Source organism: Arthrobacter sp. 01N442 (assembly GCF_056399345.1).
In genome coordinates, this window is the sequence record NZ_JBFTRD010000006.1 from 110860 (window position 1) to 168393 (window position 57534).

48 protein-coding genes and 2 tRNA genes (2 of these 50 cut by a window edge) are annotated in these 57534 nt (G+C 69.2%); 31 read left to right on the forward strand and 19 right to left on the reverse strand.

Annotation, left to right across the window (positions count from 1 at the left end; genetic code table 11):
• On the reverse strand, positions 1-492 hold the beginning of the coding sequence (locus AC1DNC_RS13520; protein ID WP_476863048.1) for a magnesium transporter MgtE N-terminal domain-containing protein. 792 nt of this gene lie to the left of the window's left edge; only the first 492 of its 1284 coding nucleotides appear in the window; it begins with the start codon at positions 490-492; its stop codon lies beyond the left edge, outside the window.
• A gap of 77 nt (positions 493-569) precedes the next feature.
• On the opposite strand from AC1DNC_RS13520, the gene AC1DNC_RS13525 reads away from it, so the two are divergent.
• On the forward strand, positions 570-1496 hold the full coding sequence (locus tag AC1DNC_RS13525) for a YflT domain-containing protein (RefSeq protein ID WP_476863049.1): 927 nt from the start codon (positions 570-572) through the stop codon (positions 1494-1496).
• A 105-nt stretch (positions 1497-1601) separates the two neighbouring features.
• Here AC1DNC_RS13525 and AC1DNC_RS13530 read toward each other — a convergent pair whose 3' ends face one another.
• The gene (locus AC1DNC_RS13530; protein ID WP_476863050.1) at positions 1602-3185 is read right to left on the reverse strand and encodes an aminopeptidase P family protein; all 1584 of its coding nucleotides are present in this window, start codon (positions 3183-3185) and stop codon (positions 1602-1604) included.
• A gap of 71 nt (positions 3186-3256) precedes the next feature.
• Here AC1DNC_RS13530 and AC1DNC_RS13535 point away from each other — a divergent pair, with 71 nt between their 5' ends.
• Together AC1DNC_RS13535 and AC1DNC_RS13540 are read left to right on the forward strand one after the other, a co-directional pair.
• A complete protein-coding gene (locus AC1DNC_RS13535; protein WP_476863051.1) occupies positions 3257-4102 on the forward strand; it encodes a PHP domain-containing protein in 846 nt (281 codons plus the stop codon).
• A gap of 8 nt (positions 4103-4110) precedes the next feature.
• Entirely contained in the window at positions 4111-4719 is a 609-nt protein-coding gene (locus AC1DNC_RS13540) for a MarC family protein (protein ID WP_476863208.1), read from the forward strand.
• Positions 4720-4784: 65 nt separating this feature from the next.
• On the opposite strand, the gene AC1DNC_RS13545 is transcribed toward AC1DNC_RS13540, so the two are convergent.
• The 3 genes from AC1DNC_RS13545 to AC1DNC_RS13555 form a co-directional block, all read right to left on the reverse strand.
• Positions 4785-5678: a DNA-methyltransferase gene (locus tag AC1DNC_RS13545; protein WP_476863052.1), complete on the reverse strand. Its 894-nt coding sequence runs from the start codon at positions 5676-5678 to the stop codon at positions 4785-4787.
• An 8-nt stretch (positions 5679-5686) separates the two neighbouring features.
• A complete protein-coding gene (locus AC1DNC_RS13550) occupies positions 5687-7489 on the reverse strand; it encodes a DEAD/DEAH box helicase (RefSeq protein WP_476863053.1) in 1803 nt (600 codons plus the stop codon).
• Between the two features lie 350 nt (positions 7490-7839).
• On the reverse strand, positions 7840-9357 hold the full coding sequence (locus AC1DNC_RS13555) for an RNB domain-containing ribonuclease (protein WP_476863054.1): 1518 nt from the start codon (positions 9355-9357) through the stop codon (positions 7840-7842).
• A 40-nt stretch (positions 9358-9397) separates the two neighbouring features.
• Between AC1DNC_RS13555 and AC1DNC_RS13560 the strand changes: the two genes are divergently transcribed.
• Positions 9398-10069, forward strand: a complete 672-nt coding sequence (locus AC1DNC_RS13560) for a ferritin-like fold-containing protein (protein ID WP_476863055.1) — start codon at positions 9398-9400, stop codon at positions 10067-10069.
• Here the strand turns inward: AC1DNC_RS13560 and thiE are convergent.
• On the reverse strand, positions 10066-10800 hold the full coding sequence (thiE, locus tag AC1DNC_RS13565; RefSeq protein WP_476863056.1) for a thiamine phosphate synthase: 735 nt from the start codon (positions 10798-10800) through the stop codon (positions 10066-10068). The genes AC1DNC_RS13560 and thiE overlap by 4 nt on opposite strands.
• Before the next feature lie 139 nt (positions 10801-10939).
• On the opposite strand from thiE, the gene thiO reads away from it, so the two are divergent.
• The 5 genes from thiO to AC1DNC_RS13590 all read left to right on the forward strand — a co-directional run bounded on the left by thiO (position 10940) and on the right by AC1DNC_RS13590 (position 14159).
• Positions 10940-12271 carry a glycine oxidase ThiO gene (thiO, locus tag AC1DNC_RS13570; RefSeq protein ID WP_476863057.1) on the forward strand — a complete coding sequence of 444 codons (1332 nt, stop codon included), beginning with the start codon at positions 10940-10942 and terminating at the stop codon, positions 12269-12271.
• Positions 12268-12504, forward strand: coding sequence for a sulfur carrier protein ThiS (thiS, locus tag AC1DNC_RS13575; protein ID WP_476863058.1), 237 nt, complete (start codon positions 12268-12270; stop codon positions 12502-12504). Before thiO ends, thiS begins: the two co-directional genes overlap by 4 nt.
• Positions 12505-12509: 5 nt before the next feature.
• Complete coding sequence (locus AC1DNC_RS13580; protein WP_476863059.1) at positions 12510-13319, forward strand: thiazole synthase; 810 nt, start codon at positions 12510-12512, stop codon at positions 13317-13319.
• A 129-nt stretch (positions 13320-13448) separates the two neighbouring features.
• A complete protein-coding gene (locus tag AC1DNC_RS13585) occupies positions 13449-13775 on the forward strand; it encodes a YciI family protein (protein WP_476863209.1) in 327 nt (108 codons plus the stop codon).
• Between the two features lie 27 nt (positions 13776-13802).
• Complete coding sequence (locus AC1DNC_RS13590; protein WP_476863060.1) at positions 13803-14159, forward strand: VOC family protein; 357 nt, start codon at positions 13803-13805, stop codon at positions 14157-14159.
• A 59-nt stretch (positions 14160-14218) separates the two neighbouring features.
• Here AC1DNC_RS13590 and AC1DNC_RS13595 read toward each other — a convergent pair whose 3' ends face one another.
• The 3 genes from AC1DNC_RS13595 to AC1DNC_RS13605 form a co-directional block, all read right to left on the reverse strand.
• Positions 14219-14521, reverse strand: coding sequence for a hypothetical protein (locus AC1DNC_RS13595; protein WP_476863061.1), 303 nt, complete (start codon positions 14519-14521; stop codon positions 14219-14221).
• 56 nt (positions 14522-14577) lie between these two features.
• On the reverse strand, positions 14578-14802 hold the full coding sequence (locus AC1DNC_RS13600) for a DUF3107 domain-containing protein (RefSeq protein WP_307035058.1): 225 nt from the start codon (positions 14800-14802) through the stop codon (positions 14578-14580).
• 104 nt (positions 14803-14906) lie between these two features.
• Positions 14907-15575 (reverse strand): TetR/AcrR family transcriptional regulator, encoded by a 669-nt coding sequence (locus AC1DNC_RS13605; protein WP_476863062.1) that lies wholly within the window; start codon positions 15573-15575, stop codon positions 14907-14909.
• 84 nt (positions 15576-15659) lie between these two features.
• Between AC1DNC_RS13605 and moeB the strand changes: the two genes are divergently transcribed.
• Positions 15660-16871, forward strand: a complete 1212-nt coding sequence (gene moeB, locus AC1DNC_RS13610; RefSeq protein ID WP_476863063.1) for a molybdopterin-synthase adenylyltransferase MoeB — start codon at positions 15660-15662, stop codon at positions 16869-16871.
• An 80-nt stretch (positions 16872-16951) separates the two neighbouring features.
• Entirely contained in the window at positions 16952-17947 is a 996-nt protein-coding gene (locus AC1DNC_RS13615) for an SDR family NAD(P)-dependent oxidoreductase (protein WP_476863064.1), read from the forward strand.
• Between the two features lie 82 nt (positions 17948-18029).
• Here the strand turns inward: AC1DNC_RS13615 and AC1DNC_RS13620 are convergent, their stop codons facing one another.
• Complete coding sequence (locus AC1DNC_RS13620; RefSeq protein WP_476863065.1) at positions 18030-19379, reverse strand: glutamyl-tRNA reductase; 1350 nt, start codon at positions 19377-19379, stop codon at positions 18030-18032.
• Between the two features lie 159 nt (positions 19380-19538).
• On the opposite strand from AC1DNC_RS13620, the gene hemE reads away from it, so the two are divergent.
• The 10 genes from hemE to hemL all read left to right on the forward strand — a co-directional run bounded on the left by hemE (position 19539) and on the right by hemL (position 30504).
• On the forward strand, positions 19539-20702 hold the full coding sequence (gene hemE, locus AC1DNC_RS13625) for a uroporphyrinogen decarboxylase (RefSeq protein WP_476863066.1): 1164 nt from the start codon (positions 19539-19541) through the stop codon (positions 20700-20702).
• Positions 20703-20709: 7 nt separating this feature from the next.
• Entirely contained in the window at positions 20710-22200 is a 1491-nt protein-coding gene (hemG, locus tag AC1DNC_RS13630) for a protoporphyrinogen oxidase (protein ID WP_476863067.1), read from the forward strand.
• A gap of 108 nt (positions 22201-22308) precedes the next feature.
• Positions 22309-23049, forward strand: coding sequence for a hypothetical protein (locus AC1DNC_RS13635; RefSeq protein WP_476863068.1), 741 nt, complete (start codon positions 22309-22311; stop codon positions 23047-23049).
• 100 nt (positions 23050-23149) lie between these two features.
• Positions 23150-23863 carry a hydrogen peroxide-dependent heme synthase gene (gene hemQ / locus AC1DNC_RS13640; RefSeq protein WP_476863069.1) on the forward strand — a complete coding sequence of 238 codons (714 nt, stop codon included), beginning with the start codon at positions 23150-23152 and terminating at the stop codon, positions 23861-23863.
• Positions 23860-25128: a ferrochelatase gene (locus tag AC1DNC_RS13645; protein WP_476863070.1), complete on the forward strand. Its 1269-nt coding sequence runs from the start codon at positions 23860-23862 to the stop codon at positions 25126-25128. Before hemQ ends, AC1DNC_RS13645 begins: the two co-directional genes overlap by 4 nt.
• Positions 25125-26123 carry a hydroxymethylbilane synthase gene (gene hemC / locus AC1DNC_RS13650; protein ID WP_476863071.1) on the forward strand — a complete coding sequence of 333 codons (999 nt, stop codon included), beginning with the start codon at positions 25125-25127 and terminating at the stop codon, positions 26121-26123. Before AC1DNC_RS13645 ends, hemC begins: the two co-directional genes overlap by 4 nt.
• A gap of 20 nt (positions 26124-26143) precedes the next feature.
• On the forward strand, positions 26144-27064 hold the full coding sequence (locus AC1DNC_RS13655; RefSeq protein ID WP_476863072.1) for a uroporphyrinogen-III synthase: 921 nt from the start codon (positions 26144-26146) through the stop codon (positions 27062-27064).
• Positions 27061-28044 (forward strand): porphobilinogen synthase, encoded by a 984-nt coding sequence (gene hemB, locus AC1DNC_RS13660; RefSeq protein ID WP_476863073.1) that lies wholly within the window; start codon positions 27061-27063, stop codon positions 28042-28044. Before AC1DNC_RS13655 ends, hemB begins: the two co-directional genes overlap by 4 nt.
• Entirely contained in the window at positions 28041-29159 is a 1119-nt protein-coding gene (locus AC1DNC_RS13665; RefSeq protein ID WP_476863074.1) for an LLM class flavin-dependent oxidoreductase, read from the forward strand. Before hemB ends, AC1DNC_RS13665 begins: the two co-directional genes overlap by 4 nt.
• A gap of 13 nt (positions 29160-29172) precedes the next feature.
• Positions 29173-30504 carry a glutamate-1-semialdehyde 2,1-aminomutase gene (gene hemL / locus AC1DNC_RS13670; protein WP_476863075.1) on the forward strand — a complete coding sequence of 444 codons (1332 nt, stop codon included), beginning with the start codon at positions 29173-29175 and terminating at the stop codon, positions 30502-30504.
• 121 nt (positions 30505-30625) lie between these two features.
• Here hemL and AC1DNC_RS13675 read toward each other — a convergent pair whose 3' ends face one another.
• The 4 genes from AC1DNC_RS13675 to AC1DNC_RS13690 form a co-directional block, all read right to left on the reverse strand.
• Entirely contained in the window at positions 30626-31468 is an 843-nt protein-coding gene (locus AC1DNC_RS13675) for a MetQ/NlpA family ABC transporter substrate-binding protein (RefSeq protein WP_476863076.1), read from the reverse strand.
• Between the two features lie 108 nt (positions 31469-31576).
• A complete protein-coding gene (locus AC1DNC_RS13680; RefSeq protein WP_476863077.1) occupies positions 31577-32248 on the reverse strand; it encodes a methionine ABC transporter permease in 672 nt (223 codons plus the stop codon).
• Entirely contained in the window at positions 32248-33273 is a 1026-nt protein-coding gene (locus AC1DNC_RS13685; RefSeq protein WP_476863078.1) for a methionine ABC transporter ATP-binding protein, read from the reverse strand. The genes AC1DNC_RS13680 and AC1DNC_RS13685 overlap by 1 nt, the downstream gene beginning before the upstream one ends.
• A 285-nt stretch (positions 33274-33558) precedes the next feature.
• A complete protein-coding gene (locus AC1DNC_RS13690; protein ID WP_476863079.1) occupies positions 33559-34269 on the reverse strand; it encodes an exonuclease domain-containing protein in 711 nt (236 codons plus the stop codon).
• A gap of 120 nt (positions 34270-34389) precedes the next feature.
• On the opposite strand from AC1DNC_RS13690, the gene AC1DNC_RS13695 reads away from it, so the two are divergent.
• From AC1DNC_RS13695 to AC1DNC_RS13705, 3 genes are all read left to right on the forward strand, one after another.
• Complete coding sequence (locus AC1DNC_RS13695) at positions 34390-34806, forward strand: MGMT family protein (RefSeq protein ID WP_476863080.1); 417 nt, start codon at positions 34390-34392, stop codon at positions 34804-34806.
• Between the two features lie 71 nt (positions 34807-34877).
• The gene (locus AC1DNC_RS13700; protein WP_476863210.1) at positions 34878-38108 is read left to right on the forward strand and encodes an ATP-dependent helicase; all 3231 of its coding nucleotides are present in this window, start codon (positions 34878-34880) and stop codon (positions 38106-38108) included.
• Positions 38105-41710, forward strand: coding sequence for an ATP-dependent helicase (locus AC1DNC_RS13705; RefSeq protein ID WP_476863081.1), 3606 nt, complete (start codon positions 38105-38107; stop codon positions 41708-41710). The genes AC1DNC_RS13700 and AC1DNC_RS13705 overlap by 4 nt, the downstream gene beginning before the upstream one ends.
• Positions 41711-41725: 15 nt before the next feature.
• Here the strand turns inward: AC1DNC_RS13705 and AC1DNC_RS13710 are convergent, their stop codons facing one another.
• The gene (locus AC1DNC_RS13710; protein ID WP_476863082.1) at positions 41726-43027 is read right to left on the reverse strand and encodes a macrolide 2'-phosphotransferase; all 1302 of its coding nucleotides are present in this window, start codon (positions 43025-43027) and stop codon (positions 41726-41728) included.
• Between the two features lie 167 nt (positions 43028-43194).
• Here AC1DNC_RS13710 and nudC point away from each other — a divergent pair, with 167 nt between their 5' ends.
• The 3 genes from nudC to AC1DNC_RS13725 all read left to right on the forward strand — a co-directional run bounded on the left by nudC (position 43195) and on the right by AC1DNC_RS13725 (position 47249).
• On the forward strand, positions 43195-44298 hold the full coding sequence (nudC, locus tag AC1DNC_RS13715) for an NAD(+) diphosphatase (protein ID WP_476863083.1): 1104 nt from the start codon (positions 43195-43197) through the stop codon (positions 44296-44298).
• A 213-nt stretch (positions 44299-44511) separates the two neighbouring features.
• A complete protein-coding gene (locus AC1DNC_RS13720) occupies positions 44512-46602 on the forward strand; it encodes an ATP-dependent DNA helicase UvrD2 (protein ID WP_476863211.1) in 2091 nt (696 codons plus the stop codon).
• Positions 46602-47249: a M48 metallopeptidase family protein gene (locus AC1DNC_RS13725; RefSeq protein ID WP_476863084.1), complete on the forward strand. Its 648-nt coding sequence runs from the start codon at positions 46602-46604 to the stop codon at positions 47247-47249. Before AC1DNC_RS13720 ends, AC1DNC_RS13725 begins: the two co-directional genes overlap by 1 nt.
• Before the next feature lie 127 nt (positions 47250-47376).
• On the opposite strand, the gene AC1DNC_RS13730 is transcribed toward AC1DNC_RS13725, so the two are convergent.
• Positions 47377-48831, reverse strand: coding sequence for a zinc-dependent metalloprotease (locus AC1DNC_RS13730; RefSeq protein WP_476863085.1), 1455 nt, complete (start codon positions 48829-48831; stop codon positions 47377-47379).
• A gap of 235 nt (positions 48832-49066) precedes the next feature.
• Here AC1DNC_RS13730 and AC1DNC_RS13735 point away from each other — a divergent pair, with 235 nt between their 5' ends.
• The 4 genes from AC1DNC_RS13735 (at position 49067) to AC1DNC_RS13750 (ending at position 53945) form a co-directional block, all read left to right on the forward strand.
• The gene (locus AC1DNC_RS13735; protein ID WP_476863086.1) at positions 49067-50269 is read left to right on the forward strand and encodes a YlbL family protein; all 1203 of its coding nucleotides are present in this window, start codon (positions 49067-49069) and stop codon (positions 50267-50269) included.
• 160 nt (positions 50270-50429) lie between these two features.
• Positions 50430-53429: a UPF0182 family membrane protein gene (locus AC1DNC_RS13740; RefSeq protein WP_476863087.1), complete on the forward strand. Its 3000-nt coding sequence runs from the start codon at positions 50430-50432 to the stop codon at positions 53427-53429.
• 231 nt (positions 53430-53660) lie between these two features.
• A tRNA-Met gene (locus tag AC1DNC_RS13745) sits at positions 53661-53734 on the forward strand.
• 134 nt (positions 53735-53868) lie between these two features.
• A tRNA-Met gene (locus AC1DNC_RS13750) sits at positions 53869-53945 on the forward strand.
• Positions 53946-54003: 58 nt separating this feature from the next.
• On the opposite strand, the gene AC1DNC_RS13755 is transcribed toward AC1DNC_RS13750, so the two are convergent.
• From AC1DNC_RS13755 to AC1DNC_RS13765, 3 genes are all read right to left on the reverse strand, one after another.
• Positions 54004-55428, reverse strand: coding sequence for a cryptochrome/photolyase family protein (locus tag AC1DNC_RS13755; RefSeq protein ID WP_476863088.1), 1425 nt, complete (start codon positions 55426-55428; stop codon positions 54004-54006).
• Between the two features lie 90 nt (positions 55429-55518).
• The gene (locus tag AC1DNC_RS13760) at positions 55519-56307 is read right to left on the reverse strand and encodes a PspA/IM30 family protein (RefSeq protein WP_476863089.1); all 789 of its coding nucleotides are present in this window, start codon (positions 56305-56307) and stop codon (positions 55519-55521) included.
• Positions 56308-56422: 115 nt separating this feature from the next.
• A protein-coding gene (locus tag AC1DNC_RS13765) for a TPM domain-containing protein (protein ID WP_476863090.1) crosses the window boundary here: on the reverse strand, positions 56423-57534 show its 3' portion. 934 nt of this gene lie beyond the right edge of the window; 1112 of the gene's 2046 nt are visible here — the last part of the coding sequence; the start codon falls outside the window, past its right edge — the gene reads right to left on this strand; the stop codon is at positions 56423-56425.

Below are 57534 nucleotides of genomic sequence, written 5' to 3' on the forward strand. Positions count from 1 at the left end.
GGTGCGGGCGCCCTGCTGGGCGTCGGCCCAGTCGATGATCATGGTTTCGTTGCGGCGCAGCCTGCTCAGCGGCGAGAGCGAGTGGCCGCGGCGGACGAAGAGCTTGCTGACGAACCAGTCGCCGGAGCGGTGCCGGTCCATCGCGATGTCCTCGATGGTGGCGTCGCCGCTGCCGTCGGCCAGGGTCACGCGGCGGTCGAACATCTCCGCGACCACGAGGGTTTCCGCGCCGCGCTGTTCGAACCGGCGCAGGTTAACCAGCCCGGTGCAGATGACCTGGGTCTGGTCGATCGAGGTAATGCGGGTCATCGGCACGAAGACGCGCTTTTTGCCGGGCACCTCGACGACGATGCCCACCACGTGCGGGGCGCCACGGTTGCCGCGGGCGAGCACGACAACGTCGCGCAGCCGGCCCAGACGGTCGCCCAAGGGGTCGAAGACGTCCAGTCCGAGGAGGCGCGCGACGAATACCCGCGAAAGAGTTGTGCTCACACCTACAGGCTACCGAGTCCGCTCTCTTTTAGCTGAATTTGCAGGCGCCGCCCAGCCGGATGGGTGAGAATGGGCGTATGTCAAACATTTTCGGTGGTCCAAAGGCAGGCGTCCCCGGCGGGGCGGATGAGTCCCGCGCTGTTCCCAAGGGGGACACGGTCGGTTCCTACAACTCCTACCTGGACGCCCAGAAGGCGGTGGACTACCTGGCGGACCAGCAGTTTCCCGTTCAGCTGGTCTCGATCGTCGGCAACGACCTGAAGATGGTGGAGCGCGTGACCGGCCGGCTTACCTACCCCCGCGTTGCGCTCTCCGGCGCGTTGAGCGGGATGTGGTTCGGCCTCTTCGTGGGCGTGATGCTCTCCTTCTTCTCGGAGTCCGGCGGGTACTTCTCGATCGTCACCTCGGTGCTGATGGGCGCGGCCTTCTTTATGCTGTTCGGCATCGTCACCTACGCGATGCAGCGCGGCAAGCGTGACTTCACCTCTACGAGCCAGGTGGTCGCGACGAACTACGACGTCGTGGTGGCCTTCGAGGCAGCCCATGAGGCGCGCCGCCTGCTGCACCAGCTGCCGATGACCCAGCGTGACGCATCCGTCCCGGGCTACCAGCAGCACGAGCACCAGCCGTTCCAGCCCGGCCCGCAGCAACCGGGCCAGTATCAGCCCGGCCCGCAGCAGCAGCCCGGCCAGCAGGGGCAGGGCCCCATGCCGCAGCGTCCCGCCGGGTGGAGCGATCCCTACGGCCAGCGGACCCCCGGCGCCGGGCAGCCGGCGGCAGGCGGCGGCCACCCGGCACAGGAAGCGGAACCGGCCCGCCCCTCGGCTGTCAGCTACCCGGACCTGCCCGACGGGCGGCCGCAGTACGGGGTCCGGGTCACGGATAAACCCCAGCAGGGAGAACACAGGCAGGGAGAACCGGGCCAGCCCGAACCCCGCCACGGAGAGTCCCGCCCGGAAGAGCCCGGCGAGCACGACCCCCGCCGGGACGGCGGCCAGGGCTAAGGGTAGAAGGACATAAAAAGAAAGGACCGCCGGAATGGTTTCCGGCGGTCCTTACTTTTGTCAGTTCCGGCCTCTGGTCTGGCCTGATCTCTTGTCTTGCCCGGCCTAGGGCTGCTGGGCCTCAACGTCCTGGTAGATGCCCGCCATCCAGGACTCGACGTCGTCGGCCTTGCGCGGCAGCGCGGCGCTCAGGTTGACCGGGCCGTCGGCAGTCATCAGGATGTCGTCCTCGATCCGGACGCCGATGCCGCGGTACTCGGCCGGAATCCCGAGGTCCTCCTCCTTGAAGTACAGCCCGGGTTCGATCGTGAAGACCATGCCGGGCTCCAGGATTCCGTCCAGGTACAGCTCGCGCTTGGCCTGGGCGCAGTCGTGCACGTCCAGTCCAAGGTGGTGGCTGGTACCGTGCGGCATCCAGCGGCGGTGCTGCTGGCCCTCGGGGCTGATGGCCTCCTCGACGGACACCGGCAGCAGGCCCCATTCGGCGAGGCGCTCGGCCAGCACGGTGGTGGCGGCGGTGTGGATGTCGCGGAACTTGGTGCCGGGCTGCGCGGCGGCGAAGCCGGCGTCGGCGGCGTCGAGCACGGCCTCGTAGACCTTGCGCTGGACTTCGGAGAAGGTGCCGTTGGCCGGCAGGGTGCGGGTGATGTCCGCGGTGTACAGGGAGTCAGCCTCGACGCCTGCGTCCAGCAGCAGCAGCTCACCGGCAGTGACCTTGCCGGTGTTGCGGGTCCAGTGCAGCACGGTGGCGTTGTTGCCGGAGGCGGCGATGGTGTCGTAGCCCAGCTCGTTGCCCTCTTCGCGGGCCCGGGCGAAGAACGCGCCCTCGACGACGCGCTCGCCGCGGCGGTGGGTGAGGGCCCGCGGCAGGGCCTTGACCACCTCGGTGAAGCCCTCCACCGTGGCGGCCACGGCGGTCTTCATCTGTTCCACTTCCCATTCGTCCTTGATCAGGCGCAGCTCGGAGAGGGCCTCGCTGAGCTTCTCATCGAGCGCGTCCAGGACGCCCAGGTCCAGGTTCTCCGGATCCTTGGCGGTGTTGTAGCGGGCGGTGTCCACGAGCGCATCGATGTTCTCGTCCACTTTGCGCACCAGCCGGATCGAGATGCCGCCGATTTCCGGGGCGCCCACGTTCTTGGTGATGGCGAGTTCGAGTTCGGCCAGGTCCGCGGTCTCGAGTCCCAGCTGGGCCTTGAATTCCGCGAGGGTCGGCCGGGCGCCGATCCAGAACTCGCCCGAGCGGGAGTCTGCGTAGAACTGCTCGGTGTCCCGCCCGGCCAGCGGGCGGAAGTAGAGGGTCGCGCGGTGGTGGCCGCCGTCGTCGCCCTCGCCCTCGTCGACGGGCTCAAGGATGAGCACGGCGTCGGGCTCATGGTCCAGGCCCAGGCCGGTGAGGTGCGCGAAGCCGGAGTGCGGACGGAACCGGTAGTCGCAGTCGTTGGAGCGCACCTTCAGGGGCCCGGCGGGGATGACCAGTCGTTCACCTTTGAACAACTCTGAGATGGCCCGGCGGCGGGCGGCGGCGTGGCCGGCGACGGCGTCCAGTTCGGGCAGCTGCTCCCGGGCCGGGGCCCAGTTGCTGGCCATGAATGCCTTGAAGGCATCGGAGCTGGGCCGCTGCGAGCGGTTGTTGACGCGCTCTTCAAGGGGCTGGGAAGCGGAGACTTGGGTGTTATCTGCATCGTTCACCGTCCCATAGTCTCACCAGCTGCGCGGCTTAGGCCAACAAGCAGCACCGGCGGATCTACTAGGCTTAGCAGGTGAGGATTGACCTGCATGCCCACTCGAATGTTTCCGACGGCACCCAAGCGCCCGCGGAGGTGATCGCGTCCGCTGCGGAAGCCGGGCTCGACGTCGTCGCCCTGACCGACCACGACTCCACCGACGGCTGGGCCGAGGCCTCCACCGCGGCCCGGAAACACGGCGTGGCCCTGGTGCCCGGCATGGAGATCTCCTGCCGGACCAGCGAAGGCGTCAGCGTCCACCTGCTCAGCTACCTGCACGACCCGGCCCACGCCGGGCTGCTGGAGGAAATCACCAAAGCCAAGGACGCCCGCTTCACCCGGGCCGAGCGGATGGTCAGCCTGCTCGCCGAGGACTACCCGCTGACCTGGGACGACGTCATCCACCACGTTGCCCCCGGCGCCACCCTGGGCCGGCCACACATCGCCGACGCCCTCGTGGCCGCGGGCGTGGTCGAGGACCGCAGCGAGGCCTTCGAATCGATCCTGACCTCGCGTTCCCGGTACTGGGTCCAGCACTACGCGCCGGACCCGGCCTACGCCGTCGAACTGGTCCGCGACGCCGGAGGGGTGCCCGTGTTCGCCCACCCCGTGGCGTCCTCGCGCGGACGGATCGTGGGCGAGGCCACCTACCGGGAAATGATCGACGCCGGCCTGGCCGGGCTGGAGATCGACCACCGGGACAACCCGGAGGAGGGCCGGGCCTTCCTGCGCCGCCTCGCCGAGCGGCACGGCCTTCTCGTGACCGGCTCCTCCGACTACCACGGAACCGGCAAACCAAACCTTCTGGGCGAAAACCTGACCGCCCCTGAAGTGTTCGCACGGATCGAGGAACTGGGCACCGGATCGTCCGTGGTGCGCTGATGGAGTGGATTGACCTTCAGCTCCTGGCCTCCGTGATCGTCACGCTGTTCGTGATCATGGATCCGCCCGGGACGGTGCCGATCTTCATGTCGCTCACGGCCCAGATGGACGCCCGGGACCGTAACCTGTCGGCGCTGCAGGCGCTCCTCGTGGCCACCGGCGTGATCGTGACCTTCGCGATTTTCGGGCAGTCCATCCTGAACTACATGCACATCTCGCTTGCGGCGCTGCAGGGCGCCGGCGGCCTGCTGCTCGTGCTGATCGCGCTGCAGCTGCTCACCGGCTCCACCGGGGGCGAGGAGAACGCCGCCAAGTACAAGAATGTCGCGTTCGTGCCGCTGGGGACACCGCTGATGGCGGGACCGGGCGCGATTGTTGCCGTCATGGTGTTTGTCCAGCGCTCGAGCAGCATGGCGCAATACCTCGCCGTCGGGCTGGGCATTGCCGTGACGCTCGCATCCCTCTACCTGGCGATGCGCTTCGCCGGGGTCGTGCAGCGCGCGCTCGGGGAGAACGGCGTCGAACTGGTCACCCGCATCGCCGGCCTGCTGCTCTCGGCGATCGCGGTGCAGATGATCGCCGACGCCGTGCACGCCTTCGTCAAGAGCTGGACCTGACGGAGCCGCCCAACTGACTGGCAGGTGTTGTCGTTTTGGACCCTCAAAACGACAACAACTGCGAGCTAGTAGGGGAGTGCCGGGGGCTGGGTCCCCGGCACTTCCGCGAAGTCGGCGTGCGCGCCGAGCCGTTTGGCCATGACATCGACGGCGGCCTGGTTCTGGTCTACGCAAACGAACTTCCGGTCGAGCTTCGCCGCCACGGCGCCGAGCGTGCCGGAGCCGGCGAAGAAGTCCAGGCACCAGTCCCCGGGGCGGCTGGAAGCCGCCACTACCCGCCGGATCAGGCCCTCGGGCTTCTGCGTCGGGTAGCCGGTTTTTTCCCTGCCGGTGGGCGAGACAATCGTGTGCCACCAGACGTCGGTGGGCAGCTTGCCGAGTTCGCGTTTGGCCGGGGTGACCAGCCCGGGTGCCATGTACGGCTCCCGGTCCACTTCGGCGCTGTCGAAGTGGTACTTCGCCGGGTTCTTTACGTACACGAGGATGTTGTCGTGCTTGGTCGGCCAGCGGAACTTGGCCCGGGCGCCGTAGTCGTAGGCCCAGATGATCTCGTTGAGGAAGCATTCGCGGCCGAAGATCGCATCCAGCATGACCTTGGCGTAGTGCACCTCGCGGTAGTCGAGGTGCAGGTACAGGGTGCCGTCGTCGGCGAGCAGCCGCCAGGCTTCGACGAGCCGGGGCTCCAAAAAGGACCAGTAGTCGCTGAAGGCATCGTCGTAGCTGTGCAGCGCGCCCTTGATGGTGTCGTAGGAGCGGCCCTTGAAGCCGACGCGGTCGCCCTCGCCTCCGGTGTTTAGCACCATCTTGGTTTCCTGGCGCCGCTGGACCCGGCCCGTGTTGAAGGGCGGGTCCACGTAAATGAGTGTGAAGGCGCCGTCCGGCAGCGTCGGGAGGTACTCCGCGTTATCCGCGTGAACCACCAGGTTGCTGCCGTCCGGCGCCCAGACGGTGTCAGACATGGTGGGGATTAGGCCTCGGTGCTGCGTGCCGGGGCGCCGCCCTGTGCCTCGCCGGCGACCACTTCGCCGTTGCGGCGGCGGGTGCGGGTCCGGCGGCGTGCGTGGGTGGCCCGGTCGACCTCGGTCGGGGCCTTTGCCGTTGCCGGGGCGCTTGCCTCGGCGGGCCCGGCGGCGGATTCCTTCTCGGGCGAACGACGACGGCGCTCACCGGAGCGGCCGCCCTCGCGGGAGCCTTCACGTCCGGCGGAGCGGCCGCCCTCGCGGGAGCCTTCACGTCCGGCGGAGCGGCCGCCCTCGCGGGAGCCTTCACGTCCGGCGGAGCGGCCGCCCTCGCGGGAGCCTTCACGTCCGGCGGAGCCTCCGCCCTCGCGGGAGCCGGAGCGTCCGCTGCCCCGTCCGCTGTCCTTTGCGCTGCCGCGCACGTTCTTCTTGCCCGTCTCGCCGAGGTCCTCGAGGACTTCGGCGTCGACGCCTGCGAGCACTCGCTTGTCGCGCGGCAGGCGGCCCTTGGTGCCCTCGGGGATGTCCAGTTCCTCGTACAGGTGCGGCGAGGAGGAGTAGGTCTCGACCGGCTCGGGCACGCTCAGGCCGAGGGCCTTGTTGATCAGGCCCCAGCGCGGCATGTCGTCCCAGTCCACGAAGGTGACGGCCGTGCCCTTGTTGCCTGCGCGGCCGGTGCGGCCGACGCGGTGCAGGTAGATCTTCTCGTCCTCGACGCACTGGTAGTTGATCACGTGCGTGACGTCGTCGACGTCGATGCCGCGCGCGGCGACGTCGGTGGCGACCAGGACGTCCACCTTGTTGTTGCGGAAGGCGCGCAGCGCCTGCTCGCGGGCACCTTGGCCGAGGTCGCCATGGATGGCGGCCGCGGCGAACCCGCGGTCCACGAGTTCCTCGGCGACCTTGGCGGCGGTGCGCTTGGTCTTGGTGAAGATGATGGTCCGGCCGCGGCCGCGGGCCTGCAGGATGCGGGACACCACTTCAATCTTGTCCATGCTGTGGGCACGGTAGATGAGCTGGCGGATGTCGCGCTTGGTCAGGCCCTCGTCCTCGGGGTCCGCGGCGCGGATGTGGGTGGGCTGGCTCATGTAGCGGCGGGCCATCGCGATGACCGGGCCGGGCATGGTGGCCGAGAACAGCAGGGTCTGGCGCACGGCCGGGGTGCCGGCGATGAGGGTCTCAACGTCCGGCAGGAAGCCAAGGTCCAGCATTTCATCGGCCTCGTCCAGGATGACCATCTTGACGTTCTTGAGGACCAGGTGCTTCTGCTTGTAAAGGTCGATCAGTCGCCCGGGGGTGCCCACGACGATCTCGACGCCCTGCTGCAGAGCCTCGACCTGCGGTTCGTATGCGCGGCCGCCGTAGATCGTGGTGATGCGGGCGTTGCGCTTCTTGGCCGCGTTCTGCAAATCGCTGGCTACCTGCACGGCGAGTTCACGGGTCGGGACGATCACAAGGGCCTGCGGGGCTCCGGGTGCGGGGAGCTTGTCGAAGCCCGCGTCGTCGCGCCCGACGACGCGCTGCAGGGCCGGGATGCCGAAGCCGAGGGTCTTGCCGGTGCCGGTTTTGGCCTGGCCGATGATGTCGTGGCCGCCGAGGGCGACCGGCAGCGTCATGGCCTGGATGGGGAAGGGGTGCGTGATCCCGGCGTCGGCGAGGGATTCAACGATGTCGGCGCGGACGTTGTAGTCGGCGAAGGACTTTTCCGCGATTTCGTGCGGGGTCTCGTCCGAGATGATGGTCTCTTCCGGCTCAAGCGATTCCGTGCCGGATTCGTCAGTCAGAAGCTGGTGCGTGTGCAATTCACTCACAGGGGAGTTTCCTTATTCATTTGGGCTGCGCTGCTTGCTCAACGGGGCCGGCGCAGGGCCGTTCCGGAGCACGCTCAGGGGCGCAAGCAAGTCCAGTGGAAGCCGATCGCGGGCTATCTAATTGCTGGCACTGGGACCAGCGGGTGTGTCTCAAGATCGCGTAGGGGCGGGCTTGTTGAATTCGAAAAACATGGAAATCAACGACCGGGCATCCATTACTACCCTTCCAGTCTAGCTGTTCGCCGTTCGGAACCTTGACCGGAGGCCGCGGTGCGGCGAGCCAGCGGCACGGCCCCGGCAGGGCAGAGGCACGACCCCGGCAGGGACCAAGGCCGTCCCGGGCCCGAACATCAGCCTACGAGTTCGAGCCGGACCTCCCGGGTGGCGATGTCCGCGGACAGCACCCGTACCCGGACCTGGGTTCCGGATTCCAGCTCGCCGGGGCACCGGGCGGTCACGGCGGGCTCGGCGATCTGCACGATCCCGGACGGGCCGTTGCCCTTGCCGTTCCCGTTGCCGTTTCCGTTGCCGTTAGGGGTCCCGTTAGGGGCGCCGTTCTTGCCGTTGCCGTTCTTCGCCGGCTTCGAACCGGAGATGACCACGGCGTCGAACTCCTGCCCAATGTGGTTGCTCAGCAGGGCCGCCTCCACGGTGTCCAGCGACAGCCGCTCCAGCCTCGCGGCCAGCTGGTCCGAGGCCGCCATGATGGCCGGGAGCGAGGGGAGCGCCTCGCGGGCCCAGCCTGGAACCTCGGCGCCGTTGGACAGGGCCTCGCAGATGACCAGGACGAAGCGGTCGATCAAGCGCCGCAGCGGGGCGGTGGAGTGGGCGTAGGCCGCGCCGATGGCGGATTGGATGGCGTCCTCCGGGACCGCGCCGTCGAAGTGGGTGTAGCCGGCGCCGCGGAAGAGCATCCCGGCCGAGTGCACGATGGCAAGCTGGCGCGGATCGGTGGGGTCCAGGGTGCGAAGGTATTCCCCGTAGCTGATCCGGCCGTCCCAGGGCTTTCCGAGCGCGCCGGTCTGGCGCCGGAAATGCCGCAGCGAACTCTCATCCGGTGCGGGCATGGTCCGCAGGATGCCGACCTTGCCCTGCAGCATGAGCTCCGCCGCGGCCATCCCGGTCATCAGCGAAATCTGGGCGTTCCAGTCCTCCACCGGCAGCGGTGGCGCTGCGACGATCCGGTACCCGCCGTCGGGGAGCTGTTCGATTTCCTGCTCCGGCATATTCAGGCTGGCACCGCCGCGCAGGCGTTCCAGTTCCACCCGCTTGCCGCCGACTTCCTTGAGCAGCTGCAGCACAGGGTCAGCGCTGCCGCCATCGAGCTCGGCCTGCACGCCGTGGTAACTGAGCTTGGCCCGGCTGCGGACCTGGGCCCGGCGGACCAATACGGTGGACACCTCGGCGGCGGCGTCGAGCTCGAACTCCCAGACGAACGCCGCGCAGAGCTGGCCGGCCAGCAGGCTCCCGGCCGCCTCGCTGATGACCTCGGGGTGCAGCGGGATGCGGCCGTCCGGGGTGTAGAACGTCTGGCCCCGGCGCCGGGTCTCGGCGTCCAGCGCGCCCCCCGGGGCCACGAAGGAGGGCACATCGGCGATCGCGTAAAAGACCTTGTACCCCTCGCCGGCACGGTCAATGAAGAGTGCCTGGTCCAAGTCCGTCGAGGAGGCCGGATCGATGGTCACGAACTTCACGTGCGTCAGGTCCAGCTCCGGCATCTCATGGCTGGCGACGGCCGCCTCGGCATCCCGCAGCACGTCCTCCGGAAACGGCCCGGGCAGCTCCAGGACGGTGCGCAACGCGTTGAGGGCTTCGGCGAGCCGGTTCTTCTGCTGGCGGACGCTCGGAGTCAGGCGATGATGAGACACGAAATCAGGTTAGCCCGATTTCGGCTACTAGTCTTGGAGCATGAGCACCTCCCCGGCCGAGCCTGCACGCTACAACCGTTTCCTCCGGGACCTGCTGGGCGTCATGGCCTATGGGGAGCTGTCGGCCTTCGAACGGCTGTCCTCCGACGCCCGGTATTCACCCACCCTGCACGACCGGGTAGCGCTGGGCCGGCTCGCCGTCGTCGAGTTCCAGCACTTTGAACTGGTCAGCGCGCAGCTGGCGGAGATGGGAGTCGACGCGGAGGAGGCCATGCTGCCCTTCCAGCCCTCGGTGGACCACTTCCACGAGCGCACCCGCCCCGCCGACTGGCATGAGTCGCTCATGAAGGCCTACGTGATCGACACCGTGTCGGCGGACTTCTACCGGTCCATTTCCGGGTATGCCGACGCCGGGACCGCCGGGCTGATTGAACGCGTTCAGGCGGCCGGGGACGCGACAGTGGTGCTGCGGGACCGGCTCAAGGCTGCGCTCGCCGATGATCCGCGGCTGGCGTCGAGGCTGGCCCTGTGGACGCGGCGGCTGCTCGGCGAGGCCCTGACCCAGGCCCAGCGGGTCAGCGTTGAGCATGCCTTCCTCGGCGGCCTGACCGGTACGGACGAGGCCCGGGCCGGCCAGCTCGCCCGTGAACTCACAGCCGAACTCGCTGCCGCCCATTCCCGCCGGATGTCCGAGCTGGGACTCGCCGCCTAGTTATTCCCCGCGCCGCTGCGGGCGTCGGCGTCCGCGTCGGCGTCGTCTCCGGCGTCGAGCGAGGCGAGTAGGGCCTGTGCCGCCGCGGCCGGGTCTGCGGCCTCGGTGATCGCCCGGACCACCACGATCCGCCGGGCCCCGGCGTCAACCACCTCTTCGACGTTGCCAAGGTCGATGCCGCCGATCGCGAACCACGGCACCACCCCGGCGACCCTCCCGACGTCGGCGGCCTCGGCACGGGCGATCGCGGCGGCGGCATAGCGCACCAGGTCCAGGCCGACGGCGGCGCGGCCCGGCTTCGTGGGAGTAGCCCAGACCGGCCCCACGCAGAAGTAATCCAGGCCGCCCCGGCCCGGGGAAGCGGCGATCGCCGCGTCGACCTGTTCCGGGGTGTGCGTTGACATGCCGATCACGGTGCCCTTGCCCAGGAAATCCCGGGCCGCGGCGAACGGAATGTCCTTTTGCCCGATGTGGAAGACCGGCGCGCCGGCCAGCGACGCCAGGTCGGCCCGGTCATTCACCGCCCAGAGCCGGCCATGCCGCCGCGCCACGGAGTGCAGGACCTCAAGCAGTTCGAGTTCCTCGGCTGCCTCCAAGGTCTTGTCCCGCAACTGGATGATGTCGACGCCGCCGGAGAAGGCAGCGTCCACGAAGTCTTCGAAGTCGCCGCGCTCTTTCCGGGCATCGGTGCACAGGTACAGGCGGGCGGTGGTGTGGACATCCTGGCTCATGCTCCAAGCCTAGTTCCTCTAAACTGGGCGCATACCGCGGGAGCCCGCGCGAGCCGTAACACGGCCGCCGGGCTGAGAGGGCGTCAGAGCCGACCGCTTGACCTGATCCGGCTAGTACCGGCGTAGGGAAGGAACCCCGATGGACCCATCCGTCCCACCACCCGTCACATCCGCCACCGGCGCCGCCGCCGGCTCTTTCGACGTCGTCGTCATCGGCGGGGGAGTAATCGGCCACGGCATCGCCTGGGAAGTCCACCGTTCGGGCCGTACCGTCGCCTTGGTCGACGACGCCCCCGGTACCGGGGCCAGCTGGGCCGCCGCCGGCATGCTGGCGCCCGTGAGCGAACTCCACTACCAGGAGGAGGATCTCCTGGCCCTGATGCTGGAAGCGTCACGGCTGTGGCCGGAGTTCGCCGCGAGCCTGGCCGACGCCAGAACCGAGGGCGGCGCCGACGGCAGCACCGACGTCAGCGCCGACGGCGGCGGCACCGGCTACCTCACGACGCCGACCCTCGCCGTGGGCGCGGACGCCGCGGACCGGCGGGCGCTCGCGGACCTGCGGACCGTGCAGCAGGCCTCAGGCCTGGCCGTGGAGCCGCTGACCGTGCGCGAGGCCCGCGGCCGTGAACCCCTGCTCAGCCCCGGCATTTCCTGCGCCTTCGACATCCCGGCCGACCATCAGGTGGACCCGCGCCGGCTGCTGGCCCGGATCGCTTCGCTGCTGGCCGCGGACAGCCGCTTCACAGCCGTGCGCCGCCGCGCGGCCGGGCTGCTCTGGGATGGTGACCGGGTCGCCGGGGTCCGGCTCGAAGGCGGCGGGGAGCTCACGGCCGGGGAGACGATCGTGGCCAACGGCCTGGCGGCGGGTGAACTGCAGGGCCTTCCGTCGGGACTGGCCCTGCCGCTGCGTCCGGTCTACGGGGACATCCTCCGGCTCCGGGTGCCGGCACGGCTGCAGCCGCTGCTGCGCTCGACCGTGCGGGGCCTGGTCCGCGGGGTCCCGGTGTACATCGTCCCGCGGGAGGACGGCACGGTGGTGATCGGCGCAACCCAGCGCGAGGATGCGCCCTCTGAGCCCGGTGCGGTCTCCGCCGGCGGCGTGTACCAGTTGCTGCGCGATGCCCAACAGCTGCTCCCGGCCGTCGCCGAACTGGAACTGCTCGAGGCCACCGCTCGGGCACGGCCCGGAACCCCTGACAACGCTCCGCTGCTGGGGCGCGTCGCGGGCCCCGGGCACGGGGAGGATCTCGAAGGGCTCATCATCGCCACCGGCTTCTTCCGGCACGGCGTGCTCCTCACCCCGGTGGCAGGGGCAGTCTGCCGGGCCCTGCTGGACGGTCAGTCCGAGCCGCGCTGGGCCGGTTTCCGTCCGGACCGCTTCTCACACCGCCGGCCTTCCCCCACCCAGGACCCATCAGGGCAGCACGCCCAACCCGCAATCGCCTCCGCAAAAGACAGGATGACAGCATGAATATCAGGCTCAACGGAGCGCAGCACGCCGTAGACGACGGCGCCACGGTTGGCGCTTTGGTCAGCGGGGTCACCGGCCGCGCGCTGGCCGCCGACGGACAGGCCACCGACGGCCGGAAACTCGGCGTCGCCGTCGCCCGCAACGCCGAGGTGGTGCCGCGCAGCCAGTGGCACGCGACCGCGCTCGCCGAGGGCGACGACGTCGAACTCGTCACGGCAGTACAGGGAGGATGAACACCATGGAAGAAACCGCACTGAACGGCACCCGGACGGCGCGGCGGGATGTGCTGACGGTCGACGGCGTGGAATTGGGCTCCCGCCTCATCATGGGCACCGGCGGCGCCCCCAGCCTCGACGGGCTCGGCGCCGCGCTGCTGGCCTCCGGAACGGAACTCACCACGGTGGCGATGCGCCGCTACTCACCGGCCGAGAGCGGTTCGCTGTTCCAGCTACTGGCAGAGAACAACATCCGGGTGCTGCCCAACACCGCCGGCTGCTTCACCGCCCGGGACGCCGTGCTCACGGCCGAACTGGCGCGCGAAGCACTGGAGACGGACTGGGTGAAGCTTGAGGTGATCGCGGACGAGCACACCCTGCTGCCGGACGCGCTGGAACTGGTGGAGGCAACCGAACAGCTTGTGGCACGCGGCTTCAAAGTCTTTGCCTACACGAATGACGACCCCGTGCTTGCCCTCCGGCTGGAAAACCTCGGCGCCACCGCCGTCATGCCGCTGGGCGCCCCGATCGGCACTGGCCTCGGCATCCTGAACCCGCACAACATCGAACTCATCGTCTCCCGTGCCTCGGTGCCGGTGGTGCTCGACGCCGGCATAGGCACTGCCTCCGACGCCGCGCTCGCGATGGAACTGGGCTGCGACGCGGTGCTGCTCGCCACCGCCGTGACCCGCGCCCAGGATCCGGCGTTGATGGGGGAGGCGTTCCGGCACGCCGTGACGGCCGGCCGGATGGCACGGCTGGCCGGCCGGATCCCGCGCCGCGAACACGCCCTGGCCTCCTCCGCGATGGAAGGAAGGGCCGAGTTCCTGTAGCGCCACCGGGGACGGAGGCACCGGCGGGAGGGCCGTTCCCAAAGAAATTCCGCGGCAGTTGTCGTATTGGCGGCCGCTTCGTCGTTGGATAGGTGTATCGACCTACTAGAAGGAGCCATCGTGGACTACATGCTTTTCATCTGCACCGATCCCACAGCGCCGGCATATGTGCCAGCGGAAGACAACATCGAGGAATGGTCGGCGGAGGTGGAAGCCCGGGGCATCGCCCGCCATGGTGACAGGCTGCGCCCCGTCGACGACGCGACTACCGTCGCGGTGCGGGAAGGGCAGTTGATTGTCGTCGATGGCCCGTTCGCCGAAACGAAGGAATGGGTCGCGGGCTATGACATCATCTCCTGCGCCGATCTCGATGAGGCGATCGAGGTAGCGTCAAAGCACCCGATGGCTCGGTTCGGCAAGATCGAGATCCGGCCAGTGTGGCCGTTCGGCTCGTAGCAGGGGGGACCGGGCATGGCATATGAGATGAGACTTGAGGTTGTCCAGGTGCCGGTCGCGGACGTGGACGCGGCCAAGTTGTTCTATACCGAGAAGCTGGGCTTCGCCCTGGACCACGACGTGGAATATATTCCGGGCATGCGGGTGGTCCAGCTGACGCCGCCCGGCTCCGCCGCCTCGATCGTCATCGGCACGGGAATGACCGGAATGGCCCCGGGAAGCCTGGAGGGCCTGCAGCTGGTGGTCCCGGACATGGCGTCCATCCGCGCCGAACTGCTTCGACGGGGCGCGGAGATCAGCGAGGTCCAGGACCTCGGCGGGATCGCCTTCGCGTATTTCAGCGACCCGGACGGCAACCGCTGGGTCCTTCAGGAATCCACGTAGCTCGTTTAAAGCAGTGTGGCCACTCCCGTCGGGGAGTGGCCACAGCTTTGTTCAGCTCGTTAGAGGCGCAGGATGGCGGTCATCCGGGCGGTGTCCTGCCGGGTGCGGGACCGGCCTAGGTACAGCACCGCGCCGATGGCCGCCGCGGCGCCCAGCAGCAGGGGCAGCACCCACGGGATCCAGGTCAGGCCGGGCTGGTAGCCGAAGCCGGCCGCCATGAAGATGGTCCAGCTCAGCATCCCGACGCCGAGGGCGATTCCGGCCGGGACGGTGATGCCGTACTTGGCATGCCGCTTGTCGTTAGCCCAGACCACAAAGCCCGCGGCCACGGCCACCATGGCCACCACAATCAGGGACAGCATTCGGACTCCTTTGTGAACTGCGGGTTGAGGTTCGGGCTGCGGTTGCGGGGTGGGGCCTAGAGGGCGCCGAAGCCGACGCGGCGGACCTCTTCGGCCCCGATTTCCACGTAGCCCAGGACGTTCGCCGGGATGATGATCTGGCGGCCCTTCTCATCGGTCAGGCGGAGTTCGGTGCCCTTGGAGAGCGCTTCGCCCACAAGCTTCGCCACCGCGTCCGCGTCCTGGTTGGATTCGAGGGCAATTTCGCGGCCGATGTTCTGAATGCCGATCTTTACTTCCACAGCAAGGCCTCCCAGCCAATCAAAGTGTTCAAGTTTTCTCGAGAAGATTTCTCTACGAGGTGTTCTCTACGAGTTGTCTCTTCGAGGGTCTCTCTATTTGTAGTCTAGGACTCCTTGGGGAAGCGCGAGATTCCGCGCCAAGCTAAACGGTAGATCAGGTCGCTGGCCACATCGATGTCGAGGTTCCCGTCGGTTTCCAGCCAGTACCTCGCGCTGACCTGCGCCATTCCGGACAGGCCGCGGCCCAGGAGCTGGGCTTCGAGCAGCGGCAGTTTGGTGTCCTCCGCGATGACCTTCGCGATCGCGTCCGCAAAGGTCTTGTTGAACGTTTCCAGCCGGGCGCTCACATCGTGGTCATTGACCAGGTCCGATTCGAAGACCAGCCGGTGCGCCTGGTCGTCGTTGGCGATGAAATGGAAGTAGGCCCGCATGACCGCCTGGACGCGCTCATCGTTGTCGGTGGTGGAGTTCAGCGCACCGAGCAGCAGGTCCGTGAGGGCCGACAAATGGCTGTCCAGCAGGGCAAGATACAGCTCGCGCTTGGACGGGAAGTGCTGGTAAAGCACGGGCTTGCTCACCCGCGCGGTCTCCGCGATCTCGTCCATGGCGGCGCCATGGTAGCCGTTGGCTACGAAGACCTCCTGCGCGGCGGCCAGCAGCTGCGCCCGCCGTTCATCGCGCGGCAGCCGTGCCGAACGCGGGCTCCCGCTCCGGCCGTTGCCGGCCGCCGGCTTTCCGGTCTGTCCCCGCGCATCCGGTGCCTGATGAACCACTGTCCGCCTTCTTTCCCTCGCTGTTAGCTCCACTTTACGCGGGGGTAATATGACCTGGCGGCATCTTCGGGCATACATTGAAGTATGGCTTCCCAGTTGACCTCGAACGGAACCCCCACCACCCCGCCGCCGGCGCCCGGACCGCTGGTCGAACCCGGGGACGCGCTGACGCCGGACGAGGTGGAGCGGTACTCCCGCCACCTGATCATTCCGGAGATCGGGACGCTCGGGCAGCGCCGGCTGAAAAATGCGAAGGTCCTGGTGATCGGCGCCGGCGGCCTCGGCTCGCCCGCCCTGCTCTATCTCGCCGCCGCCGGGGTGGGAACGCTGGGCATCATCGACGACGACGACGTCGATCTCAGCAACCTCCAGCGCCAGGTGATCCACGGTGTGGCCGACGTCGGCCGGCCCAAGACCGAGTCCGCCCGCGACGCGATCGCCGCGCTGAACCCGCTGGTGGATGTCCGGCTGCACAACGTCAGGCTGGATGCCTCCAACGCGCTGGAGCTCTTCGCCGGCTACGACCTGATCATCGACGGCGCGGACAATTTCGCCACCCGTTACCTGGTCAACGACGCGGCGGCGATCCTCGGAAAGCCTTACGTGTGGGGCTCGATCTTCCGCTTCGACGGGCAGGTCAGCGTCTTCTGGGAGCAGCACGGCCCGACCTACCGGGACCTCTACCCCGAAGCGCCGCCCGCGGGCTCGGTGCCTTCCTGCGGGGAGGGTGGCGTGTTCGGCATGCTGTGCGCCGCCGTCGGTTCCCTGATGGTGACCGAAGCGGTGAAGCTGATCACCGGCGTCGGGCGTTCTCTGCTGGGCAGGGTGGCTTTGTTCGACGCGCTCGGCGGTAGTTGGCGGGAAATCAAGGTCGCCAGGGATCCCGAAGCCCCGCGCGTCACCGAACTGACCGACTACGAGGCCTTCTGCGGGATTGCCCCTGCCGCGGACGCCGGGACCGAACACACCGTCACCGCCACCCAGCTGGCCACCATGCTGGCCTCCCGCAAGGCCGGGCTGAAGGATTTCCAGCTCGTGGACGTGCGCGAAAGCGGGGAATTCGACATTGTCAGCATCGACGGAGCCACGCTGATCCCGCAGGGCAGGATCCTGGCCGGCGATGCGTGGGCCGAGCTGCCGCAGGACACGGACATTGTGTTCCACTGCAAGGGCGGAACCCGTTCCGCGGCCGTGCTCGCGGCCGCACGGGCCGCCGGCTACGAACGGGTCAGCCACCTGGAAGGCGGCATCCTTGCCTGGGTGCGCGAGGTGGAGCCGGAAAAACCCGTGTACTGACTCGCGTCCGACCGCCCGGCCCCCTGCAAGTTATCCCGTCCCCCTACCGGAGAGCCACTGCCATGAGTGAAGAGACCAGTTTGACCCCTCAGCACAAGATCGGCTCGGGCTTCGGTCCGCGCTCGACGGCGGCGGAGGTGATCGCGGGCGTGGACCTGGGCGGGAAGACCGCCGTCGTCACTGGCGGTTACTCGGGTCTCGGACTGGAAACGGTGCGGGCGCTGGCTTCAGCGGGCGCCCGGGTGATGGTGCCGGCCAGGCGGCCGGAGCACGCCCGCGCGGTCCTGGACGGGGCGGGCCTCGAGGGGGTCCGGGTGGCGGGGCTGGACCTGGCCGAGCTGGCCAGCGTGCGGGAGTTCGCGGCCGGGTTCCTTGCCTCCGACTTCCTCGGCGAAGGCGGCAGCCTGGACATCCTGATCAACAACGCGGCGATCATGGCCTGCCCGGAACAACGGGTGGGCCCGGGTTGGGAATCCCAGTTCGCAACCAACCATCTGGGCCACTACGTGCTCACGAACCTGCTCTGGCCCGCGCTGTCGGCGGGGGACGGCGCGCGGGTGGTGGCCCTGTCCTCCACCGGCCACAAGCTCTCGCCAATCCGGTTCGAGGACATCAACTTCACCTCCGGCTACGACAAATGGAAGGCCTACGGACAGGCGAAGACCGCGAACGCGCTGTTCGCCGTGCAGCTGGATGCGCTCGGCCAGGGCGCCGGCGTCCGGGCCTTTGCCGTGCACCCGGGCGGCATCATGACCGAACTGCAGCGGCACCTGCCCCGGGAGGAAATGATCGCTTCGGGCTGGATGGACGCGGAAGGGAACCTCAACGAGCGGTTCAAGACGCCGGCCCAGGGCGCCGCGACCTCGGTCTGGGCGGCCACGTCCCCACAGCTTGCGGGCAAGGGCGGCGTCTACTGCGAGGACTGCGACATTGCCGAGCCCACCGAGCCCGGATCGCCCGAAGCGCGGGTCAGGAGAGTGGACGCGCACGCTGTCGACCGGGCGGACGCGGCGCGGCTCTGGCAACTGTCCGCCGAACTGACGGGCGTCAACGCGTTCGCCGCGCAGGAGGACTAACCGCCGGGCTGGCCGCCCAGTCAGCCGGGCTGGCCGCCCAGCCAGCCGGGCGGCAACATGCCGGGCCGGTAAGTGAGGAGGACTAGGCCGTTTCCCGCGTGTTGTCGGCGGAAGGACGCGAAGCGTGGTCCACGGGGCATTCCGCCTCGGTCCCGGACGCTGCGCGGGGTGCCGCCGGCTGCTCAACCGTGATGCCGTAGACGGCCTCGAGCCCGGCCACGTAGTCGTCCTGCTGGCCGTTTGCTGCGAGGTCGCGGGCTCGGACGGTGGGCACGTGCAGCAGCTGCTTGACCATCCGGCGGAGCGCGAATTCGACCTCTTCCGCGGCAGCGGTGCAGCCGTGGCGGGCGCGCACCTTTTCCATCTCGGCGTCGAGCACGTCCATGGTGTGGCGGCGTAGCGCGACGATGGCCGAATCGACGGAGCGCGCCTCGCGCTCCTGCTCAAAGGCCGTCGCGGCGCCGTCGACGATGCCGCTGGCCTGGTTCAGCGATTCGGCCTGCTCCTGCGGCGCTGCCAGCCGGACGGACTCCAGCGTGAGCAGCTCGACGCCGTCGAGCTCGGCCACGGCGGGGTCGAAATCATGCGTGAGGGCCAGGTCGATAGCGATCAGCGGCTGCGGCGACGCGGACCGGATCCGGGCTAGCTCGGCGGCCTCGACGCGGTTGTCGGAGCCGCTGCAGCCGATCATCACATCGGCAGCCGCGACGGCGCCCGGCAGGGAGTCGCTGTCAAGGGCGATCCCGCCGCGGGTAGCGACGAAGGCGGCCGCGCGGCCGGAGGAGGAAAAGACGGAGATGTCGGTGCAGCCGCGTTCGCGCAGCAGCGACATGGTGGCTCCGGCGTAGGCACCGGTGCCGAAGACGACGGCCTTCTTGCTCGACCAGTCGGGATTCTCGGAAAGGTCGGTGGCGAGGTCAAGGGCGACCGAGACGATCGACAGTCCGCGCGAGCCGAGCGCCGTCTGCGCCCCGACGTCCTTGGCGGTCTTGGACGCCGCCTGGAAGAGCCGGACAAGGCCGGAACTGGCGGTTCCATCGTGCTGCGCGGCAATCAGTGCGCGGCGGACCTGGCCGGCGATTTCGCGTTCCCCGACGACAGCGGAATCAAGTCCGGAGCTGACCGCGAACAAGTGGCGGGTGACGTCCGGGCCGGTACGCGTACTAAAGGACCGGGAGACGAGCTGTTCGCTGAGTCCGCTGGCGCCGCTGATCTGGGAGACCAGCGCGGCGCGGGCCGCCTCGACGTCGTCCGGGTGCGGCGCTTCGCCGTAAATTTCAAAGCGGTTGCAGGTGGCAAGGACAACGGCACCCGCCACGGCCGGCGATCCGGCGAGGGCGGATGTGGCAAGCCCGGAAGCGCCGGTGCTCAGTTGAGCAACGGTCTCCAGGTCGATGTCGGCGTGTGTAGCCACCAATGAGAAAAGAACCACAGCAGGACAATCATAGCTTTTTCGCATCCGTGTAGAACAACTACCGGGCGTGGGACTGCCCACCCCGGGTTGTGATTCACCTCACGGCGCGCTCCTGGCCGGCTGTCCTTGACAGGTTGTCGTTATCTTTTGAGGCCGATTTTCGGCACAATCAGAGGCATGACTCCTAGCTCCGCGGCAACGAACGGCACTGCTGTTATCGGCACTGCACTCAACGGCCCTGCCTCCCACGGCTCTGCAACCGACGGCACGGCACTCCACAGTCTCGACGCCGGCCACCCCCTGATGGACGGCCGCACCGCCGACTCGCCGCTGATCACCGCCTACCGGGGCGGCAAGCCTTCCCGGCGTCCCGTCTGGTTCATGCGCCAGGCCGGCCGCTCGCTGCCCGAGTACCTCAAGGTGCGCGAGGGTGTGGCCATGCTCGATTCCTGCCTGCGCCCCGAGCTCGCCTCCGAAATCACCCTCCAGCCCGTGCGCAGGCACGACGTCGATGCGGCGATCTTCTTCTCCGACATCGTCATTCCGCTCAAGCTGGCAGGCGTCGGCGTGGACATCGTTCCCGGCGTCGGTCCGGTGCTCGAGAAGCCGGTGCGCACCGCCGCCGACGTCGCCGCCCTGCCCCGGCTCACCTGGGAGGCCCTGGAGCCGATCCGCGAGGCCGTCCGGCTCACCGTGGCCGAACTCGGCACCACGCCCCTGATCGGCTTCGCAGGAGCGCCCTTCACGCTGGCCGCGTACATGGTGGAGGGCAAGCCCTCCCGCGACCATCTCGGCCCGCGCACCATGATGCACGCGGATCCCGAGACCTGGACCGCGCTGGCCAACTGGGCAGCGGACGCCTCCGGGCTGTTCCTGCGCGCACAGCTGGAGGCCGGCGCCTCCGCCGGGCAGCTCTTCGATTCCTGGGCCGGCTCGCTGGGCCTGGCCGACTACACCCGCTTCGTGGCCCCGGCATCGGCCCGCGCCCTGGACCACGTCCGGCACCTCGGGGCGCCGCTGATCCACTTCGGCACCGGCACCTCGGAGCTGCTGGTGGCAATGCGCGACGTCGGCGTCGACGTCGTTGGGGTCGACTACCGGCTCCCGCTGGACGAGGCCAACCGCCGGCTCGGCGGGACCGTGCCGCTGCAGGGCAACATCGACCCCGCGCTGCTGTCCGCCCCCTGGGACATCCTCGAGGCCCACGTCCGCGACGTCATCAAGGCCGGCGCCTCGGCTCCGGGCCACGTCCTGAACCTGGGCCACGGCGTCCCCCCGGAGACGGACGCTGCGGTGCTGACCCGCGTCGTCGAACTGATCCACTCGATCGCGCCGGAGTAAACCCCTCTTGGACACCGCCTCCGACGCCGAACCCGGCGCCAACGCCCCCACGGCCGTGGTGGTGGGCGGCGGTATCTCCGGCCTGCTCTCAGCCCGGGAGCTGGCCCGGGGAGGCGTCCGCACCACGGTGCTAGAAGCCTCGGGGGAGTGGGGCGGCTGCGTGGGCAGCCATGTGGTGGCCGGCCTGACCCTGGACAGCGGCGCCGAATCCTTCGCCACCCGGTCCGCCGCGGTGGCCGGCCTCGCCGAGGAACTAGGCCTCGGCGCGCAGATCGTCCCGCCCAACCCCGGCGGCGCCTGGGTCCAGCTACCCGACGGGCCCCGGGAACTGCCCAGGACCGGTGTCCTCGGCATTCCCGCCAGCCCCTGGGACCCGGAAGTCCGGCGCTCCCTTGGCCTCCTGGGTTCCGTCCGCGCCTCCCTGGACGCCCTGCTGCCGGCCAGCGTGGGGACCGCCTCGGAGGTCACCAGCGTCGCCGCCCTGGTCCGTGTCCGGATGGGCCGCCTCGTGCTCGAACGGATGGTAGCGCCGGTGGTCGGCGGCGTGCACTCGGCGGACCCCGCCCTGCTTGACGTTGACATGGTGGCCCCCGGATTGCGCGCCGGAATCCGCGCGCACGGCTCACTTGCCGCCGCCGTTGCCGCGCAACGCCGCGGCAGTGTCGCCCGGCAGCCGGACTTGCAGAAGGCGGGCTCCGCCGTCGCGGGCCTCCGCGGCGGGATGCACACGCTGGTCGCAGCCCTCCTGGCTGATCTGCGCGGGCTGGGCGTAACCCTGCTCAGCGGCACGCGCGCCGACGCGGTGCAGGCTGTCCCGGGCGGCTGGCAGGTCACCGCGGGGCAGGCCCGCTTCGACGCGGAACGCCTGGTTGTCGCGGTGGAGGGCCCGGCGGCCGTGGAACTGCTCGCCGGCGCGGTGCCCGCGCTCTCGGCCCTTCGCCCGGACACGGGACCCGACGTGCGACTCGTGACCCTGGTCCTGGACAGTCCTGCCCTCGATGCCGCCACGCGCGGCACCGGCGTGCTCGTGGCCCCGCAGAGCCCCGGCGTCCGCGCCAAGGCGCTCACCCACGCCACCGCCAAATGGTCGTGGCTGGCTGAACGCACCGCCCCCGGCCGTCACGTCCTGCGCCTCTCCTACGGGCGCGGGGCGGGCGCGCCGGAGGGCACGGGGACCCCAAACGGCGCCAGGACCCCAAGCGGCGCCGCGGCCCCCGAGCCCCGGAGCGACCAGGAGTTGTTCGACGCCGCGCTGCAGGATGCCGCCACGCTGCTGGCCGTCCCGCTGTCGCAGGACGACGTGGTCGGCTGGGACGTGGTCCGCTGGTCCGGTGCGCTGCCGTTCGCGGCACTCGGCCACAAGAAGCGGGTCGAGCAGGTCCGGCAGCTGTGCGCGGCGGAGGGCGGCCTCGCCGTCGTCGGGGGCTGGCTGTCCGGCAACGGCCTCGCCGCGATCGTCGCCGACACTCCCAAACAGGTGGCGGACCTGCTGCCCTGAGCCCCGCCGTGGAGCCGTGAAAGCGGTCCTGGCAGGTCCCCGGTAGCCGGAAAGTAGGCGTTTGGGCAAATTTTCCACGCCCCTGTTCTCCGGCTAGGCTCGTTGACCATGGTTATGCACAGGTCCGAAGTTCCAGAAACGCCGGCCGGTCACCATGGGGGACTCCGACGCGGCACCGCAGTGGTGGCGCTCGGAGCGGTACTGGCTCTCACAGCAGGGGTTCCTGCCACGCAGGCTGCCACTCCGACACCAAGCCCGGACGGGCCGTCAGCCTCGATCTCCGTCGGCATCGACGACTTGATCGGCGGCCTGGTGGACTCCCCGGATGCGACGCCGTCGCCGACATCCGGATCCGCCAGCCCGGAGCCCACCGAAAGCACGGCCCCGCCGACATCGGCCGAACCGGATCCGACCGAGACTCCGGAGCAGCGGGCTTCCCGGCAGGCCTCCGAGCCCGCCACGCCCGGGACCACGGCACCGGGAACATCCCTGCCGCAGCCGGTGCCAGCGGCCCCGCAGCCGGTCACCGGCCAGCCCACCGGAACCCAGCAAGCCCCGGCCCCGGTCCAGCCGCCAGCCGCTGACACCCCGGCTGCAGCCTCCGGCTCCACCGCCGGCGCCACGGCCGGCAAACCGACGGCCAGCCCGAGCGGGACGCCGAGGTCCGCCACCACGATGTCCGCCGCCAAGGAAGCGTCTCCCACCGCCACCCCCCGGTCCGGCGACAAGATGCAGGCCGCCTCCTCCGTCGAGCCATCGGGGCCCTCGGCCCTGGTCGGCTGGGGGATCTGCCTCGTCGCCGTCTCACTGGGAGCGGGCGCCGTGGTCCTGCGAATGCGCCGGGTCTAAGCGCCGCAATAAATCCCTTCGTTGTGAAATTGAGCACTTCTACGCGTTGTAGAAGTGCTCTATTTCGACTTAGCTCGGGGGAGGGGGCAGACTGGTATCCATGAGCCACACTTCTGCCGAATCTGTCACTAAAACCGGAACAGCAGCCGAGGAATCGACCGAGCAGTTCTTCACGCTCTGGACGGTTTTCAAGCGCTCCGCCGATGTCCTGCGCAGCGGCGACGCGGCCGAGGACTTCGATGCACTTATCGGGCGGCTGGCGGAGGACGGCGTCGTCCACCGCGGCAGCTACGACGTGTCGGCGATGCGCGCGGACGCGGACATCATGGTCTGGCTGCACGGGCCCAAGGCCGAAGCCCTGCAGCGTGCCGTGCGCGACATCCGCCGCAGCAAGCTGTTCACCGGGACCGAAATCGCGTGGTCCGCGATGGGCGTGCACCGTGAGGCCGAGTTCGCCAAGAACCACACCCCTGCCTTCTCCCGCGGCGTGGAGCCGGCCGAATGGCTCTGCGTCTACCCGTTCGTGCGCTCCTACGAGTGGTACCTGCTCCCGGACGCCGAGCGCGGCGCGATGCTCCGCCACCACGGCCTGCTGGGCCGCGACTTCCCGCAGGTCATCTCCAACACCGTGTCCTCCTTCGCCCTCGGCGACTGGGAGTGGATCCTGGGCCTCGAGGCCCCGGAGCTGGTTGACCTCGTGGACCTGATGCGCCACCTGCGCGCCACCGAGGCCCGGCACCACGTCCGCGAAGAAGTCCCGTTCTACACCGGCCGCCGCGTCAGCGCCGTCGAGATTGCCGAGGTCCTCGCATGAGCCCGCTCGACCCCCAGGACACCACTGCCGTGAACCCCGTCACCGAGGCCGGCCGGATGGCTCCCAAGGAATACGACGCCGTGCTGCTCGCCTCCTTCGGCGGGCCCGAAGGCCAGGAAGACGTCATCCCCTTCCTGCGCAACGTCACCCGCGGCCGCGGCATCCCGGACGAACGGCTCGAAGAGGTCTCGCACCACTACCGTGCCAACGGCGGCATCAGCCCGATCAACGAACAAAACCGCCAGCTCAAGGCCGCCATGGAGGCCGAGTTCGCCACCCGCGGGATCAACCTGCCGATCTTTTGGGGCAACCGCAACTGGGACCCCTACATCCCGCAGACCCTCCAGGAGATCTACGACGCCGGGCACCGCAAGGTCCTGATGATCACCACCAGCGCCTACTCCTGCTACTCCAGCTGCCGCCAGTACCGCGAGGACATCGGCATGGCACTGACCGAGACCGGGTTGGACGGCAAGCTCGAGGTGGACAAGGTTCGCCAGTACTTTGACCACCCGGGCTTCGTGGAGCCCTTCGTCGAAGGGACCGCCGCCGGCCTGGCCGACGTCCGCGCCCAGCTGGCCGCAGCCGGCACTCCGGACGCCCCGGTCCACATCCTCTTCGCGACGCACTCGATTCCGACGCGCGACGCCGAGGCCGCCGGCCGCTCCGAGGGTGAGCCGCGCCAGTTCGAACAGGACTCCGCCTACGTGGCCCAGCACCTGGCCACCGGCGCCGAGGTCATCCGCAGGGTCGAAGCCGAGTCCGGCCTCACCGCACCGTGGTCCCTCGTCTACCAGTCCCGTTCCGGCGCCCCGCACGTTCCGTGGCTCGAACCCGACATCAACGACGCCATCGAGGAGCTCGCAGGCCAGGGCATCAAGGGCGTCGTGATTGTGCCGCTGGGCTTCGTCAGCGACCACATGGAGGTCGTCTGGGACCTCGACACCGAGGCCCTGGAAACCTGTGGCGAACTCGGCCTCGCAGCCACCCGCGTTCCCACGCCCGGGACGCACCGCAAATTCGTCGCCGGGATCGTGGACCTGATCAGCGAGCGGACCGCGGCGAACAACATTGCCGACCGGCCGCATCTGACCAAGCTCGGCCCCTGGTACGACGTGTGCCGGCCGGGCTGCTGCGCCAACTTCCGTGGCGAAAAGCCCACCATCGCCGGCGCGGACACCACCGTCGGGACGGGGCACGACCCCTACCCGGCCGGGGCTCCCGCAGCCGCGGCCACCACGGCGGCAGGCCAGGCACCGCAGTGACAGTTCGGATCGGCACCCGGGCCAGCAAGCTCGCCCTCACCCAGACCCAGCAGACCGCGGACCAGCTGGCTGCCGTCGGCGGGTTCCCGGTGGAACTCGTCCACATCCGCACCGACGGCGACGTCCTGACCGGCCCGCTGTCCCAGATGGGCGGCACCGGGGTGTTCGTGGCGGCGCTGCGCGACGCCCTGCTGCGGGATGCGTGCGACGTCGCGGTCCATTCGCTCAAGGACCTGCCCACCGGCGCCGCCCTCGGCCTGAGCCTGGCCGCGACGCCGAAGCGCGTCGACGTCCGCGACGTGCTCTGCGCCCGGGACGGGCTCAAGCTCTCCGAGCTGCCCGCCGGCGCCACCGTGGGAACCGGTTCGCCACGCCGCGCCGCCCAACTGCGGGCAGCCCGGCCCGACCTGGAGATCCGCGATATCCGCGGCAACGTGGACACCCGGCTCGGCCGGGTGCCCGGACTGCCGGGCAACAGCACCGAGACGTACGTCGAGGGCAAATCCTGCGACCTTGACGCCGTCGTGCTCGCCGCCGCCGGGCTGCACCGGATCGGCCGGCTGGACGCCGTGAGCGAGTACCTGGACACCGACGTGATGCTCCCGGCCGCCGGCCAAGGTTCGCTCGCGATCGAATGCCGCACCGCGGACGCACCGCGCAAGGCAGGGTCCACCGAGGGCTCGCAGGGCGTGCTCGCACAGGCCCTCGCGGCCCTGGATGACCCGGACACCCGCCTCGCCGTCACCGCCGAACGGGCCCTCCTGGCCCGGCTCGAAGCCGGCTGCGCCGCTCCGTTGGGCGCCTACGCCTACCGGAAGGGCAGCATGCTGCACCTCGAAGCCGTGGTCTGCGCCGTGGACGGCACCGCCACGGTCCGGGACAAGAAGGCCACCGACGGGCTGACCGAGGTTGGCGCCACCCTGCTGGGAATCGAACTGGCCGAAGCGTTGCTGGCAGCAGGTGCTGCCGACATCGCCGATCTGGCCGCTTCCTGAGCCGGACGGATCCTCTCCTGATGGGACGCCGCAGTGCCAGCCCCCGGCCGGACGGGGACGCCGGGCCCAGGGTGCTCGAGGGCGCCCGGGTCCTGGTCACCCGCAATCCGGACCGGGCTGGTGCCTTGGTGTCCGCGCTCCGGGAGACCGGCGCCGAGCCGCTGCTGCTGCCGCTCATCGACTTCGAGCTGGCCTCGGACCAGCACTCGCTGGACGTGGCCTTCGACGCCCTTGGCGCCGGAGCCTACGCCTGGCTGGTGGTCAGCAGCGTGACCACGGTCCAGGTCCTCGAAGCCAAGGCCGCCGAACGCGGCGCAGCCCTCAGCGCCTGGCTGCCAGGCAGCCTGCAGGTTGCCGCCGTCGGCCCGGCCACCCGCCGCGTACTTGAGGACCTGAACATCGCCGTGGACCTGGCGCCCGGCGGGCAGCAGTCCGGCGCGGGACTGCTGGAAGTTTGGCCGCGCGGCCAAGGCACCGTGCTGCTGCCGCAGGCCGACATCGCCGACCCGCGGCTCCGCCGGGGGCTGGAGGCGCGCGGCGCCTCGGTCCAGACCGTCACCGCCTACCGGACGGTCGATTATCCCGCCGACCCGCGCCGCAGCCTGGCCCCCGCCACTGATCTCCAGGGCCACCCCGCCCCGGTCCTGACCTTGGAGGACGCCAAAGCCGCGATCGACGCGGGCACCCTGCACGCCGTCGTCGCGGCGTCACCGAGCGCAGCCCGCCGCGTCCACACCGGGCTGCCGCCGCTGGGTGAGTGCCGGCTCGTCGCGATCGGACGCTCGACGGCGGCAGAGGCCCTGGCCCTCGGGCTGCCGGTGGCCGCCGTCGCCGAGGAACCCACCGCCTCCGGACTCGTCGCCGCTGTCATCCGTGCCCTGGATCCGGCGCACCCCACACCCCATCCCGACCCCGAGCAGACTGTGAAGGACCAATCATGAGCTTCCCCACGCACCGCCCCCGCCGGCTCCGCACCACCCCCGCGATGCGCCGGCTGACGGCAGAGCACCGCCTCTCCGCGGCCGAACTCATCCTTCCGGCGTTCATCCGGGAGGGACTGACCGAACCGAACCCGATCGCCTCGATGCCCGGCGTGCAGCAGCACACCACCGAGTCGCTCAAGCGCGCCGCCGCCGAGGCCGTGCAGCTGGGCGTGGGCGGCATCATGCTCTTCGGCATCCCGGCCGTACGGGACGCGCGGGGCACCGCCTCGCTGGACCCCGAGGGCGTGCTGAACGAGGCCATCCGCGACGTGAAGGCCGAGGTCGGCGACGACCTCGTCATCATGAGCGACGTTTGCCTCGATGAGTTCACCGACCACGGCCACTGCGGCGTGCTGGACGCGCACGGCTACGTCGACAACGACGCGACCCTGGAGATCTACGGGCAGATGGCCGTCGCCCAGGCCGAAGCCGGCGCGCACGTGCTGGGCCCCTCGGGCATGATGGACGGCCAGATCGCCGTGATCCGGCAGGCGCTGGAAGCCGCCGGGCACGCCAACACGGCCGTCGTGGCCTACGCCGCGAAGTACGCCTCCGCCTTCTACGGCCCCTTCCGCGAGGCTGTCGACTCCCAGCTCACCGGGGACCGGCGCACCTACCAGATGGACGCCGCGAACCGCCGCGAAGCGATCCTCGAAGTCGAACTGGACCTCGAAGAAGGCGCCGACATGGTGATGGTGAAGCCCGCCATGAGCTACCTCGACATCCTGGCCGACGTCGCCGCGATGAGCCCGGTGCCGGTGGCCGCCTACCAGATCTCCGGCGAGTACTCGATGATCGAGGCCGCCGCCGCGAACGGCTGGATCGACCGCCGCGCAGCCATCACCGAGTCCGTGCTGGGAATCAAGCGGGCCGGCGCCAACATGGTCCTTACCTACTGGGCGAGCGAGCTCGCCGGCTGGCTGAAGGAAACCCGGTGAGCGCCGAGGAGGTGCCGGACCCGGCCTCGGGAGCCAACCCGACCGCGCCGGTCGGTCAGGACACCATCCTGCTCGGCCTGAACACCTTCGGCGACGTCGGCGTGTTCCCCGACGGGCATCCTGTCCCGCATGCCCAGGTCCTGCGGCAGTTGCTGGAACAGGCCGAACTCGCGGACGAGGTGGGGTTGCACGCCTTCGGAGTGGGGGAGCACCATCGGCGCGACTTCGCCGTGTCCGCTCCGGAGGTCTTTCTCGCCGCTGCCGCGGCGAGGACCAAGAAGATCCGCCTCGGCTCTGCTGTCACCGTGCTCAGCTCGGATGACCCGATCCGGGTTTTCCAGCGGTTCGCCACCGTCGACGCGATCTCCAATGGCCGGGCCGAGGTGATGCTGGGCCGAGGCTCCTTCGTGGAGTCCTTCCCGCTGTTCGGCCTGGACCTGGCCGACTACGAGGTCCTGTTCGAGGAAAAGCTCGAGCTATTCGACAAGGTCCGCGCGCAGAAACCGGTCAAGTGGGAGGGCCGTACCCGCCGGCCCATCAACGGGCTCAGCGTCTACCCGCCGCTCGAGCACCACCTGCTGCCGGCCTGGATCGGCGTCGGCGGCACTCCCGAGTCCGTGCTGCGCTGCGCCGAATACGGCTACCCGATCATCTTCGCCATCATCGGCGGCACACCCGGATCCTTCGCCCCGCTGGCCGGACTCTACCGCGAGGCCATGGCCAAATACGGTCACCCGATGCAGCAGCTCGCCACGCATTCGCCCGGCCACGTCGCCGCCACGGATGAGGAAGCCCGCGAGGAGTTCTTCCCGCACTGGCTGGCCCAGCGCAACCAGATCGGCGCCGAACGCGGCTGGGGACCGGGGAACCGCGCCGAATTCGACTACCTGTGCGCCCCCGAGGGCGCGCTCTACGTCGGTTCACCGGACACGGTGGCGGCAAAGATCGCCCTGCTCAAGCGCAGCCTCGGGGTGGACCGCTTTGACCTCAAGTACAGCAACGGCACCCTCCCGCATGCGGCCATGATGCGCTCCATCGAACTGTTTGGCACCGAGGTGGCGCCGCGGGTGGCTGCCTTGCTGGCCGGTGCGACGCCGGATACCCGGCAGAACTGAAAGAATAGGAACCATGACTTCCACCCACCCTCGCAATGAGGAACTCTTCGACCGCGCCCGCCGCCTGATGCCGGGCGGCGTCAACTCGCCGGTCCGGGCCTTCGGCTCGGTGGGCGGCACGCCCCGCTTCATGGTCTCCGCCAAGGGCCCGTACCTGACCGACGCCGACGGCGCCGAGTACGTCGACCTGGTCTGCTCCTGGGGCCCGGCGCTGCTGGGCCACGCCCACCCGGAGGTCCTCGCCGCGGTCCACGCCGCCGTCGACCGCGGACTGTCGTTCGGCGCCTCGACCCCGGACGAGGCCAACCTCGCCGCGATCGTCCAGGAGCGCGTTCCGGCTGCCGAGCGGGTCCGGATGGTTTCCACCGGCACCGAGGCGACCATGACCGCCATCCGGCTGGCCCGCGGCTACACCGGTCGCAACCTGGTGATCAAGTTCGCCGGCTGCTACCACGGCCACCTTGACGGCCTGCTTGCCGCCGCCGGCTCCGGCCTGGCTACGCTCGCGCTGCCCGGCTCCGCCGGCGTCACCGCCGCGACCGCCGCCGAAACCCTCGTACTGCCCTACAACGACCTCGACGCCGTCGAAGCCGCCTTCGCCAAGCACGGCGACAGCATCGCCGCCGTCATCACCGAGGCCGCGCCGGCCAACATGGGTGTTGTCACCCCGGGCGAGGGCTTCAACGCAGGGCTGGCCCGGATCACCCGCGAACACGGCGCCCTGCTGATCCTCGATGAGGTCCTCACCGGCTTCCGCACCGGCTACTCCGGCTACTGGGGCCTCACCGGCGGGGCGGCCGGCGCCGCCGAGCCGTGGAGCCCGGACCTGCTGACCTTCGGCAAGGTGATCGGCGGCGGCATGCCGACCGCGGCCCTCGGCGGCCGCGCCGAGGTCATGGACTACCTCGCCCCGGTAGGCCCGGTCTACCAGGCCGGCACCCTCTCCGGGAACCCGGTGGCGATGGCCGCCGGCGTCGCCACCCTCACCAACGCAACGCCCGAGGTGTACTCGTTCGTCGACGCCCGCTCGCTGGAGCTCTCCGGCGCGCTGTCCTCGGCCCTGGACGCTGCCGGCGTGGACCACTCCATCCAGCGCGCCGGGAACCTGTTCTCCGTGGCCTTCGGCACCTCGGCCCGCGGCGTCCACAACTACGACGACGCGCAGGGCCAGGAGGTCTTCCGCTACGCGCCGTTCTTCCACTCGATGCTGGACTCCGGGGTCTACCTGCCGCCGTCGGTGTTCGAGGCCTGGTTCCTCTCCGCCGCGCACGACGACGCCGCGATGAACCGGATCTTCGACGCCCTGCCGGCCGCCGCGAAGGCTGCCGCGGCGGCGCGAGCCTAAGGCACGCGCGCCTAGAGGACACCGGGCGGCGAGCAGGCGGCCGGGACCGCCGGCGTCGTTCTTAAACACTTTCGGCACCCGCCGTGGCGGGTGCCGAAAGTGTTTAATGCGGAGTCCGGGCCTAGAAAGCCGGGGTCACGTCTCCGTTGGGCCATTCCTTCTCGATGAAGGCCTTGACCTCGGGGGAGTGCAGCAGCTCTTCGAGCTTTTTGATCCGCACGTCGTCCTTGGAATCTTCACGCCAGGCCAGGAAGTTGGCGTAAGGGTTGTTGTCCACGGACTCGACGGCGAGGGCGTTCTTGGTGCTCAGCCCGGCCTTGAGGATGAAGTTGCCGTTGATCAGGGCCAGGTCCACCGAGGGGTCCTTGAGGTCATTGATTAGCAGTTCCGGCTGGTTCTCAGAGAACTTCAGCTTCTTGGGGTTCTGCTCGTCGCTGAGCGTCAGCACCGAAGTGTCATCCTTGATGTCCTTGAGCAGGCCGGCGACCTGGAGGACCTTGAGGGCGCGGACCTGGTTGGACGGGTCGTTCGTGATGGCGACCTTGGCCCCGTCCTTGATGTCCTTGATGTTCTTGACCTTTTCCGAGAACGCGGCGTACGGCTCGATGTGCACGCCCGCGCCGTGGCCGAACTTGTAGCCCTTGGTCTTGACCTGGTCCTCGAACCAGGGCAGGTGCTGGTAGAAGTTGGCGTCCAGGGAGCCGTCGCTCAGGGCGGTGTTCGGCGTCTGGTAATCCTCGATCTCCTTGATATCCAGCTTGAGGCCGGCCTTGGGGGCGAGCTCCTGGTTGATGAATTCGAGGATCTTGGCGTGCGGGACCGGGCTGGCGCCGACCGTGAGGGTGGCGGGCTTGGCCGGATCCAGCGTCGTGACCTGGGCGCTGGGGGTGGACGAACCACCGCAAGCCGTCAGCGCCAGGGCAGTGACAATGCCGGTGGCCAGGAGGGTGAGTGACTTACGCATCGGATGCGTTCCTTTCAAAAGAGGCGGAAAATTCGACGGCGATGCCGTGGTCCGCGCAGGTGCAGAGGGCGGCTACCCGCTGCAAGGCTGGGGTGGGTTATCTGTCGGTCAGCGGTGGTCGAGGCCGCGGGAGATCCGCTCGCCCACGAGTTGGATGACCTGGACGAGGACGACGATCAGGACGATGGTGACGATCATGACCGTGACGTCGAAGCGCTGGAAGCCGTAGTTGTAAGCCAGCTTGCCGAGGCCGCCGCCGCCGACCAGGCCGGCCATCGCGGAGTAGCCCACGAGGGTCACCACGGTGGTGGTGGCGGCCGCAACGAGGGCTGGCAGGGATTCGCGCAGCATCACCTTGCTGATGATCTGCATGTTTGTGGAGCCCATCACCTGGGCCGCGTCGATCTTGCCGTGGTGCACATCGCGCAGGCAGGCTTCGACCAGCCGGGCGAAGAACGGGATGGTGCCGATGGATAGGGACACCGACGCGGCGATCGGGCCGAGGCTCGTCCCGGTGAGGGCGCGGGCCAGCGGAATGAGCGCCACCATGAGGATGGCGAACGGGATGGACCGGGTGATGTTGACGATCACGTCGCTGAGGATCCGGTTCGTGACCGGCATCGGGCGGAGCCCGCCGGGTGCAGTGACGTGCAGGAAGACGCCCAGCGGCAGGCCGATGAGCACGGTGAAGAAGGCGGAGATGCCGACCATCTGCAGGGTCTCCACGATCGCCTCGGGGAGGGCCCGGGCCAGGACGGGGTTGCTGAAAATATCGTTCATTAGTTGGCTCCTTCTTCCGTCGGAGCTGCATCGGCGGCGACGCGCTTGGCGCTGATGCCCCGGCCATGCAGGTAGCGGAGGACGGCGTCGAAATCGGCGTCTTCGGCGAGCTGCACCCGGAGATGCCCGAACTGCTGGCCGCCGAGCGTTTCGACGCTGCCGGCGAGGACGTTGAGGTCCATATCGAAGTGCCGGGCGACGCCGGTCAGGACGGGTTCCTTGGCGCTTTCGCCGGAGAACAGGATCTCCAGGACCGGACCCCTCTGCAGCGCGCCGTGCAGGGGTTCCGACGGCGGCAGCGGAAGGAGGGCGCGGGCCAGCTTGCTGTCGAGTTCGCCCGCCACGTCCTGCAGGGCGCCGTGTTCGATGATGCGGCCACGGGAGAGCAGCGAAACGGAGTCACAGACCCGCTTCACGACGTTCATCTCGTGGGTGATGATCAGCACGGTCAGCTGGAGCCGCCGGGTCAGGTCCTGGATCAGGTCCAGGATTTCCTCCGTCGTGGCAGGGTCCAGGGCCGAGGTGGGTTCATCGCAGAGCAAGACCTCGGGGTCCGAGGCGAGGGCACGTGCGATCCCGACGCGCTGGCGCTGGCCGCCGGAGAGCTGGGACGGGTAGGCATTCTCGAAGCCTTCGAGCCCCACAAGCTTCAGGAGTTCGGCCACCCGGGTGCGGATCTTCTCCTTCGGGGTCTTGACGAGCTCCAGGGGGTGGGCCACGTTGCCGGCCGCGGTCCGGGAGTCCATCAGGTTCGCGTGCTGGAAAACCATACCGATGCGCCGCCGCGCAGCACGGATTTCCGAGTCCCGCACGGAACTCAGTTCGGTGCCGTCGATGTTGACGGACCCGGAAGTGGGGCGGTCCAGCAGGGTCAGGCAGCGCACCAGCGTCGACTTGCCGGCACCGGAGTGTCCGATGATGCCGTGGATCGAGCCCTTCGGCACGGAGAGGGTGACGCCGTCGAGGGCCACCACTTCCTTCTTGCCCTGCCGGTAGACCTTACGAAGGTCGGTAACTGTGATCATTTATCCCTTGGCGGTTGGATTTCGGGCGCGAAATATCACACGCCCAGTTCTGAACTAAATTATGTCAGCGGGGCCAAGGGGCATCCACTTCCGTATTTAGTTCGTCACAAAGGGCCAACGGATGAAGATAATTCCGGCCATCGGTCAAGTGGCACGGGCAATAAAGGGGTGTTCTTCCGGCCGCCAAATCCCGGAGGGTGCCATGCGTTGCGGGCGGGGGCAACTGCCGCTGTGATCTCTGTCCCAGTCGCTTGCCGGTTCCCTGCCGGCTGGCCCCTTTCGGGACTAGAAGTCGCCCCGGCTGGCGTCCTCGGGAGGCAGCACCGGCCAGTCGCCTTCGATCACAACCGCGGGCTTGGTCTTGCGCAGATAGCTCTGGAAATCCGCCGCCTGGGCAGAAGCCCACTCCACCTGCAGCTGGTGCAGGTGGCTGGCCGGCATCCGCAGTTTGGGGAACTTTCCTGCCATGGCATCGAGCACCCGCAGCGTCGCCAGGGCGTCCGCCGCGGAAGTGTGCGCGTTGTCCAGCCCGACGCCGTACTCCTCGCACAGCGCCGTGAGGGTGCGCTTGCCCTTGCGGTACCGGTCCACCTGCTTGTTCATGATGTACGGGTCCAGCACCGGGAAGCGGCTCAGCTGAGGCACCCCGTACCGGGCCGACTCGGCGGCGAGCACGGTGAAGTCGTAGCTGGCGTTGAAGGCAATGACCGGCACCCCGGTGTCGAACAGTTCCTGCAGCACGGCCGCCAGCTCCCTGGTCACCTCTGCGGCGGGCCGGCCCTCGCGCCGGGCCTGCTCGGTGGTGACGCCGTGAACGTCGCTGGCCTCAGTGGGAATCTCCACCCCGGGATCTGCCAGCCACTCGTGCTCCTTGATGACCGAGCCGTCGGCGTCCACCACGGTCACGGAAGCCGTCACGATCCGTGCCGCGCGGGAGTTCCGGCCGGTGGTTTCAAGGTCGAAGGCTGCGCGGGGGAGGGTGTGCCAGGTGCTCATACTTAAACGCTACCTGCTGGCGCCGACAGTTTTGTGACGCCCTGCGGAGGCTCTGTCCTGCGGCCCCGGCTGCGGGTGTCCGGCGGCGATGGCGACTGCGATGCCCGGTAACCTTGGTGCATGCGGACGGAGTATGTGGAGGCGGTGCTGGAGCTCGCGTCGATGGTGCCGCCGGGAGCGGCCCTCGCCTATGGCGACGTCGCCGAACTCCTTGGCGCCGGCGGCCCCCGCCAGGTCGGCTCGGTCATGAGCCACTACGGCAGCGCCGTCCCCTGGTGGCGGATCCTGAAGTCGAACGGGGCCGCCCCGCCCGGCCACGAACGGGAAGCTTTGGTCTTCTACCTTGCCGAAGGAACACCCTTGCTGGGCAGCTACCTGGACTACGAGCGCACCGGGGAGGGCCGCTGGCGGGTCGACCTGGTCACCGCACGGTGGGCGCCCTCCGAACCCGACTTCGAGCGGATCGACTCCCTCGCCGAGCGCCTGGAACGGGAGCTGCATAAATTGTCCGTCCCCAATGATGAAATGTCCGTGTGAGTAGCCCCAGCCAGACCGCCAGCAACACTCCCAGCCACACCACCGGCCCCGCGGCCCAGAACCGGGCGGGTCTGCGCCTGCTGCCGCCCCGGACCCAGCACAGTGCCGTCCCGGTACTTTCGGCGGACCAGCGGGACGCCGTCGACGTCGCCCACGGCTCCGGACCAGTCCTGGTGCCCGGCGCGCCGGGCACCGGAAAATCCACCGTGCTGGTCGAGACCGCCGTCCGCAGGGCGCTGCGTGACGGTCTGGACCCGGAGCGGATGCTGATCCTGGCCCCCGGCCGGCTTGCCGCCGATGCGCTGCGCGACCGCTTCACCGCGCGCTTGGACCGCAGCCTGAGCACGACGCCGGCCCGCACCTGGGCGTCTTACGCCTTCGACCTGATCCGGCGCGCCAAGGCCGAAGGGATCCTGCCGCTGCCTCGTGCACCGAAGCTCCTGTCCGGCCCCGAGCAGGACCTGATCATCAAGGAACTCCTTGAGGGCCACGCCCAGCCGGGGCTGGAGCTTTCCTGGCCGGAGGACCTGGGCGCCGCCCTGCAGACTCGCGGCTTCCGGCAGGAAGTCCGGCAACTCTTCGACCGGATCATCGAATCCGGACGCACCGCAGAGGACCTGGCCGCCCTCGGCCGACGCTGCGCCCGGCCGGACTGGACCGCCGCAGCCGCCCTCTATGCGGAGTACCGCGACGTCCTTGACCTGCGCATGCCCGAATCCTTTGACCCGGCCGGGATCATCACGGCGGCACGGCAGATTTTCCAGGACGCCCCCGAATTCCTGGCCGCGGAGCGGGACCGGCTCCAGCTGATCCTCGTGGACGATATCCAGGAGGCCAACCCGGCCGTGTTCGAGCTGCTCGCGGACATCGCCGCAGGCAAGGACGTTCTCGTCACGTCCTCCCCGGACACCGTCGTGCAGGGTTTCCGCGGGGCACGGCCGGACCTGGTGGCCGAGCTGCCCCGGCTGCTCGCTCCCGGTGGCGCCGCCCTCGAGCGACCGCTCTGGACCGCACACCGCCACGCCCCGGCCGTGGCGCGGGCCTGGCAGGCTGTCGCGGAGAGGATTTCGTTGCGCTCCGGCGGGACCTCGGCCCGCCGGCTCGAACACCCAGATCTGCCGGCGTCCCCGGAGGGCCAGGGCACCGTGGAGGCCCACCTGCTGCCCTCCCCGGTCCACGAACTGCGCTATGTGGCACAGCGGATCCTGGAGGCCCAGCTGAATGACGGCCGGGACCTCGGAGACATCGCGGTGATCGTGCGCAACGGCGGCCAGCTCAGCCAGCTGCAGCGCCACCTCGCCGGCCAGGGCATTCCGGTTCGGATCCCGGTTGCCGAATCCGCGGTCCGGGACGAGGTAGCCGTGCGGCCGCTCCTGGACGCCTATGCGGTGGCGCTGGACCCTGCCGTCCTGACCCCGGAATCCGCCGTTTCGCTGCTCACCTCCAGGATCGGCGGTGCCACGTCGATCGAGTTGCGTCGGCTCCGCCAATCGCTGCGGCGCGAGGAACTGCTGGGCGGTGGCGGCCGTACCAGCGACGCGTTGCTCGTGGAGGCACTGCTGGACCCCGGCGCCTTGGCGACGCTCGGGATCGAGGGGCATTCCGCCCGCCGCGTGGCCCGGATGATCCGCGCCGGCCGGGAGGCCGCGGCGGCACCGGGCGGCAACGCCGAGACCGTGCTGTGGGCGCTGTGGCACTCCACCGGGCTGGCCGCGCGCTGGACCGAGGCCGCCCTTGCCGGCGGGGCGGCGGGAGCCCGCGCGGACCGGGACCTGGACGCGATGATGGCCTTGTTCCACACCGCCGAGCGGTACGTGGACCAGCTCCCCGGCTCGGGCCCGGAACAATTCCTCGAGTACCTGCTCAGCCAGGAGCTGCCGATGGACACGTTGGCTGCCCGGGCACAGCTTGAGGACGCAGTGGAACTCATGACCCCGGCCAGCGCCGCGGGACGGGAGTGGCCGGTGGTGATCGTACCCGGCCTGCAGGAAGGCGTCTGGCCGAATACCCGGCTCCGCGGCGAACTGCTTGGCAGCACGCTTTTTGCCGACGCCGTCGAGCACGGCGTCGAGTACGCCCTGCAGCTCGATCCGCTGAGCCGGCTCCGCGAGATCCGCTACGACGAGCTGCGGAGTTTCTCCACCGCGGTTTCGCGCGCCCGCGAGGTGCTGATCTGCACGGCCGTTTCCTCGGAGGACGAACAGCCCTCATCGTTCCTGGACTACGTCGCGCCGCTGCACCCGGACCAGGACCGCCGCGGCTTCACGACCGTGGAGCGGCCGCTGACTTTGCGCGCGCTGGTCGCTGAGCTGCGCCAGTACGCCCAGCTCGACGGCGGCTCCGCCGAAGCGGCCGAGGCCACCGCCGTGCTCGGCGCCCTCGCCGGTGCGCAGCCGGCCGTGCCCGGCGCCCACCCGGAAAGCTGGTGGGGGCTGGCTCCGCTGTCCTCGACGGATCCCGTGGTGCCGCCCGGCAGCACCGTGTTTGTCTCGCCCTCCAAGGTCGAGACCGTGCAGAAGGCGCCGCTCGACTGGTTCGTCCAGGCCGCAGGCGGAGAGGCCGCAACCGATTTTGCCCGCAGCCTCGGAACTCTGGTCCATGCCATCGCGCAGGACCTCCCGGACGCCTCCGGCACCGAGTACCTGGCCGAACTGGCCAAACGCTGGCCGTCCCTGGGAATGAAGGACAACTGGGAAGGCAAGCTCGATTACCAACGCGCCGAAACCATGGTGCGCAAGCTCGCCCAGTACGTGCTGGTGATGCGCAGCGAGGGGCGGAGCCTGCTCGGCGTCGAGCAGGACTTCGAGGTGAAGCTTCCCGACGTGGCCTCCGAGGCAGCCACCGGCGAGGAGTCCTGGCCGGCACGGCCGGCCGTGCTCCGCGGCCAGGTCGACAGGCTGGAGATTGACGCCGAGGGCCGGCTTGTCATCGTGGACCTCAAAACCGGCAAGCGCCAGCCCGGCAAAGCCGAGCTGGAGCGCCATCCCCAGCTGGGCGCCTACCAGGCAGCGGTGCTCGCCGGAGGCTTTGGCGGACCGGACGACGGTCCGCCCCCACGGTCCGGCGGGGCGGTGCTGGCCCAGCTCGGTACCGGCACCAAAAGCCCGGGCGTGCAGAGCCAACCGCCGCTTGATCCGGATGCGAACTGGGCGCTGGAGATGGTCGGCGAAGCCGCCCGGGTCATGTCCGGAAGTACTTTCGAAGCCCGCCACGACCCCGCCAAGGGCGGACACGGCGGCCATGGCTGCAGGCTCCCAGAGGTCTGCCCGCTGTGCGCACGGGGAAAGCAGGTTACCGAATGAGCAGCGAGACAACGACGGCGGCCGGGCCGGAGAATGCCGCGCGCCCGGACGCGCCACCGGAGTCAGCCTCTGAACAGCTGCCTCACAAGCTGCCCGCGCCGCGGTTCAGCCCGGAAGAGCTGTCGGCAATACTGGGAGAGAAGAACACACCCACGGCCGAACAGTCCCTGATCATCTCCTCCCCGCTTGCGCCGCGGCTCGTCATCGCCGGTGCCGGTTCCGGCAAGACCGCCACCATGGCGGACCGTGTGGTGTGGCTGGTCGCGAACGGCTGGGTCCGGCCCGAGGAGGTCCTCGGCGTGACCTTCACCCGCAAGGCCGCCGGCGAGCTCGCCACCCGGATCCGGGCCAAGCTGGCCGCGCTGGCGCGGATCGCTGCCGCGGACCCGGAGCACAAGGTGTTCCCGGCCGGGCTGCTGAGCACCGATGCGCTGGAACCAAAGGTCTCCACCTACCACTCCTACGCCAGCGGCATCGTCTCGGACTACGGGCTCCGGCTCGGCGTCGAACGGGACGTCGTGCTCCTCGGAGGCGCCCAGTCCTTCCAGCTCGCGAGCGAGGTGGTGGAAGCCTATGACGGCGAGTACCAGCATTTCCGCTCCGCGAAATCCACCCTCGTCAAGGCGGTGATCCAGCTCGCCGGGGAGTGCGCGGAACACCTGCAGGACCCCGCCCAGGTCCGCGGCTGGCTGCTGGACCGAGCGGCCGAGTTCGAGGCCCTGCCGTATGTCGCCACGGCCAAGAAGAACCCCAGCCAGGCTGCGGGGGACCTCAGCGCCCTGCTCCGCACCCGTGCCAGCGTGGCGGACATGGTGGGCCGCTACGCGGAGGCCAAACGGGCCCGCGGCGCACTCGACTTCGGTGACCTTGTGGCCCTCGCGGCCCGGGTGGCCAACGAGATTCCGGTGGCCGCGCAAACGGAACGCCAGCGCTACAAGGTGGTGCTGCTGGACGAGTTCCAGGACACCTCGCACGCCCAGCTGGTCCTCTTCTCCCGGCTGTTCGGCAACGGTCACGCCGTCACCGCCGTGGGGGACCCGAACCAGTCCATCTACGGCTTCCGCGGTGCCTCCGCGGGCCAGCTCTTCCATTTCGTCCGGGAATTCCCCGTCCGGGTCGACGACGGCGGCAATGGGCGCGGGTCCGGCGAAACCGGCGGCGCCCCGGGGAAGTTCGCCGTCGCGCCGACGTCCTATCTCACCACCGCGTGGCGCAACGGCCGGAACATCCTTGAAGCCGCGAACGTCATTTCCGCCCCGCTCAGCAAGGCGGCAGCCCATGCCGGTGCAGTCGGCGCCCGGAACAGCGCCGAAACCGTGGAGGTACCGCCGCTGCAGCCCAGCCCTGCCGCCGTCCAAGGCCGCGTGGTGATGGGCCGCTTCGGCACGGACGAGGACGAGGCGGCGGCCATCGCCGCCGACGTGCTGAAATTTCGGCGGACCGACTTCGACGCCGGCAAGGGTGGGGAAGCCGAGCCGCCCGCGATGGCCGTCTTGTGCCGCCGCCGGGCCCAGATGGAGTGCATCCGCCGCGAATTCGAGCTGCGCGGCATTCCATACGAAATCGTAGGCCTCGGCGGGCTGCTGGACACCCCGGAAATCGTCGATCTCGTGGCGACCCTGCGCGTGCTGGCCGATCCGGGCCGCTCGGACTCCCTGATGCGGCTGCTGGCCGGTGCGCGCTGGCGGATCGGTCCTGCGGACCTGATGGCTTTCCGCGACTGGTCAAGCTTCCTGGCCCGGCGCCGCGGCCGCCCGGGAGACACGGACGCCGACAGTGACAGGGACAGTGACACTGATAGTCCCGAAACGATCATTGAGGGCGACCTCACCGACGCGGCGAGCCTTGTCGAGGCGCTGGACTGGCTGCCCCGCCCGGACTGGACCTCCGCCCACGGCCGCAGGCTCAGCCCCGAAGCGCTGGGGAGGCTGCAAAAGCTCTCCGTCGAGCTGCGGCAACTGCGCAGCTTCATGGGCGATGACCTCAGCACGCTCCTGGGCGAGGTGGAGCGCGCCATGCTCCTCGACATTGAAGTCGCGGCCCGGCCCGGCATCAGCATCCACCAGGCCCGGCGAAACCTTGACGCCTTCCAAGACGCGGCCGCCGGGTTCCTGCACACCTCGCAGCGGGTCGACGTGCTCGCGTTCCTGGCCTGGCTGGAAGCTGCCGCCGCCGAGGAGAACGGCCTCGACGCCGCCGCCCCGGACGTCAACCACGAGGCGGTCCAGCTGCTGACCGTCCACGCTTCCAAGGGACTGGAATGGGACGTGGTGTTCGTTCCCGGCCTGAACGCCGGCGCCTTCCCGTCCAGCCGGGATTCACGCTGGAGCAGCGGATCTGCCGCACTGCCGTGGCCGCTCCGCGGGGACCGCGCCGATCTGCCGCAGTGGGACCTCGACCAGCCGGACCAGAAGGGGTGGCTCGACGCCGAAAAGGACTTCAAGTCCGCGGTCCAGGCCCACGGCGAGGCAGAGGAACGGCGCCTGGCGTATGTGGCGTACACCCGCGCCAAGCACGTGCTCTGGGTTTCCAGCGCAGCCTGGGTGGGTTCCCGGGCTGGGCTGGCGGAAATGTCCCCGTTCCTGGCTGAACTTGAAGTGCTGGGCTCGTCCGGGGCGGCCGGGATCCATCCGCTCTCGGTCGCCGAGGAAGCGTTGCCTGAGGAGAGCCCGCTGACCTCCGAGCTGGAGCTAGCAGTGTGGCCCTACGACCCCTTGGAGGGCCCCATCCACCCGCGGACCGGGGCACGGCTGCGTCTCGTGCCCGGACGCCGGGCCGCCATGGAGGCGGCCGCAGCGCGGGTCCTGGAACAACTGGACCAGCCCGGCGCCGGCTCATTGCCGGTTCCCGCCCGGGCCGGGACGTCCCCAGCAGCTTTAACCCCAGCCGATTCGGCCCCGGCGGCGCGCAAACTGCGCGGACCGGCAGCCGGCTGGGCACAGGAGGCTACCACGCTGCTGGACCGGCGTTCGCGGCGCTCCGCGCTCCAGGACGTTCACCTGCCGGGCCATATTTCCGCCTCCACGCTGGTGGACCTGGACGAGGATGCGGGCTCCGTGGTGGCCCGCCTGCGGCGGCCTGTCCCGCGTGAGCCGGGCATGTCGGCCCGCAAGGGAACGGCCTTCCACGCGTGGGTCGAAGAGTACTTCGGCACCACCGGGATGCTGGACCTCGGGGAGGCCGCCGGTTCGGATGACCACATCGACGAGGCCTACGGACTGGACGCCATGGTGGAGACCTTCCGCCAGTCGGAGTGGGCACACCGGGCGCCGGCGCACGTCGAGGTACCGGTGGAAACCCGGATCGGTGACGTGGTGGTGCGCGGTCGTATCGACGCCGTCTTCCGCGATGCCGACGGCGGCTGGGACCTCGTGGACTGGAAGACCGGACGCCGGCCTTCCGCGAGCCAGCTCAAGACCAAGGCTGTGCAGCTCGCCGTCTACCGTCTGGCATGGTCGCGGCTCAAAGGTGTGCCGCTTGAGGACGTCCGGGCAGCGTTCTACTACGTGGCAGATAACCAGGTGGTCCGGCCGCACGATCTCGGCTCGGCGGAACGCCTGGAAGAGATCGTCGCGGCGGCACTGGGCGGGAAGGCGGGCTAGTAGTTGCCGCCGCCGCTACTGCTGCTTTAACGGCACCACGGTGAGCGCCGTCGTCGAAGTGTCCTCCGCGACAGGCGGCTTTGGCGGCGTGGAGGCATCTTCGGCGGCAGCCTCGGGCCCGCCGTCGGGTCCGACGTGCTCCGAATCGCTGTCCCCGTCGCCGCTGCTGGGGGCCCCGGGCGCGATGGCTTCCGATTCGCCGGCAGCGGCCGCAGTGCCCGCAGCGTCGTCCTGCGCCGCGCCGGAAAGCTCCTCGCGGGGGATCGGCGTGACATGAACGGCGGCTGCCATGTCGCTGGCGGGCTGAGGGTCCTGTCCCGGCGCCGAGCCGGGGGCGTCCGGACCGATCGGCTGCACGGTGACGGCAGGCTGCGGCAGCGGCTCAACGCTGATCGGCTGGCCGCCGTGCTCCGCGACGTCCTCGGCGAGCACCGCGAGCATCGACTCGGCCTCCCGGATCATCTCCGCGTCACCCGCTGCAAGGCCCTTGACCAGGTACTGCGCCAGGGCGAACTCGGCGGAGAGCGCGGCGCGGCGCAGCAGATGGGCGTCGGGGGCGTCCCGGCGGCTCGAGGTGTAGTGCGCAAGGACGGCGTCCACAAAGTCCTGGTCATTGGACGCGACAAGCCAGGCCATGTCGTCGGCCGGGTCCCCGATCCGCAGGTCGGTCCAGCCGGCCACAGCCGTGACCCGGTCGCCGTCGACCAGCAGGTTGTCCTCGTGCAGGTCGCCGTGCACCACGCTCGGGTTGAAACGCCACAGCGAGACGTCCTCAAGCGCATGTTCCCAGCGGCGCAGCAGCAGTGGCGGGATCTTGCCCGTGGTGGCGGCCTGGTCCAGCTCGTTGAGCCGCCGCTGGCGGAACTCGTTTGGCGTGTAGCTGGGCAGGTCGGCGTTGCTGACCAGCGAATGCGGAAGGTCATGGATGGCCGCGAGGGCGGCGCCGAGCTCCCGGGCCAGCGCGGGGGAACCGCCGCTGAGCTCCTCCACCGAGCGCGTGGCGCCGGACAGGTGGGAGTAGACGAAGGTGCTGAGCTCACCCTGCCGGACGGTGCCGGCCACGGTAGGCATCAGGAAGGGAAGTTCGGCACGGATGCCGGGAGTGAACGCGCGCAGCACCAGGAACTCGGTTTCGAGCCGTGCGCTTGCCTCGGCATGCCGCGGTGAGCGAACACGCCAGCGCTTGCCTTCGGAGTCGAGGAGAAGGGCGGAATCGAAGTCTGCCGGATCGTCGGGCGCGGAGCTCACGGCGGTCGGGGTCAGGCCGGGGACTGCCGCGGTGGCTACGGCTGCCAGTTCGATTGGTTTTCTTCTCACGCTTCCACGGTAGATTGAGCCGGGCCCAAGACGGCGCTGCATTGCGGCGAGTCTGAAAGATCGGGCCGAAATCGCGCCGAACGGCAGCCTCCCGCAATCGGTCCCGGACCGCCCCGTGACCCTCCGGGGAAATGTCAATTGTCGGCGGGGGTCGGTACGGTGGGTACATGAGTCTTGCGGAGTCACCGGAGCCCGGTAGTGCAGAAATAAACGGGCAAAATATCGGACAGCTTGATACCGAACGGTTTGATACCGGACAGCACGTTGCCGGCAGCCCGCCGGCCAACCTGCTGCGGGACACCGTGCTGCCGGTCCGCCCTGCGATGATCGACCGCGGCTCCGCAGCCCGGATGAAGCCGGGAATGCTGGAGGAGCTGCTGCGGTCCGACGACGTGCAGGCCATGGTTCTATCCCGGCGCCAGGCGCTGGTGAGCGGCGAGGGACTCGTCTTCCTCGACGCTGCGGGCCTCGCCGCGCGGCTGAAGGGAACCGCATACGCCCCGGAGCAGGTTGTCTACCTCGGCGCAGCAATGCCTGGAGCGCGCGCGGCCGCAGGAACGCAATACGTGCTGTTCGTCCTCCCGGAACAGTTCGAGGTCCGGGCCGAGCCGTTCGAGCCGCACGTCGAGGGCATTCCCGCCGGCGCACAGTGGGCCGGCTTCCGCGAGGTGGCCGCGCAGCTGGACCCCACCGACACGGCCCTGTTCATCGAGGCCAGCGCCATCGCCAACTGGCACGCCACCCATACGCACTGCCCGCGCTGCGGCGCCGCTACTGTGCCGGAAGCCGGCGGCTGGGTCCGGCGCTGCCCCTCCGACAATTCCGAGCACTATCCCCGCACGGATCCTGCGATCATCGTCACGGTCGTCGGTCCGGATGACCGGTTGCTGCTCGGCGGCGGCGGCCCGCTCGACTCCCGGAACTACTCGACCCTGGCCGGTTTCGTCGAGCCCGGGGAGTCCCTCGAACAGGCAGTCGTCCGTGAAATCGGCGAGGAAGTCGGCGTGCGGGTTACCGCCGCGCAGTACCTTGGTTCCCAGTCCTGGCCGTTTCCGGCCTCGCTGATGCTCGGCTTTACCGCAACGACGGAGGACACGGAGGCCAAGCCCGACGGCGTCGAGGTCACCCGGGCGCGCTGGTTCAGCCGCGCCGAGCTGCAGGAAGCGGTGCTGAGCGGCGAGATTGTCATCTCCAGCCGGCTTTCGATCGCGCGGGCCCTGATCGAGCACTGGTACGGGGGCGTCATCCAAGATCGCCCGGACAGTGCCTGACGTTCTTAGTGAAGTCCCTGTGACAGCCCCCGGCGGCAGCAGCGTTCGCCGGGCCCCGCAGCGCGGCGCCTCCGCCGCGCACCCTTCAACGACTGAGCAGCAGAAGTGAACACAGATATTTTTCAGTCCAGCGCCCTTCCGGCCGGACAGCCCCACGACCGCCAGCCGGCCGCCGAACCTCCCGCACCGGACAACCGTTCCCTCGAGGAGCGGATCCTGGGCGGCCTCGACGCCGAGCAGCGCGAGGTGGCCAGCACCCTGAACGGTCCCATGTGCGTGCTTGCGGGCGCCGGCACCGGCAAGACCCGGGCCATCACGCACCGCATTGCGTACGGCGTGCACTCGGGGGTCTACAGCCCGCAGCGACTGCTGGCCGTCACCTTCACCGCGCGGGCCGCAGCCGAAATGCGCAGCCGGCTCCGCGACCTCGGCGTCGGCAGCGTGCAGGCGCGGACCTTCCACGCGGCAGCGCTGCGCCAGCTGCAGTTCTTCTGGCCGCAGGCCGTCGGCGGCGCGCTGCCCAACCTGCTGGACCACAAGGCCCAGATGATCGCAGAGGCAGCCCGCCGGCTGCGGCTTAGCACCGACCGGGCCTCCATCCGGGACTTGGCTTCCGAGATCGAATGGGCCAAGGTGTCAATGCTCACGCCGGCCAACTATCTGGAGAAAGCCCAGGGCCGCGGCACCCCCGGCGGCTTTGACCTGACCGCCGTAGCCCGCGTCTTCCAGTCCTATGAGGACGTCAAGACAGACCGGAACGTGATCGACTTCGAGGACGTGCTGCTGATCACGGTCGGCATCCTGCAGGAGGACCCCAAGGTCGCCGCGACCGTCCGGGAACAGTACCGGCACTTCGTGGTGGACGAGTACCAGGACGTTTCGCCGCTGCAGCAGCGGCTCCTGGAGCTCTGGCTGGGCGGCCGGGACGATCTTTGCGTCGTCGGCGACGCAAGCCAGACCATCTACTCCTTCACCGGTGCCTCGCCGAAGCACCTGCTGGGGTTCAAGGCCCAGTACCCCAACGCCACGGTGGTCAAGTTGATCCGCGACTACCGCTCCACCCCGCAGGTGGTGAAGCTGGCCAACGATCTGCTGGCCGGACGGCGCAGCGGCGGTCCAGTGGCGGACGCCGCCTGGGCCGCGCCCCTGCAACTTGTGGCCCAGCGGCCGGCCGGCCCCGTTCCGCAGTTCACCGAGTGTTCCGACGACGAGGCGGAAGCGGCCACCGTCGCCGTTAAGATCCGCGAACTGCTCGACGCCGGAACGCCCGCGAGCCAGATTGCCGTGCTCTTCCGCACCAACGGACAGTCGGAGGCCTACGAACAGGCCCTTGCCTCGGCCGGCATCGGTTACCAGCTTCGCGGCGGCGAGCGGTTCTTCGCCCGCAAGGAAGTCCGGGACGCGATCCTGCAGCTGCGGGCCGCGACCCGCGCCGTCGCCGAAACCGCCGCCCCGGAGCCGCTCGGCCAGCTGGTCCGGGACATCGTGTCCTCCCTGGGCTACACGGACGCCGCCCCGCACAGCGGCGGCGCCCTGCGGGAACGGTGGGAATCCCTGGCCGCCCTCGTGGCCCTCGCCGACGAGCTGGTGGTCAGCAGGGGAGCGCAGTTCGGCCTCGCCGACTTCGTCAACGAACTGCAGGAGCGGTCGCTGGCGCAGCACGCCCCCACCGTCCAGGGCGTGACCCTGGCCTCGCTGCACGCTGCCAAGGGCCTGGAATGGGAGGCGGTGTTCCTGGTCGGGTTGAGCGAAGGCCTGATGCCGATCTCCTTCGCGGACACCCCCGAAGCCGTCGACGAGGAGCGCCGGCTGCTCTACGTCGGCATTACCCGGGCCAAAGAGCACCTGCACCTGTCCTGGTCCACGGCCAGGACCCCGGGCGGCCGTGCCAACCGGAAACCCTCGCGGTTCCTGGACGGGCTGCGGCCCGACTCGGTGGCGAGCTCTTCCGTCCGCGGCAAGGGCGCCGCACCGCGGCGCAAGGCGGCCGTACCGGCGTCGTGCCGGGTTTGCGGCAGCATGCTTTCCAGCGGCGCCGAACGCAAGGTGGGCCGGTGCAACCAGTGCCCGCCAAGCTACGAGGAACAGACTTTTGACGCGCTGCGGCAGTGGCGCAAGGAAACCGCGCTGGAGGCAGATGTCCCGGCGTTCGTCGTCTTCACCGACGCGACCCTGACCGCTATCGCAGAAGCGCGGCCCGAGTCCCTCGAACAGCTCGCCACGCTGCCGGGAGTCGGCGCGTCGAAGCTGGAAAAATACGGCGAGGCAGTGCTGGCGGTCCTCGCCGAAAGCTCCAGCCTCTGATGGCCGGCACGGCGAAGAGCGGCGTGAGCCCGCTGACCACTGCCGACGGTGCGCCCGTGGAGGTGCGCCGCTCGGCCCGGCGCCGCCGCACGGTGGCGGCGTTCTGGGAGAACGGCACGGCCGTCGTCGCGATCCCGGCGCATTTCAGCGCAGCCCAGGAACGCGAATGGGTGCACCGGATGCTGGAGAAGCTCCGACTGCAGGGCACCCGCGGCCGGAAGGCCGCCGGCAAGCGCCGGGCCGGCAGCGACACGGAGCTGGCCGCCCATGCCGCCGGGCTTTCCGCCAAGTACCTCGGCGGCCGGGCGGTCCCGACGTCGGTCCGCTGGGTGACCAACCAGAACTCGCGCTGGGGCTCTGCCACGCCGTCGGAGGGAACCATCCGGCTCTCCCACAAGCTGCAGCCAATGCCGCAGTGGGTCATCGACTATGTGCTCCTGCATGAGCTCGCGCATCTGCTCGTGGCAGCCCACAACGATGCGTTCTGGCGCCTGCTGGCCGCGTATCCGGAGACCGAGCGCGCCAAGGCGTTCCTGGAGGGCGTGTCCTTCGCGACCGCCCGCGGCCTCCCGGCCGACGCGGACGGTGCTGACGTGGACGACGCGGACGACGCCGGGGCCGACGCCGGCAGTGCCGCCGCCCGCTGACCTCCCCGCCCGCTGACCTCCCCGCCCGCTGACCTCCCCGCCCGCTGACCTTCCCGGGCACGGGAAAGCCCCGGCCGGAATCAAGGTTCGGGCCGGGGCTTCCGCTGCCGTTCGCTGAAAAGGCCGGTCAGGCCTTGGGGTTGCCGCTTTCGTCCCCTGCGCCGGGCTCGCCGCTGGAATCGTCCCCGGTCCCGCCGGTATCTTCTCCGCCGCCCTGGTCTGCTCCGGGTTCGGCCGTGTCGAACCCGCCGCTCAGCAGTTTCTGCAGCGCGTCGTCGACCTCGGTGTCACTGGCCTCGGCCAGCTTGCGGCGTTCGCTGAAGCCCTTCGGATCATCGAGGTCGGCGGCCGTGGGCAGCAGGTCGGGGTGCTGCCAGATGGCGTCCCGGCCTTCCACACCGCGTTCCTCCTTCAGCTGCGCCCACAGCGTGGCAGCCTCGCGCAGCCGGCGCGGCCGCAGCTCCAGGCCGACCAGGGACGAGAATGCGTGCTCCGCCGGGCCGCCGGTCGCGCGGCGGCGGCGCACCGTCTCACGCAGCGCCGCAGCCGAGGGCAGCAGCTTCTCCGTCGCGGCGGCCGTGAGTTCATCCACCCAGCCCTCCACCAGGGCCAGCGCCGTCTCAAGCTTCTCTAGGGCCTGGTCCTGGGCGGGCGCGCGCTGCGGCATGAAAACACCCTGAGACAGGGCTTCCTGGATGCCCTCCGGGTTGCTGGGATCCAGCTCGCGGGCGAGTTCCTCGATCTTGGAGGTGTCGATGTGGATGCCCCGGGCGTAGGCCTCGATCGCGCCGAGCAGGTGTCCGCGCAGCCAGGGAACCTGCACGAAGAGCCGGGCATGCGCGGCCTCACGGACCGCCAGGAAAAGGCGAATGTCGTTTTCCGGCAGGCTGAGGCCTTCGCCGAATTTCGCGACGTTGGCCGGCAACAGCGCCATTTCGAGGTCGGCGAGCGGAACGCCGATGTCTGTGGAGCTGACAACTTCGGCGGAGAGGGCGCCGATCGCCTGGCCCAGCTGCATGCCGAAGATGGCTCCGCCCATGTTCTGCAGCATCGAGGAGGCGCCGCCCATCATGGACTTCATTTCCTCGGGCATCTGCTCGGTCATGGCGGACGAGAGTGCGTTGGCGATGCTGTTGGCCACCGGCTCGGTCAGCCGCTTCCAGGTGCCCAGCGTTTCTTCGACCCATTCGGCGCGGGACCAGGCCCGGCCGATCAGCCCGGTGGCGGGAAGCTCGGTGACCTGGTCCAGCCACAGCTCGGCCAGCCGGAGGGCCTCATCAACTTCGCGGGACTGCGCGGCCGTCACGGACGGGTCGGACCCGCTGGCGGCCACCCGGCGGGCGTTTTCGTGCGCGAGTTCCCAGTTCACCGGGCCGTCGGAAGAGGCGCTCATCATGGCCTGGACCTGCGAAAACATCTGTGCCAGCAGATTAGGGTCGTCCGGCAGCCCGGCGGCCTTGGCGAGCTCTGCCGGATCGATGTCCCCCATGCCCTTGCCGCCCATCAGGTTCTGCAGCATTTCAGCCAGCGGATCCTTGGGTTCGTCGTCCCCATTGGACGGAGTGAGTGGGTTAGAGGTCATGATCCCGCCGATCGTCGGTGTGACTGGTGCTCAACTTCACGCTACCCCTCCGCGTGAGGAGCTGTCTCCCGAAACCCGGCCACGTTCGCTGTCGGCAAAGAGCCCCGGCGGCGCCCGAGCGCGTAGTGTTAGAGGCTGGAATATTTGAAGGCTGCGCACCGGTTTTCGGCCGCAGCCGCAGCGCCTTGATCCCGGCCCGCGAAGGCCCCGGGCGCCGGCACGGAGAGGTCCTTCATTGACGTTTACCCACGGACAGCCCCCGGCCGAACCCGCGCCCGGCGACAGCAGCGGCGGCGACGCCCGCAGCGTTAGGGGCAGCGCCTGGTCGCGTCTCACCGACGGACGCACGACCACCCCGGGAAGCGCGGCCACGCGGGGCGACGGGGGAGACGGCAACCGATCCTCCACCATGCTGGTCTCCGGCCTGCTGGCGCTCGCCCTCGGCCTCGCCGCCATGAGCCTGCCCGTTCCCTATGTGATCGAATCGCCCGGCCCCATCTTCAACACGCTCGGCACGGACAACGGCAAGCCGGTCATCACCGTGGCCGGGCACCAGACCTTCCCCGCCAAGGGCAACCTGGACCTCACCACCGTCTACGTCGACGGCGGCCCCAACGGGCCGGTTACGGTCTTCCAAGCCCTGAGCGCCTGGCTTAACCCCTCGAAGGCGGTCTATCCGGAGGAACTGATCTTCCCCAAGGGTGTGACCAAGGAACAGTCGCAGCAGGAAAGCGCGGTCGCCATGACGACCTCCCAGGAGAACGCCGTCGCCGCGGCGCTCAAGGAACTCAGCATCCCGTTCGAGCAGAAGCTGCAGGTGGCCGGGATTCCGGACGACTCCGCGTCGAAGGGCAAGATCCAGGAAGGTGACGTGCTGGTCTCGATCGACGGCAAGCCGATCACCGCCCTGGGCGTCGTCCAGTCGCAGCTCGCGGCGGGCAAAGGCAAACCGGTCTCGGTCGTCGTCGACCGGAACGGCCGCGAGCTGCCCCTGACGGTTACCCCCAGCAGGTCCCAGAGCGGCCGCTACCTCCTCGGGGTCGTGCTGCAGTACAAGTTCAAGTTCCCGTTCAACGTCAAGATCTCGCTGGACCAGGTGGGCGGGCCGAGCGCTGGCATGATGTTCGCCCTCGGCATCGTGGACACTGTGACGCCCGGTGACCTGACCGGCGGCAAACATGTCGCCGGAACCGGCACCATCACTCCCGACGGCGACGTCGGAGCGATCGGCGGGATTGCCCAGAAGATGGTCGGAGCCCGGTCCGGGGGCGCCACCATGTTCCTTGCTCCGGCGGCCAACTGCGATGACGTGGTGGGCCATATTCCCTCCGGCCTGCAGGTCGTCAAGGTTGAGACGCTCGACGAGGCGCGCCGTGCCGTCGAGCTCGACGCCGCTGGCGGCGACACATCGGGTCTTCCGGCCTGCACCAGCAACTAGACTGACCCCGGAACTAAGCTCACGCGTCACTCGTGGCACTAATGACGGCCGCTGCGTCCCCTGCCGGGGCGGCTACGGCAGTCGCTAGACTGCAGCAACACGACGCACTTAGACAACTAAAAAACCAGCAGCACTGACGACCAGCTATGAGGTACCGAGTTTGTCCCGTCCCAGCACTGTCCCACCCGGAAGGCCACAGCAACGGCGAGGCGCACTGACGCCGACGTTGATCGTTGTCGCCCTGATCGTGGTGGGGTTCATCTTCTTCGCCAATGTCTGGACGGACGTGCTCTGGTACCAGCAGCTGGGCTTCTTCGAAGTCTTCATGACCGAGAACCTCGCCCGGATCGTCATCTTCCTGGCCGGCTTCGCCGTGATGTTCGCCGCCGTGTTCTTTGCGATCCGCATCGCCTACATTGCGCGGCCGGTCTACGCGCCCGACTCGGACGTCCGCGACAACCTCAACCGCTACCAGGCCCAGCTTGAGCCGATCCGCCGCGTGGTCATGATCGGCCTGCCGGTGCTGTTCGGCCTCTTCGCCGGCAGCGCGGCCGCCAGCCAGTGGCAGAAGGTGATGCTGTTCCTCAACCAGGCACCCTTCGGCCAGAACGATCCGCAGTTCAACCTGGACATCAGCTTCTACCTCATGACGCTGCCCTTCCTGGGCTTCGTCACCGGCTTCCTGCTCAGCGTCGCCGTCGTCGCCGGCATCGCCGGCATCCTCACGCACTATCTTTATGGCAGCATCCGGCTGATGGAACGCGGCGTCTTCACCAGCCGCGCCGCGCAGATCCACCTCGCGGTCACGGGTGCGGCCTTCCTGCTGCTGCTTGGCGTCAATTTCTGGCTTGACCGCTACTCCGCCGTGCTGAATAACGGCGGGCGCTGGGCCGGTGCGCTGTACACCGATGTGAACGCGGTCATCCCCACCAAGGCCATCCTCGCCGTCGCCGCCGCCCTCGTGGCCGTGCTCTTTATCGTGGCGGCGGTCATCGGCAAGTGGCGGCTGCCGGTGATCGGCACCGCCATGCTCGTGATCACCTCGATCTTGGCCGGCGGCGTCTACCCCTGGGTGATCCAGCAGTTCCAGGTCCGCCCCTCGGAGCAGACCCTGGAGAACGAATTCATCAAGCGGAACATCACCATGACCCGCGCCGCCTACGGCCTGGATAAGATCCAGGAAAAGCGCTACGAGGCCACCACTAACGCCACCACCGGCGCCCTCGCCCCGGACGCCCAGACCACCGCCAACATCCGCCTGCTGGACCCGAACCTGATCTCGGACGCCTTCTCGCAGCTGGAGCAGTACCGGCCGTACTACCAGTTCCCGAGCACCCTGAACGTGGACCGCTACGAGGTGAACGGCAAGATCCAGGACACCGTCATCGCCGTACGCGAGCTGAACCCCGGGGGCCTGGCCACCAACCAGCAGTCCTGGCTCAACAAGCACGTGGTCTACACCCACGGCTACGGTGTGGTCGCGGCCAAGGGAAACAAGTTCACCGCGGACGGCAAGCCCGAATTCCTGCAGTCCGGCATTCCCTCCACCGGCGTGCTGGGCACCGACACCAGCTACCAGCCGCGGATCTACTTCGGCGAGAACTCGCCGGACTACTCGATCGTGGGCGCCCCTGCCGGCGCCGCGCACCGCGAACAGGACCGCCCGGCGGCCAAGGAAGGCGACGCGGGCACGCAGTACACCTTCACCGGCAACGGCGGTCCGAACGTGGGCAGCTTCTTCAACAAGATCCTGTACGCGATCAAGTTCCAGTCTTCTGACCTTTTGCTGTCCGACGGCGTCAACGCCGAATCGCAGATTCTGTACGACCGGAACCCCAAGGAACGCGTGGAGAAGGTCGCACCGTACCTGACCGTCGACGGCAACGCCTACCCCGCCGTCGTCGACGGCCGGGTGAAGTGGATTGTGGACGGCTACACCACCAGCCCGTACTTCCCGTACTCCCAGCAGGAGCAGCTCTCGGACGCCACGAGGGACTCGCAGACCTCGGCGGGCCGCACGGCCGCGCTGCCGAGCAACTCCGTCAACTACATCCGCAACTCGGTCAAGGCGACCGTGGACGCCTACGACGGTTCCGTCTCGCTCTACGCGTGGGATGACCAGGACCCGGTCCTCAAGGCCTGGCAGAAGGTCTTTCCCACGTCCCTGAAGCCGTACTCGGAGATGTCCGGGGCCCTGATGAGCCACGTGCGCTACCCGGAGGACCTGTTCAAGGTCCAGCGCGAACTGCTGGGCCGGTACCACGTGACGAATGCTGACAGCTTCTTCACCAACAACGACGCCTGGAGCGTGCCGAACGATCCCACCGTCAAGGAAGAAGGGGTCAAGCAGCCGCCGTTCTACATGTCGCTGCAGATGCCCGACCAGGACAAGCCGGCCTTCCAGCTGACGTCCTCCTTCATCCCGCAGGTGGTCAACGGCAACGCCCGCAACGTCCTATACGGGTTCCTGGCCGCGGACTCCGATGCCGGCAACCAGAAGGGCGTGAAGGCGGCGAGTTACGGACAGCTGCGGCTGCTGCAGATCCCGCCGGAAGCCAACGTCCCCGGCCCCGGCCAGGCGCAGAACAAGTTCAACTCCGATCCGAAGGTGTCGCAGGACCTGAACCTGCTGCGCCAGGGCGCTTCGGCGGTGCTCAACGGCAACCTGCTGACGCTGCCGGTGGGCGGCGGCCTGCTCTATGTCCAGCCCGTCTACCTGAAGTCGACGGGTGAGACCTCCTACCCGACACTGCAGCGGGTACTGGTCGCGTTCGGCGACAGGATCGGCTTCGCACCGACCCTGGACGAGGCACTAAACCAGCTCTTCGGCGGCCGGTCCGGCGCCACCGCCGGCGACGCCGCCAACAACGGCCAGACCCCTGCCACCCCGACTCCGGGCGGCAAGGACGCCAAGGCTGAACTCAAGGCGGCCCTGGACGAGGCCAATGCGGCGATCAAGGCCGGCCAGGCAGCCCTCGCCAAGGGCGACTTCGCGGCCTATGGCGAGCAGCAGAAGAAGCTCTCCGCGGCACTGCAGCGGGCGATCGACGCGGAAGGCAAGATCACGACGACGACGCCGTCGCCTTCACCGTCTGCCACCCCGTCACCGTCCGGCAGCGCATCGCCGTCGGCCACGCCGTCGCCGTCGCCGAGCAAGTAGGCGCTGCAGGACAGGCAGCCAGCTGAAGGAAGGCCGAAGGCCGGACCGCCGTTCCGTTGGAACGGCGGTCCGGCCTTTCGCTTTGTCGGGTGGTCCCACCCCGGCCCGGTCCGGGCGCCGCTGGGGGCCCGGTTCGGGCGCCCGTGACAGCCGGCGGCAAGCCAGTGCGACGCACATCACGCCGCCCCGATTTTGCCTCCCGTTCATCGGCAGGTAGAGTTGTTCTTGCGACGCGGGGTGGAGCAGTTCGGTAGCTCGCTGGGCTCATAACCCAGAGGTCACAGGTTCAAATCCTGTCCCCGCAACTGAGAAGAAGTCCGGAACACTGGAAAGTGTTCCGGACTTCTTGCTTTAACCACGGGGTCATCATCGGCGTCCCAGGACGTCGCAAGCCGATGGTCTGAGTCCCGGCCGGAATAGGGTAGTGTTGATCAAGCGACGCGGGGTGGAGCAGTTCGGTAGCTCGCTGGGCTCATAACCCAGAGGTCACAGGTTCAAATCCTGTCCCCGCAACCAATGACAACAGCAAAGGCCCGGATCCCTGGATCCGGGCCTTTGCTGTCTCTACGGGCTCCTAGCCGTCCTTGAGCCGCTGGTAGGTTTCCAGGGCCCGCGCCCGCGACTCGGGAAGCCCCACGATCGGTCCCGGATAGCCGGCCGCGCCGCCGTCGGCCTTCCACGGTTCGTGTACGGCCTTGTCGTCGAGGCCGGCAAGCTCCGGAATGAATTGCCGCAGGTATCTGCCGGCGCCGTCGAACTTCTTGCTCTGCGTGACCGGGTTGAAGATGCGGAAGTAGGGGGAGGCGTCGGCTCCCGAACCGGCCACCCATTGCCAGTTGGCCGGGTTGCTTGCGGCGTCGGCGTCCACCAGGGTGTCCCAGAACCACGCCTCCCCGAGCCGCCAGTCGGCCAGGAGGTTCTTGACCAGGAACGAGGCCGCGGCCATCCGGACGCGGTTGTGCATCCAGCCGGTCTGCCACAGCTGCCGCATGCCGGCGTCCACCAGCGGATAACCGGTGCGCCCCTGCTGCCAGGCCTGTAGTTCGGCGTCCGACGGCGTCTGCCACTCGAAGCGGTCAAAGTCGGGGCGGTAGTTCCGGGTGGCCAGTTGCGGGTTCTCGTAGAGCAGTTGCCAGCAGAATTCCCGCCAGCCCAGTTCGGAGCGGAAGATCCCGACGTCGGCCGGTGCGCTGCGCGGGAAACGTTCCCGGAGTGCATGCCAGACCCGGAACGGGCTGATTTCACCAAAGCGCAGATGCGGGGAGAGCCTGCTGGTGCCCTCGACGCCGGGGACGTCCCTGCCCGTGGCGTAATCCTCCGCCGGACCGTCCAGGAAGTCCTCCAGCCTGCTGTGTGCGCCCGCCTCGCCCGGCGTCCATTCCGCGGCGAGCCCGGAACTCCAGTCCGGCCTGCGGGGGAGCAGCCCCCAGCTTTCCAGCGCCTCGCTCTCGGGCGGCCCGCCCTTGCCGGTCTTGGCCGGCTGTGGCAGCCGTTGCGGCGCGTCCAGCGGTTGCCGCGGCTCGGGTGCGTCGAGGCAGGCTTTCCAGAACGGTGTGAAGACCTTGTACGGCCCGCCGGAGCCGGTCCGCACCGTCCAGGGTTCGAACATCAGGCTGGCCTGGAAGCTCGAGGCGTCGATCTCGCGGCCGGCCGCCCATTCCTTGAGCCCGGCGTCGACGGCGCGTTCCGGCCCACCGTAGCGCCGGTTCCAGAGCAGCCGGGTGGCGCCGGACTCCTCGGCCAGTCCGCGGATGACCCGGTCGGCCGGGCCGCGCCGCAGCAGGAGCCGGGAGCCCGCCGCCTCAAGGTCGGCGGCCAGGGCCTCGAGCGAGTGGTGCAGCCACCACTTCACGGCGCCGCCGAGGGGCCGCACACCCGGCGATTCCTCGTCCAGCACGTAAACGACGGTCAGTGGGCTGCCAAGTGCGGCAGCCTCCGCCAGGGCGGGGTTGTCGTCGAGGCGGAGATCATCGCGGAGCCAGACAAGGGTCGAAGACATGGCTCAACGCTACTGGATGAACAGCGGGCGGCGGGTAGCAGGCACAGCAAAGGCCGGGCACCCAGTCGTGCCCGGCCCTTGCCCGATGGGTTAGAGCTTGTCGAAGTCCGCTTCGTCCACGGTGGAATGCGTGGCGGAGCCATTGCCGGCACCCAAGGCCGGGGCGGAGCCGCCGGACTTCAGCGCGGCCAGCCGGGCCTCGATCTCGGTCTGCTCGCCGAGGTCTTCCAAGGAGTTGAACTGGGCGTCCAGGCTGGAAGCCGCGAGTTCCTGCTGGCCGCGGACCTTGGCCTCCTCGCGGCGGATCTTCTCTTCGAAGCGGCCCACCTCGGAGGTCGGATCCATGATGTCAATGCTCTTGAGGGCATCGTGCACCTGCGTCTGCGCGGCCGCGGTCCTGGAGCGGGCCACCAGTTCGTTGCGCTTGCTGGTGAGCTCGTTGAGCTTGCCCTTCATCTGGTCCAGGCCGTGCTTGAGCTTTTCCACGACGTCGGACTGGGAAGCGATGCTGGGTTCAGCCGACTTGGCTTCGTTCTCGGAAGAGATCTGGCGCTGCAGGGCCACCTTGGCCAGGTTGTCGAACTTCTCGGCGTCGACCGTGTCGCCCTTGGCGCGGTACTCGTCGGCCTTGCGCGAGGCGGCGAGGGCCTTGTTGCCCCAGTCCTGCGCGTTCTTGATGTCCTCGTTGTAGTCGTCCTGGAGCATGCGCAGGTTGCCGATGGTCTGGGCGACCGCCGACTCAGCCTCGGCGATGTTGTTCGTGTAGTCGCGGACCATCTGGTCCAGCATCTTCTGCGGGTCCTCGGCCTGATCGAGCAAGGCATTGATGTTCGCCTTCGCCAGCTGCGCCATGCGGCCGAAAATGGACTGTTTAACCATGGTGTTACCTTTCGTCCCATCCAGTGGTGGCCACTGAAATCGGTGAACAGTGAATGTACCGCTTCTACCCGCCGGCCGGAACAGGTCCGCCGGCGCCTAGCCTGTAACCGGCCGGCTAGAAACTCCCTGAGTCTCCGCCGCCGAAATCGCCGCCGCCGCCAAAGTCGCCGCCGCCCCAGCCGCCGCCGGAGTCTCCGCCGCCCCAGCCGCCGCCTCCGCCACCCCAGCCGCCGCCACCGCCGCCGTGCAGGATGGAATTGATCAGGATGCCGCCGAGGATGGCGCCGCCGAGGCCGCCGCCACCGCCGCCGCCGAACATGCCACCGCGGCCGTAGCCCTGGTTCGCGTAACCGCCGAACTGGTCCACATCGGCCTGCGCCTGCTGCGCCGCCTGGGCGGCAAGGGAATGGGCCTGCTGGGCGTACTGCAGGGCGGTGACCGGGTCGGTGCGGGAGATGGAAAGGGCGTAGTCAAGGTTGCGCTGCGCTTCCGCGAGCCGGGTGCGTGCCTCGGTGCCGACTCCACCGCGGCGGGCCGTGATGTAGTCGGAGGTCGCGCTGATCTGAGCCTGGGCGGACATGATGCTCTGCTGCAGCGAGGCCTGCGCCCGGCGGGCCTGCTCCTGCTGGTCGCGAATCCCGGTGAGGGCCGCGTCCAATGACTGGTGGGCGTTCTCCACCCGCTCCAGGGTGGCGATCGGGTCGATCTTGCCGCCCTGGATCTCCGCCTTCACCTGGGCCAGGGCTGCCTCCACGCCGGCCACCGGTCCGGCCAGCTCCGGGTGGGTGCCCGACTGGATCATGGCCCGGGCCTGGGCCAGGTCCTGGGACGTGTCCACCACGGCGGACTCGAGCCCGTTGCGGGCCTCGTCCAGGTTGCCGGCCACCTTGGTGATGGCTCCGAGGAGCACGTTGGTCTGGTGCAGGCTCTCCTCCGCCGCGCGGACGGCGACGGCAGCGAGGCTGCTCTCGCCGGCGTCGAGCTTCTCCCGTGCCGTGGCGGAAGCGTTCTGTACAAAGGCCAGCCGTTCCTTGGCCTGGCTGATGTTGTCTGCCACCTGCACCAGCGCGCTCTCCGCGTATTTGGCGCGCAGCCCGGTCAGGGATTCTTCCGCTGCGGCAATCTTAGCCTCGGCTTCCGTCGCGCCGCTGCCGACGGCCGCCAGCGCCTGCGGGGCGTTTTTCTCCAGCTCACGCAGGGAGTCGAAATCCGTTTTCTGTTCCTTGA

Bases quoted from the DNA above. Each gene is read 5' to 3' on its own strand.
- AC1DNC_RS13525 (WP_476863049.1), top strand. From the start codon at position 570: ATGTCAAACATTTTCGGTGGTCCAAAGGCAGGCGTCCCCGGCGGGGCG.
- AC1DNC_RS13545 (WP_476863052.1), bottom strand. From the start codon at position 5,678: ATGTCTGACACCGTCTGGGCGCCGGACGGCAGCAACCTGGTGGTTCAC.
- AC1DNC_RS13560 (WP_476863055.1), top strand. From the start codon at position 9,398: ATGAGCACCTCCCCGGCCGAGCCTGCACGCTACAACCGTTTCCTCCGG.
- thiE (WP_476863056.1), bottom strand. From the start codon at position 10,800: ATGAGCCAGGATGTCCACACCACCGCCCGCCTGTACCTGTGCACCGAT.
- thiO (WP_476863057.1), top strand. From the start codon at position 10,940: ATGGACCCATCCGTCCCACCACCCGTCACATCCGCCACCGGCGCCGCC.
- thiS (WP_476863058.1), top strand. From the start codon at position 12,268: ATGAATATCAGGCTCAACGGAGCGCAGCACGCCGTAGACGACGGCGCC.
- AC1DNC_RS13580 (WP_476863059.1), top strand. From the start codon at position 12,510: ATGGAAGAAACCGCACTGAACGGCACCCGGACGGCGCGGCGGGATGTG.
- AC1DNC_RS13585 (WP_476863209.1), top strand. From the start codon at position 13,449: ATGCTTTTCATCTGCACCGATCCCACAGCGCCGGCATATGTGCCAGCG.
- AC1DNC_RS13590 (WP_476863060.1), top strand. From the start codon at position 13,803: ATGAGACTTGAGGTTGTCCAGGTGCCGGTCGCGGACGTGGACGCGGCC.
- AC1DNC_RS13595 (WP_476863061.1), bottom strand. From the start codon at position 14,521: ATGCTGTCCCTGATTGTGGTGGCCATGGTGGCCGTGGCCGCGGGCTTT.
- moeB (WP_476863063.1), top strand. From the start codon at position 15,660: ATGGCTTCCCAGTTGACCTCGAACGGAACCCCCACCACCCCGCCGCCG.
- hemE (WP_476863066.1), top strand. From the start codon at position 19,539: ATGACTCCTAGCTCCGCGGCAACGAACGGCACTGCTGTTATCGGCACT.
- AC1DNC_RS13635 (WP_476863068.1), top strand. From the start codon at position 22,309: ATGGTTATGCACAGGTCCGAAGTTCCAGAAACGCCGGCCGGTCACCAT.
- hemQ (WP_476863069.1), top strand. From the start codon at position 23,150: ATGAGCCACACTTCTGCCGAATCTGTCACTAAAACCGGAACAGCAGCC.
- AC1DNC_RS13645 (WP_476863070.1), top strand. From the start codon at position 23,860: ATGAGCCCGCTCGACCCCCAGGACACCACTGCCGTGAACCCCGTCACC.
- AC1DNC_RS13655 (WP_476863072.1), top strand. From the start codon at position 26,144: ATGGGACGCCGCAGTGCCAGCCCCCGGCCGGACGGGGACGCCGGGCCC.
- hemB (WP_476863073.1), top strand. From the start codon at position 27,061: ATGAGCTTCCCCACGCACCGCCCCCGCCGGCTCCGCACCACCCCCGCG.
- hemL (WP_476863075.1), top strand. From the start codon at position 29,173: ATGACTTCCACCCACCCTCGCAATGAGGAACTCTTCGACCGCGCCCGC.
- AC1DNC_RS13675 (WP_476863076.1), bottom strand. From the start codon at position 31,468: ATGCGTAAGTCACTCACCCTCCTGGCCACCGGCATTGTCACTGCCCTG.
- AC1DNC_RS13680 (WP_476863077.1), bottom strand. From the start codon at position 32,248: ATGAACGATATTTTCAGCAACCCCGTCCTGGCCCGGGCCCTCCCCGAG.
- AC1DNC_RS13685 (WP_476863078.1), bottom strand. From the start codon at position 33,273: ATGATCACAGTTACCGACCTTCGTAAGGTCTACCGGCAGGGCAAGAAG.
- AC1DNC_RS13690 (WP_476863079.1), bottom strand. From the start codon at position 34,269: ATGAGCACCTGGCACACCCTCCCCCGCGCAGCCTTCGACCTTGAAACC.
- AC1DNC_RS13695 (WP_476863080.1), top strand. From the start codon at position 34,390: ATGCGGACGGAGTATGTGGAGGCGGTGCTGGAGCTCGCGTCGATGGTG.
- AC1DNC_RS13705 (WP_476863081.1), top strand. From the start codon at position 38,105: ATGAGCAGCGAGACAACGACGGCGGCCGGGCCGGAGAATGCCGCGCGC.
- nudC (WP_476863083.1), top strand. From the start codon at position 43,195: ATGAGTCTTGCGGAGTCACCGGAGCCCGGTAGTGCAGAAATAAACGGG.
- AC1DNC_RS13725 (WP_476863084.1), top strand. From the start codon at position 46,602: ATGGCCGGCACGGCGAAGAGCGGCGTGAGCCCGCTGACCACTGCCGAC.
- AC1DNC_RS13730 (WP_476863085.1), bottom strand. From the start codon at position 48,831: ATGACCTCTAACCCACTCACTCCGTCCAATGGGGACGACGAACCCAAG.
- AC1DNC_RS13755 (WP_476863088.1), bottom strand. From the start codon at position 55,428: ATGTCTTCGACCCTTGTCTGGCTCCGCGATGATCTCCGCCTCGACGAC.
- AC1DNC_RS13760 (WP_476863089.1), bottom strand. From the start codon at position 56,307: ATGGTTAAACAGTCCATTTTCGGCCGCATGGCGCAGCTGGCGAAGGCG.